This is a genomic window from Candidatus Methylomirabilota bacterium (genome assembly GCA_035315345.1).
Lineage (GTDB): Bacteria > Methylomirabilota > Methylomirabilia > Rokubacteriales > CSP1-6 > CAMLFJ01.
Genome location: DATFYA010000109.1, coordinates 1 through 56186 on the forward strand (window position 1 = coordinate 1; position 56186 = coordinate 56186).

The following is a 56186-nucleotide window of genomic DNA, read 5'->3' on the forward strand; positions in this document are numbered from 1 at the left end:
TAGACGTTGAGCGCACCCTCGCGGGCCAGGAACTTCCGGTCGGCCACGATGGCCTTGTGGTTGTAGACCAGCACATCGCGGTAGTGGCCGCAGAGCACGTCGATGTGCGTCGGCATGTGGATGAGGTGACCGGCGTCGGGCACCAGGTCGCGCAGCCGGTCTCCGGCCCGCAGGGCCCGCTGCGGAAACGGCGACATCTCCATCAGGTGGACGTACAGATGGAGCAGTCCCGGGTGGTCCCAGGCGGCGGGGAAGTCGCGGAAGGCGCTCTCCAGCACGTCCATCGCCTCCCGCGTGCCCGCGCCCTCGGCGACGCCGCCGGTCTTGAGGTCCCACATCTTCCAGGGCGTCACGTTCAGGATCGCCTCGACGAAGACCTCGCGCACCTCGAGGTCGTCGCGGTGTGCATGGAAGACGCGGCGCATGGCGTCCGCATAGGCGGCGTCCCAGGGCGCCTGGTCCTCGATGGGCTCTCGCTGGGGATAGCGCGCGGGCAGGGCGCGGATCAGGGCCTGCTCGACCGGGCTCGCGCGCTCCACGCGGGCCAGCGCGCCCTGCATCGCGTCGTAGGCCGCCGCGAGGGCGGCGGCCTTGCCGGCCGGGTCGTAGAGGTGCCAGGGCAAGTTGTAGTTCGGCCCGGCCGCGTAGGAAATGCCCCAGTAGGCCATGGCGCAGCCGGGATCGTGCTCCAGCGCCTTCTGGAAGCAGGCGATGGCCTCGGCGTGGTTGAAGCCGTAGAGCCAGTTGAGGCCGCGGTCGAACCAGAGCTGAGCCTCGGGCGCGGTGGTGGTGATCTGGCGAGCATAGGAGCCGAGGTCGTAGTACTCCATGAGCACCTCCGTGGCGCCAGAGTATGCCACAGGATCGCGTCTCGCGACGCCGCCGACCGATCGGGCGACTTGACATGCTTCGGTTGAAGGCCGTATCACCGGCGTACCTGCCGTCACCTCGAAGGGCCGGAGGGCGAGCGCGGCGATGACGAGAATGCACCTGATGTGGTTCTGCGCGTTCAACCCCCATGCGGGCTTCGGCCTCGACGGCTGGTCGGGACCCCGGACCAACGGCTACGAGTGGACCCGGCCGGAGCTGTGGCAGGAGATGGCCGTCGCGCTCGAGCGGGCCAAGTTCGATCTGATCATGCTGGGGGACAGCCTCGCGGTGCCCGGGACCTACCAGGGACGGATGGACGCCTACCTGCGCTACGCCGAGCACGCGCCCTTCCACGATCCGGGCCCCCTCGTGGCCATCATGGCCGCGGCCACGCGCCGCATCGGCCTCGCGGCCACGCTGTCGACGACGTTCTACCCGCCGTTCCTGCTGGCCCGCCTGATGACGACCCTCGACCACCTGAGCCGCGGCCGCGCCGCCTGGAACGTGGTGACGTCCTACAAGGTCGAGGAGGCGCTGAACTTCGGGTACAAGGAGCTGCTCGACCACGACCAGCGCTACGATCGGGCCGACGAGTACATGGAGCTCTGCTACCGGCTCTGGTCGAGCTGGGACCCCGACGCGGTGGTCATGGACCAGCGCACCGATACCTTCGCCGATCCCGCGAAGGTGCATCCCATCGCGTTCGAGGGGACGTACTACCGCTCTCGGGGCCCGCTGAACGCCACCCCGTCGCCGCAGGGGCGTCCCGTCATCATCCAGGCCGGCGCCTCGGACCGCGGCCAGGACTTCGCGGCGCGCCACGCCGAGGCCATCATCGTCTCCCGCGAGACGGTGGACGAGATGAAGCAGTACTACGACGCGTTCAAGGCCCGGGTGAAGAAGCAGGGACGCGATCCGGACGACTGCAAGGTCTTCTTCCTGACCAAGCCGATCATCGGCGAGACCGACGAGGCGGCCCAGCGGCACGCCGACGAGCTGTACGCCAGGGCGCCGGTGGAGGCCGGGCTGGCGTCGCTGTCGACCATGCTCCAGATGGACCTGTCGACCTACGACCTCGACCAGCCGCTGCCCGGCGCGATCCAGACACGGGCCATCCAGGGCATTCGCAGCCAGCTCGACCGCTTCTACATGTCCGGTCGGACGCCGACGCTGCGGGACATCGCCACCCGCAAGGTCAGCATCGACTCCAAGCCCTACATCGGCGGGCCGGAGCGCGTCGCCGACGAGCTGGCGCGGACCATCGACGCGGTGGGCGGCGACGGCTTCGCCATCCGGCAGGGCATCTGGCCGGGCTACGTCGGGCCGTTCGTGGAGCAGGTCATCCCGCTGCTCCAGCAGCGGGGCGCGGTGCGCACCGAGTACACCGGCGCGACGCTGCGGGAGCACCTGCGGGAGTTCTAGGCGGGTACCGCGCCTACCGTCGCGTCTGCGACGCCGCGATCGCCGCGATCGCGTTGCACACGAGGCGCGCCCCGGTCAGCGCCGCCATGCCGGTGGGGTCCCGCGCCGGCATGTACTCCACGAGATCGAATCCCGCGATGCGACACTTCGCGGCGAGGCCGGTGAGCAGCTCGAGCACCTGCCAGTAGAGCAGCCCGCCCGGCACCGGCGCGGCCACCGCCGGGAAGACCGACGGGTCCATGCCGTCACAGTCGAGCGTCACCAGGCAGTTGGCGTCTGCCTCCACCAGATCGAGGGCGCGCGCGATGCCGTGTCGGTGCACGTCCGCCGCCGGAACGAGACGCGATCCCCACGCGCGAGCGTCCGCGACCTCCGCCGCGCGGGCACTGCCGACCCCGCGCAGGCCGACCTGGACCATGCCGCGGATCCACGGCATCTCGGAGGCGCGGCGCATCGGGCTGCTCCAGCCGTATCGCTCGCCGCGGACCTCGTCGCGCCAGTCGAGATGGGCGTCGATCTGCACGACGGTCAACGGTCCGCGATGCTCGAAGGCGCGGAACATCGGGATCGGCACCGAGTCGTCGCCGCCGAGCACGACCGGGATGGCGCCCGCGTCGAGCAGCGCGCGAACCGCTCGCGTGATCGCGTCGCGGTTGCCCGGCGGATCCGCGGGATCGCCGGGCACGTCGCCACAATCGACGGCGGTGTCGGGCCGCAGGCCGCCGATGTCGAAGTCGTAGTGGTCGGGGAGGCGGTTGTATCCGGAGAGGGCGGCGCGGAGGGCCGCGGGCGCGCCGGCGGAGTGACTCGGCTTGCCCGCGTCGTACGGCGTGGCGTGGTCGACGCCGAGCACGGCGATCTGGCCGGGCCGCGCGACTGCCGCGCCCGGCAGACCGGCGAACGTGACGGATGGGCTATGCATGGAGCCTCGGGCGGGCCGGCCGCGTCATCGGGCCACGATCTCCTCGCGCGGCCGGGTGCACGTGTCGAGGATGGCGTGCACGTAGGCGCGGGTGAGGCGCTGCATCGACTCCACGCGACAGGCGTCGAAGCTCGGCGGCCAGCCCGCTTCCGGGTTCATGAGCCCGGGCAGGCCGAAGCGCGCGGTGGGAATGCCCGCGTTGCGCAGCACGTTGCCGTCGGTGGTGCCGCTCTGGTCGCGCACGAAGGCGTGCGGACGGCCCTCCACTGCCTCCCACGCCCGCAGGCAGCTCTGGATGACCCAGCTGCGCGGGTCGGTGCGCGAGCCGGGGACGGAGAGCGTCATCTCCCAGTCGAGATCCATCTCCGGGTGCGCGCGGAGGAAGCCGGCCATGAACTCGTCGAGCTCGCGCTTGACCGAGAGCATGGTCTGGTGGGGATTCGTGCGGAGGTCGAGATAGATGTGGCAGATCCCCGGAATGAACTCGGGCTTGAAGGGCCAGCCTCCCTCGATGGCGCCGACCGCGCCCTGGGGGGCGAGCTGGCCGCGGGTGTGCCGCTTCGTGTACTCGGGGAACCATGCCTCGAGCGCCTCGACCAGGCGCGCCGCGTCCACGAGCGGGTTGCGCGTGCCCTGGAACTGGCGCATGCCCGAGTAGCAGAGCGATCCCTTCACGCGGATCGTGAACCAGCACTGGCCCGGCTCCTCCCAGACCACCGCGTAGCCGGGCTTGGTGCTGATCGCCAGGTCGGCGCGGATCCCGTGCTTCAGCATGTGCTCGCAGCCGACGCCGAAGCCCTGATAGGCCGGGCCGCGGAAGTCGCGGTGGAGCCCGGCGGTCGGCCGCTTGTGGATGCCGCCCACCACGAGCGCGATGATCAGGTCGCCCCGGAGCGGCACGCCGGCGCGGCGCACCGCATCGGCGGCCGCGATGGCGCAGGCCGCGCCGCCCTTGGGGTTGGAGATGCCGAGGCCGGTGAGGAGCCCGTCGCGCAGGGTGGCCCGCGGCTTCAGATCGGGCCGGTCGACCGGGCCCACGCACGGGTAGTCCTCGCGCTCGTCGCCGGTGAAGGTGGTGTCGAGGTGGCCGTACAGCATGAGGTCGGCCCCGGTGCCGTCGCCCGTCAACCGCGCGATGGTGTTGCCCCGCTGCTCGGTGATCTCGTGGTAGGCGGTGGCGAAGCCGCGGGCGCGCAGCTCCTCTTCCAGGTAGCGAGCCAGCGGTCCCTCCCCGCCGGTCGGGCTCGGGATCTCGATCATCCGCATGGCGAGCTGGAGCAACGCGCGTTCGTCCACCTGGGCCAGCGCGCGATCGAGCGCTTCCTTCTGAGCCGGTCCAGGCGGAGCCTTGGCGACCGGAACGGTCGTCTCGTCCATGTCCACTGCCGCGCTCATCGCGAGGTCGCGTTCGGCCCGAGGCCGGCGACGCTCTCGTCGCGGATGTCGTCGATGGCGCCCAGGTCTCCGCGCGCCGGCATGCCCCGCGCGCTCAGCAGCAGGCGCCGCCACGCGATCACCTCGGCGTCGGTGCCGGAGAGCTTCTCGGCGGTGTCGTAGCGCTGGGGGGCCATCACCCGGTAGTCCTGATCGGAGAAGTTGGCGTTCATCGCCCAGTTCTGGAAGGTGACGAAGAACAGCCGGGCGAGGGCGCGGCCGATGGCGGTCCGGCGGCGCACCGCGTGGTAGTAGATGACCCGCGTGAGCTGCTCGTCGACCGGCACGCAGGCCCGCGTGTACATGTGGGTGCCGAAGTCGAAGCGGAACATGCTGGGCAGGTGATGTCCGCCCGAGCGGACGCGCTTGCCGTCGATGAAGGTGTGCATGCCCCATTCCTCGTCGGGGTTGAACGGCCGGCGCGTGACCCGGCGTCGCAGGCGCCAGGCGAAGGCCCACAGCCAGAGCCGTCGCCACTGCGTCTTCGGCCAGTGACCGTCGACGCCGGGGTAGTACTCGCGGGCCGGCCGCGGCGCCTCGTCGTCGGGGATGTAGCCCAGCGCGGACCGGCCGTTGACGATGCGCGGCCGATAGCCGGCCGGCCCGAACTGCAAGATGGGCTCCATCAGCTGCAGCAGCGCGTTGCGGTGCACGTACATGACATGGGAGTCGAGCGCATTCTCGAGTGCGACCCGCCAGTTCACCGGCCAGTAGCGGGTGGCGGACATCACCAGCGTGTCCTCGCCCTCGAAGAACTCGGGCGGTACGTCCTCCTCGATCGGCGCGGGCGCGCCCTTGCCCATCCAGACGAAGACCATGCCCTTCACCGTCCGGGTGGGGAAGATGCGGCTCCGGACCTTGCCCGGGATCCGGCTGTCCGGGCCCTCGGAGAGGACCGCCACGCACTCGCCCCGCGCGTCGAACACCCAGCCGTGGTACGGGCAGGCGATGGTGCCGGGGTAGTGGCAGTCGCCGCGCCTCAACGATCCGCCGCGGTGCGGGCAGACGTCGGCGATCGCGATGACCGTCCCGTCCTTGTCGCGGAAGAAGGCGATCTCCTCGCCCATGATCCTGAGGCCGGCGGGCCGGGTGCGGGGAACGGACGATTCGGGCAGGGCCGGGTACCAGTACTCGGGCAGCCCCAGCGCGGGAATGAGCGATCGCATCTCGGTCGGGTTCATGGGGATTCCTCCGTGGGCCGCGTCACGCGCCCAGATAGGCCTCGCGCACGCGCTCGTGCTGTAGCAGGTCGGAGGCCTTGCCCTCCAGCACCACGCGTCCGGTCTCGAGGACGTAGGCGCGGTGGGCGAGGCGCAGCGCCTCGGCCGCGTTCTGCTCGACCAGCAGGACGGTGACGCCGTCCCGGGCGAGCGACGCGATCATGTCGAAGATGCTCGCGATGACCACCGGCGCGAGCCCGAGCGACGGCTCGTCGAGCAGGAGCAGGCGCGGCCGGGCCATCAGCGCGCGCGCGATGGCCAGCATCTGCTGCTCGCCGCCCGAGAGCGAGCCCGCCTTCTGCCCGAGCCGCTCCCGCAGCACCGGGAAGCGCGCCGCGACCTGATCGAGGTCGGCGGCGATCCGGGCGTCGCGCCGCTGGTACGCGCCGAGCCGCAGGTTCTCCCGCACCGTGAGCGTGCCGAGGATGCCGCGCCCCTCGGGCACCAGGACCACGCCCCGGCGCACCACCGCCTCCACCGCGAGGCCGCCGAGCGGGCTGCCCGCAAACGTGATCGCCCCGCGGCTCGGCCGCACCACGCCCATGATCGCTTTCATGAGCGTGCTCTTGCCCGCGCAGTTCGAGCCCACGAGAGCCACGATCTCGCCTTCCGCGACGGAGAGGCTCACGCCGTCGAGCGCGCGGACGACCCCGTAGGCCACCGACACGTCGCGAATCTCGAGCCAGCTCATGCCGCGTGCCCCCGGCTCATGCCTCGCGTCCCAGGTAGGCCGCGATCACCCGCGGGTCCTGGCGGACCCGGTCGGGCGGCCCGGTGGCGATGACGCGGCCCGCGTCCAGCACCGTCACCACGTCCGAGACACGCATGACCAGGCGCACGTGGTGCTCGACCAGGACCACGGTCACGCCGGACTCGCGGATCTTCCGGATGAGCTGGTTCAGGTCCTCCACCTCGACCGGGGTCATGCCACCGGCCGGCTCGTCGAGGAGCAGCAGGCGCGGATCGCTGGCCAGGGCCCGCGCCACCTCGAGGCGCCGCTGCTCGACCAGGGTGAGATCGCCGGCCCAGGTGTCGGCGCGGGCGGCCAGGCCCACCACCTCCAGCAGCTCCCGCGCCCGACGGCGCGTCTCGGCTTCCTCACCGCGCTCGCGGAAGGGCGGGCGGACGAGGGCCGCGCCGAACCCGCCGTGGGTGCGGGCGTGCCGGCCGACCATGACGTTCTCGACCGCGTTCATGCCCCGGAAAAGACGCACCTGCTGGAAGGTGCGGGCGATGCCGGCGTGGGTGACACGATCGGCGCGCCAGCCGGTGATGTCGCGTCCCTCCAGCGCGACCGATCCCGCCGTCGGGGGCAGGATGCCGGTGATCACGTTGAACAGGGTGGTCTTGCCCGCGCCGTTGGGCCCGATCACCGCGTGCACGCTCCCCGGCTCGACGACCAGGCCCACGTCGGCCAGGGCCTGGTAGCCTCCGAAGCGCTTGGCGAGCCGATCCACTCGAAGCATGGCGACGCCTCACGCGGCCGGGCGGCGGCGGGGCGCGAGGAGGCCGGCGGGCCGCAGCACCGCGCAGAGGACCAGCAGCGTGCCGAACACGGTCATCCGCCACTCCTGCACGAAGCGCAGCATCTCGGGCAGCAGCGTCACCACCGCGGCGCCGACCACCGGACCCCAGTAGGTGCCGACGCCGCCCAGCACCACGATGAGGAAGATCTCGGCGGAACGGAAGAAGCCGAACTGGGCGGGGTCGATGAACAGGGCCTGGTGCGCGTAGAGGCCGCCGCCGATGCCGGCGCCGAGGGCGCCGAGCGCGAAGGCGGTGACCTTCACGCGGGTCAGGTTCACGCCCATCGCCTCGGCCGCCACCTCGTCTTCCTGCACCGCGCGCAGCGCGCGGCCGATGCGCGAGCCGCGGAAGCGCATCAGGCAGGCGACCATGAGCGCGGCCACGACGGTCACCAGGGGCAGGGTGGTCAGGGGCTTGATGCCGCCGATCCCGGAGGCCTGTCCGGTGGGCTCGAAGTTGAGGAAGAAGATGCGGACGATCTCGCCGAAGCCCATCGTGAGGATGATCAGGTAGATGCCGCGGATGCGCAGTGCCGGAAAGCCGACGAGCGCGCCCGCGATCGCGGCGGCCAGTCCGCCGGCGGCGAGCCCGGGCGCGAGCGGCCAGCCGAGCCACGTGGTGCAGATCACGGTCACGTAGGCGCCGATGGCCATGAAGCCGCCGTGGCCGAGGGAGAGCTGGCCGGCCGAGATGGGCAGGTAGAGCGACAGGGCCAGCACCGTGTTGATGCCGAGGAAGATCAGCACCGACTCCCAGTACGAGCCCATCGGATCGCCCTAGCGCACCTGGCCCACGCCGAAGAGCCCCTGCGGCCGGGACAACAAAATTAGGATCATCACCGCGAAGACGAAGGCGTCGCGGTAGGACGAGGCCAGGTACGCGACGCTCAGCACCTCGATCGCGCCCAGCAGCAGGCCGCCGACCATGGCGCCGTAGATGTTGCCGAGCCCGCCCAGCAGCATGATCGCGAGGCCCTTCACTCCCATGTCGATGCCCATGAACGGGGAGATCGCGTTGAACGAGAGGCCGACCAGCACCCCGGCCGCGCCGGCCAGCGCCGAGGCCACCGCGAAGGTCACCAGGATCACGCGGTCGGTGGAGATGCCGAGCAGCCGCGCGGTCAGGGTGCTCTCCGCGCTCGCGCGCATGGCCATGCCCATGCGGGTGCGGGTCACCCAGAGGTGCAGCGCGACCATCAGGGCCAGCGAGACGCCCAGGATCAGGAGCTGCACCGAGCTGATCGTGATCGGGCCCACGTGCCAGGTGACCGGCTCGAGCCGGTGCGGAAACCCGACCTGCTCGCCCCCGAACGCCTTGGTGGCGACCTCCTGCAGGACGAGCCCGACCCCGATGGTGCTGACCATCGGAGCGAACACGGGCCCGTGACGCGCCCGGATGGGACGGAACGCGGTCAGCTCGATGATGATGCCCAGCAGCGCGGTGCCGAGCAGCGCGCCGACCAGGGCCACCGCCGGCCCCGCGTGCAGCCACAGCACGAGCTGCAGCCCGATCAGCGCGCCCATCATGAACACCTCGCCGTGGGCCAGGTGCACGAGCCCGAGCACGCCGAAGATCAGGGCGTAGCCGATGGCGATGAGCGAGTAGGTGCTGCCGAGCATCAGCCCGTTGACGAGCTGCTGGAGCAGCACCGGGCGCTACCGGACCGACTCGAACCTGCCCTGGCGCACGACCAGCACCACCGGCTGGCGGACCGCGTCGCCGTGCTCGTCGAAGGTGGTGGCGCCGGTCACCGGGGCCTTGTAGTCCTTCACCCTGGCCAGGCAGTCGCGCATCCGCTCGCGGTCCTTCTCGAGGTCGTCGGGCTTGCCGCTGAGCCCGCTCTTCTCGGCGCAGCTCCGCACGATGTCGAGGGTGTCGTACATGAGGGCGGCCGCGTTGCTGGGCGGGGTGGGGGAGCGCTTCTTGTAATCGGCCACCCAGCGGGCCACCGCCGGATCCGGGTTGTCGGTCCAGAAGTCGTTGACGGTCATGACTCCCTCGGCGGCGGGGCCGGCCAGCTCGATGAAGCGCGGGTCCATCACCCCGAGCCCGGCCACGATGGGCTGGGTCATACCCTGCTTGCGCACCTCGCGCACCACGTTGGCGCCCTCGTTGTAGAGCGCGGCCACGACCACCCCGTCCGGATTGAGGCTCTTGGCCTTGGTGACCTGAGCCGAGTAGTCGATGTCGCCAGTCTGAAACGAAATGGAGTCGAGCACGGTGATGCCGCGGCTCTTCAGCGCGGCGGGCAGCACCACGCTGCCGTCCGACTTCGAGACCGCGTCCTTGGTGTCGAGCAAGATCACGACCTTCTTCACCCCCGGGTTGGCGGCGAGCCAGCGATCGATCAGGGCGCCGTCGAGCTTGTCGGAGGTCAGCGCGTTGCGGAAGGCCCAGGGCCGGTTGGCCGCCGCGATGCCGGGCTTGGCCGAGGTCGGGGTGATGATCGGCGTCTTGCCCTGGACCGCGACCGGGAAGGTCACCTCGGACTCGCCGCTGAAGAGCGGCCCCACGATCGCCAGCACCTGGTCGCTGCCGATCAGCTTGCGGGTGAGGTTGATCGCGTCCGTGTTCTCGCCGCGGGTGTCATAGATGACGAGCTTCAGCGCCTCGCCCTTGTCCTGGAACATCCTGATCGCCACCTGCTGGTGGGCCCCGTAGGAGGCCCCCTTGCCCGACAGCGGCATCAGCACCCCGATCTTGGGCTGGGCGACGGCCGCCACCGCCGAGCCCAGGAGGGCGACGGCGGTGCCGAACGTCAGTACGACGAGTGCGATCGTCTTGCGATGCGACGCCATGCGTTCGTCCTCCTGGTGAGTGAGGTGCTCGATCATCGACCGCGCGCTCGATGCGGCCGCGTCCGGCCCGGGCGGCGCCGCGGCCGCGCGGGCGGCGAGGGGGCCGCACCGTCGACCCGCTCGACCTCGGCGGAGCGGAGGAAGTCGCTCTCGAGCTGCGAGAGATGCGCCTCCATCCAGACCGCGGCCTCCTTGCCGTCGTGCCGCGCCACCGCGTCGGCGATCTTGCCGTGGAAGAACCGGGCGAACGACCGCTGGACCGGGCCCGCGGTGCCGGCGGCGTGGCTCATGACCTCGGTGGCGAAGAAGTCGGGCAGGAATCCCTGGACGTAGGGGTTGCCGCTGGCCTGGGCCAGGGTCTGGTGGAAGAGCCGGTTGCTCTCCACGAAGGCTTCGGTCGAGTCGGGGTGCTCCTCCAGCATGCGGATGGTCTTGTGCAGCGTGTTCAGGTGGTCGTCGGTCGCCCGCTGCGCGGCCAGCTCGGCCACCTTCGGCTCGATGATGCGGCGGAATTCGAGGGAATGCTGGAAGCCGTGCCGCCCGAGGGGCTGGAGCGACGCGAACGAGTCGCGGGCGATCTCGGTGCAGTGGGGCGTGGTCACCACGCCGCCGGCGCGTCCGCGCCGCACCGTCACGAGCCCGAACAGCTCGAGGATCCGGACGGCCTCGCGCACCGAGGCCCGGCTCACCCGGAACTGCTGGGCGAGCGCGCGCTCGGTGGGCAGGCGCTCACCGGGAGCGATGCGCCCCTGCGCGATCGCGACGCGGAGGTCCTGGACGACGCCTTCGAAGATGCGGTGAGAGGTCATTGGTCAGACCGATTACTCTACTGGCCCGACCATTGTCAAGGCAGCGGCAGTCGCTCCATCAGCCGCGATGGAACCGCGGCGGTGGGCCCGAGATATGCGGGTCGTTCAATGCCGTTGCCGCCCTTCGTTCAGCAGCCAATCGATGACGGCGCCCGGGTCTTCGCTGCTCCGGGGGGCGGTGCGGACGGGCTCCGGCGGGTTCGGTGCGCTCGGGCGCTCCGCCGGCGCGGCGTCTCCGGGACGCGCGGTTGCCGGCTCGCGGCGCGCATCGACTCGCGGCGCGAGCGGCCTGGGCCGCGTCGTGGCCGGAGATGGCGCGGGCGGGGGAGTTTTCTCCTCGCCACGCGGGGCCGAGGACGGAGGAGCGCTGGTGACCGCGTCGGCGTGCGGCGGAGACGGCGTCTCGACGAGAGGACTCGCGACGGCCGGCGGGGCCGCGGGCGCCGATGGATTGGGGCGAGCCGGTGGACTCGCGGCGGGCGGCGGAGTGGCGATGGGCACCGTCGGGACCGGGGCGGCAGGCGTGCCGGAGTCGGCGGGCGCGAACGGGAACCACGGCAACGCCCAACGCGGATCGCGCGGCGCCAGGTAGGCCTGGGTCGCCCAGATCGCCAGCCCGAGCGCGACGATGAGTCCCCCGGCCATGAGGCTTGCCTTCCGCGCCGGTGCCCACCGGCCCACGACCGGACGGCGGTGCCGCCGCTTCGGCGGCCCTCCGGCGATCTCGGCTCGCAGGTCCTCGCACAGCGCCGCGAGATCCGGCCGCCGTTCGGGCTTGAGCTGAAGCGTCCGGGTGACGATGCGCTCGAGACCCGGCGTGATGCCGGGCCGGCGCTTGGCGAGCCGCTCCAGATGGCCGCGACGAATGGGGGCGATGCCGGTTCGCGGGAACGAGCCGGCGAGCATCTCGTAGAGGATGGCGCCGAACGCGTAGACGTCGCCTCGCTCCGTCATCTCACCGTGGACCTGCTCGGGGGCGTCGTAGACCGTGTGAGTCGTGACGGCGCTGCCCTTGCGCTGTCGCAAGGCGGTCCATCGGGCGAGGATGCGGTCGATGCCGTACTGGGTCAGCAACACCGTCGGCCCGGGGCCCGTGAGCAGCACGTTGTCCGGCCGTAGTCCTCCGTGGACCAGGCCGCAGGCGTGGGCCCGCTGGAGGATCTCGGCGATCTTGACCGCGAGGGGGAGCGCGCGCTCGGGATGCAGTCCCCCGCTCCCGCGGATCGCCTCTCGCAGCGTGGTTCCCTCGTGGTGGGCCATGGCCAGGGCGACCCCGACGCCGCCCGCGCGCTCGCATTCCGAGAGCGTGGCGATGCCCGGGCACTGCTCGGAGACCCTCGCGGCGCGGGCCGCGAGGTGCCGGAGCGCGCCGACGAGATCACCGTCGGCTCCGCGGTCGCCGGTGAACACCCTGACCTCGACGAGGGCACCGGTCTGCCGGTCCCGGGCGAGGTAGAGGACGTCTCCGGGAGTGCCGCCGAGGGACTTGATCGGCTGGTAGCGGTGGCCGACGTCGGTGACGGATGGATAGGGCTTCGCGGGATCGGCCGCGGGGCCGCCGGCGCCGCCGGCGGTCACGTCAGTGTCGTTCGGTTCGTTGCGATCGTTGCCGTGCAGAACTGCCATCGTCGATGACCAGCGTCCTTGGATCATACCGCCACCCGCGGGCGAACGACACGATTGCGTCGAGCGGTACGGAGGAGGCGGTGTGTCCGCTCAGCGGCGGCGCCGGGAGTTGTCTGGTCGCGTCAAAGGGGAAGACGGCTCGAGCGTCACGCCGGTGCGACCGCGCTCGCGAGCGACCGTAGGACGTGCGCGTGAGCGATTGGCGGGAAGTGTCATGACCGCGCAACCGGCGAGGAGCTGGCCAGCCGGCTGATCGTCGACGAGGTGGGCGACGGACCGCGCCGAGGTGGCGCCTCGCGTAGGCGCCGGCGCGATCGCCCGCGAGCCTAGGCGAGGGGGCGGGCCAGGCGGCTCTGCAGCACGCGGATCTCGCCGTCGCGCTCGTCGAAATCGAGGCCACGGAAGAGGCTCTCGTCGAAGTCCGGGTGCAGGAGCCGCTGGCACGTCGTGTACGCCTCGTCGCAGACGCGGTACTCGTATTCGATCTCGAGCCCCGACTCGAGATCGGCGGGGATCACGGTCTCGTCGGTGAAGAGGGGCAGCACGTCCGTGACGACGAGATCGAGGAGCCCCGGCCACTCCCGGGGCTCGTGGGTCGTGATCAGAGCCCACAGCAGGTTCAAGAGAGACCGGCGCCACACGGCTCCCTGGAGCGCCAGCGCCTCGCCGATGGGCCGGAGGGCGGGCTCGTCGAACAGCGCGAGCATCGCGCGGGCGCGGGCGCCCGTGGCGGGTGAATCGTTGCGCATGATGTCGAGCAGGATGGCGGCCGCCTCGGGCCGGTCCTGGATCTGCGAGGTGAAGACGGGGCTCTGCTCGAAGTCCTCGATGCGGGAGTCCGCCAGGAGACCGCCGATCAGGGCCCGGTCGATCGGCACCGGCCGCTCCTACAGGAGGAACTCGACATTGCCTGCGCCCGGATCGCCGTTCATCTCCTTCACGAACTTGCGCTTGCCTTTCCTGGTGAGCGGGTCGTGGCCGTCCATGAGGAGACGGAGGAAGATCGTGGTGGTGTCCCCCGGGCACACCTCGTGGGTCATGTAGAACGCGCACCGGGACTTCGCCTCGCGCTTCCGCCGCTTCAGGGCGCGGTAGAAGTGGACCTTGCTCGAGCACGAGTTCATGAACAGGAGCTTGCATTTGAGAGTGGCCGTCGCGAGATCTTTCGAGCCCACGTTGACGATCGTATGGAACTCGGTGTCCTTGTCGGTCGTGAACCAGAAGTCTCGCGTCTTCAGGGATTGCACGCCGCGGCCGTTGGTCTGGGACGCGACCTTGGGGAAGCACTTGAGCAGTGACCGGCGGGCCCCCGCCGTCTGGCATCCGGCGCCCTTCCGCAACGCCCGGTCGAGGAGCCGCCGAACGTGGGCGGCGACGAAGAGATCGGCCTTGGGCTTGCCCTTGGCGATCTCGGCAGGATTGGTGCAGTGCTCGAAGATGTCCTCGATGCACGGGATCTCGATGGCGTCGTAACCCATCCGGTAGTGGTCTTCCCAGGGATTGACCGGGAAGGCCTGCACGTCCGGACAATGGGACAGGCGCGCGGGGCCGAAGGCCGGCCCCTGGCCGAATCGCGAGTGACCATTGTAGACCACGATGGCCTCGTCGAGATCGAGGGCCGCCGCGAACTCGGCTTTGGTGTACACGACGCGGATCTCGAAATCGAGACCCTTGGCCTTGTCCTGGAAGAGCCACACGTCCGGCTTCTTGACCTTGGCGCGGTCGTTCAGCAGCTTCACCGCCTTGGTGTTGTAGTGAAAGTCACGGATCTCGCAGCCGAAGGCGACGATGACGACCTGGCTCATCGGCCACGGGCTAGCTGGTCACGACGGTCAGCTCGTCGTAGACGAAGCCGTCCGTGGGCATCGTCACGTCGAATTCCTCGATCACGGGATAGACGCCTTCCGGCGTGGCCGGGTCGGCCGGGGCGCCCGGAGTGGAGTCGACCTTCACGTAATCGGCTCCGTTGAGGCCGAGCTTGCCCTCCCGCGCGCGGTAGGCCTCGATCTGGTCGAGCAGCTCCTTGAGCGGCCCCGCGCCGGTGTTGAAGCCAACGTCTCCCTCGACGTGGCGGGCCAGCCACTGGATGGCTTCTCGCTCGCGCCCGGGTCGCATGGGCGTACAGATTCGGACCCAGGGACTGTTCAGGAACTCGTTGCGCCGTCGATCGCCGTCGAGCTGGATGATCCACCCGAGGGAGCTGCCGAGCGGGGCGGGCTCGGATTCGGCGGTGATCTCGTAGGCGGGCCGGTCGAAGCCGACCTTGGACGCGTAGCGCGGCCGCCACCAGGAGGGGTGGTTGTAGACGAAGATGCCGTCGATGTCGAAGAACCGGTGGAACGATTCGATCTCGAGCGGGGTGGGCTCGGAGGGGCTGTCGCCGCGGCCGAACAGGTGGGAGACCATCCGGTTCATCACCTCGTACCGTTCTTCCTTGCGAAGGTCGTTGGCGGGCCGGGACTTGATCTTGCTGCGCTCGGTGATGAGAGTCTTCTGCTGCTCGAACTGCTTGTTCAGCTCCTCTTCCTGGAGCTTGTTGACCGCGTCCTGGCGGAGCTTCTCCCAGTCGTCCAGCACCGCCTGCGAGGGATCCCACGAATAGCTGTAGTTCACCTGCACGCTGGCCGCGTCGCCTTCCAGCACCGCGATGTAGGCCGTGAAGGTATTGGTGCCCGCGTCGTAGGTGGGCGGGCCGAGATCGACATCGTTGCGGGCCGAGGGGGCCGGATCGTCCTTCCCGCCGCCTTCGAGGTCGGAGATGGTGTCGATGCGCACCGCGGTCACGACGCGGTCGGGCCCGGGGTTCACGGGGATCGCGACGAAGTAGGTCTGCTTCTCGGCGTTCCAGCGCAGATCGGTCTGCACGGACCCGGTATCGGTGCCGCCCTTGGGCCGCGGGGGTACCCCGGGGGGAATCTCGGGCACCGCGATCGGCTCGGCCTCGCGAAAGTGCACGAATCGGCTGCGCGCGAGTCCCTCTCCGGGGTTCCTCAGGTAGAGCTGCCAGACCAGGCGCGGGCCCAGGTCCTGGACCTTCACCTTCACGCGCCGCAAGACGCGCCGGAGCCCGTAGCTGACCGGGTGCTCCGAGTCGTTCTTGATCACCCGCCGCGTGAGGTTGGTGGTGGTGACGTCCTCGATGTCGCGGGTCTTGATCGAGAACGTCTTGGTGATCCGCTCCGACGCACGCTTGGTGACTTCCTTCAGGCGGCGCGTGGAGAGCTCCTGGCCACGCTGCGACGACACCGCGAAGCTCGCGCTCGCGGACGCGCCGAATTGAAAGACGGGCGTGCCGCCCGAGGCGGTCGCCGACATGGCCGCCGAGGTATCCTGCTGGATCATCGAGGAGACCTTGTCGGAGACCTCGTCGAGGTTCTTCTCCTCCGTCGCCGCCTCGCTCACGATCTCGAGGCCTTGCTCGAGCACCTCCTCGTGGATTTGCCGGCGCACGGTCTGGTACACGACCTCCAGGGTCTCGAGGGGCGCGATGGTGAACGCCTCCTCGAGGGGGCCCACACCTTCCTCGCCGTTGAAGTAGAGCTGACGGTAGTAGTGGGCGATGCCGATGGGTGAAAGCGCCTGCTCCAGGAAGGCGCCCGGCCAGAAGTGGGGGAAGACGACGTTGTCGATCGCGGTGACCTTGCCCATGACGTCCGCGAGAGACCCGCCCGGGTGGGCGACCCATTCCCGGGCGGCCGCCACCAGGTTGTTCTGAAGGCGATCGCGAACGTCGGCGAACTTGAAGCTCTTGTCGACCGAGCCGAGCCTCGCCCCCACGAGGGTGGGAATCGACTTGAGGACCTGTCCGACGGCCCCGGCGCGCGCCAGCGCCGATGACCATGCCCGGGCCGAAAACCTGACCTTGCCGCCGGCCTCCAGGCCGGCGCCGGCCGGGGATCTTTCGAACCCCGCCGGGTCGGACGCCGTCAGCCCGCGAAGGATCACCTGGTTGCCCGCGAGCACCGCGTCGGGATAGCCGGGGACGTGAACCGGCGTGACGCCTTCCGAGCTGACCGGGTTCCCGGCCTGGTCCACGTAGGCGGTCGGCCGATCGACCCGCTTGAAATCGACGTCGATGTTCCGCGGTAGGCCCCGCCGAATGCTGGTAGAGAGCGAGATGGCGGTCGGGTGCGCCGGATCGAAATGAATCGCCTTGGCCTTGGAGTAGCGCCAGGCCAGGGTATTGGCAAGCACCCGCACATGATAGAGGGAGACCCACCGGAGAAAGATCAGCGGCTCATAGGCGGCCACGGTCATGGTGGCGTATGCTTCCGAGAACTTCTTGAGCTCAGTTGCCATGGAAGACCTCCGATCCGTGAGGGGATCCTCTCCGTTTGCTGTCCGCGCCGGGGAACCCGAATGGAGGAGAATCGGTCGGGACGCGAGCTCCTGTCAAGGAGGACATGCCCTTACTCGGTCTCGTCGCTAGGGGGAGGCGTCCCGAACGAGCACCGGTAGCAGGCTCGCGGCCGTGATCCCGAGCGGCACCACGTAGCGCAGCAGGATCACCAGCGCGCGACCGGCGGGTTGGCTCAGCCCGAGCTGCTCCGTCACGTCGAGAAGAACCCGAGCCCGACCGCCGCGAGCGCGGAGCGTGTGTGGCTGCCGGTTCTATGACGCGAGCGTAGGGCACGAGCCCCGGTGGTCCGCATGACCCAGGTCATGGGGCGCAGAATTTCCGGCCATCCGTGGGCCGGCTGATAGGCGCAGCCCGGATCCTCGGCGAGCGGATCGCCGCTCGCGGCGCAGGCACGCGGCCGGCTGCCGCCGCATCGATCACGCCACTCGCAGCGTCCGCAGCGCCCGCCGAGCCGGGCCGGATCCCGCAGGGCGAGGAAGAGTGGATGCTCGTCCTGGCGCACGTTGCCGGCCGGGCAGATGTTGCCGACATGGTCCACGAAGACGAACCCATTTCCGTCCGTCACCGCCCGCGGCGCCCGCAGGGAAGCGCGCGGTGACCATACGTGTGAGCGCGCCGTGAGCACGCGGTGATACTGAGGACTCCCGTCGTCTTGATCCCGAACGGCACGCGCGGCTGCCGGTCCGCCGCCCAGCGCAGCACCGTCTCGATCTCCTCGGCGCCGCGCCCGTGATCGGCTCGAGCGCGCCCAACCGGGATGAGGAAGAACAGGGCCCAGAGGACGGCGCCGAACCGCTCCACCGAAGTGCGCCGAGCTTCTCGGCGGTGGCGGCCGCGGTGCCGCTCGGGGTCAGCGAGACGACGAGCCCGATCCGTGTGCCGTAGGCGACCAGCTCGGCGATGTCGGGACACCGCAGCGGATCGCCCCCGGTGAAGACCACGAGCGGCGGCGGATCGCCGAACGCGGCGACACGCTGCAGGAGCGCTTTGCCCTCGCCGTCGTCGGCTCCTCCGGATCGCGCCGGGGGATTGCCTCGGCCCGGCAGTGCACACAGGCCAGCGCGCAGGCCCGCGTCGTTTCCCAGACGGCGATGAACGGGCTCCGCGCATACGGCGTCATCGGGCGCGCTCCGCCGGCATGTGTGGCGCGCGGGAGTCCGGAGGCGCTCCCCGGCTCTCCGGCCCGGCGGAGTGCGGAGCGGAGACTTGGTGTGCCGAGCGCATGGTGAGCCCAGGACCGGAACTGGGGGAGGAGTGCGGGGCGGATGCTTGGTGTGCCGAGCGCGTGGTGGGCCCGGGACCGGAACTGGGGGAGTGCGGGGGCCATTTCGAGGCCCCCGCATTGAACAGATGTCCCAGGATCCGTCCGAGCGCGGCGGCGAACGCAGCGGCGCCCAGCGCCAGTGCGAGGCCCGCGGCGCGAATCCATGCCGCCTCACCGAAGGAGACGGCGACGGCCAGGAGCCCGACACCCCCGGTGAGCAGCGCGTACGCGAGGGCCTCGAGGCGCGGGGAGGAGATCTGGACCAGGGAGGGCACTCGCTCGCGTCCGGCCCGTGGACTGTAGGCGCGATACCAGACGAGGAAGGGCACGATCTTCAGCATCATGCCGACGATGGTGAGCGAGGCCCAGCCGCCGAGGACGACGACCGCGTAGGCCAGCGCCGCGCGCGGTCCCGAGAGCGCGCCGGTCGCCAGGGCCAGCCCCAGCCCGCTCGCCGGCACGACGAAGGCGGTGGCGGTCAGCACGAAGCGAAGCCCCCAGTCGAGTCCCGGCCGCTTCCGCGACCTGGCCGTGTCGAGCACCCACGAGGCGTGGGCGAGCGCCGCCGCCGCCACCGCGAGGGCGCCGGCGACGAGGAGGACGGACAGTCCGATCAGCAGCCCCGCCACGACCGACGGCACGCCGAGCGCGAGACCCCAGAGCTGCCAGCGCGACGCCCAGCGCCGGGGCGTCGGCGCGAGGAGGAACATCGGGTACACGCGCGCGGCCACCCCCAGGATCATCGGCGTGACCCACCCGAGCAGCGCCAGCTGCACGTGAGCGTGCAGGGTGGGGAAGAATTCGCTCGGCAGGAACGGCCAGATGCGGTTGACCGCGAGCGTGAGACCGAAGAGGGTGGTCGCGGCCAGCCCGGCATAGCCCACCGTCACCAGGCGCGCGGTCAACGTCCATTGCGAGAAGCCGCGCAGGCTCAGGCCGACATTGAGCAGGTACAGGACGACGCCGACCGCCAGCAGCGCCGCCGCCCCCGCGAGCCCGGGCCAGGTGCCGAGATAGAAGTGCGGGACCATGCCGAGCACGGCGAGGACGAGGATGACGAGCTGCCAGCGGGCGAGCCGCTCGCTCCAGATCGGGCGCTCCAGCACGATCGGGATGAGCTGGTAGCTGGCGCCCATGATCGCGAGCGTGATCCAGCCGAGCGTCACCGTGTGGGTGAGGGCGAGGAGGTGCGGATGATAGTAGTGCCCCGCCAGCTCGGGCGCGAGCCACGCGACGCCGATCGAAGCCAGCAGGAACGCCGCCGCCGCGCAGACCAGGTAGGCCAGCGGAAGCAGCGGGGAGGGGCCGCGGCTGGACGGCGGCGCGTGCACGCTCAGTCTGCCTTCCAGATGAGGATGCGCACGAGCCCCGGCTCGGGCTCGTCGGTCTCGTGGCGGAAGCCACGGTCGTCGAGCTGCGGATAGAGGAACATCGGGCGGCGATCGTGGTGCACCTCGAGCATGGCCCCCGGCCCGAGCCGCTCGATCGCCTCGAGGACTCGCAGCATGGGCTGTGGCGGCTCGAGGCCGCGGACGTCCAGCACGCCGCGATCGTCCGCCGCCGGCGCCTCGGACGATGCCTCCGGGATCGGCTCGCTCGAGCGATAGCACCACACCCACCAGTCATCGGCGGCCCGCTGCTCCGTCCAGTGAGCGAGTCCGCGCTTGCCGAGCACGTCGTAGAGCGGGATGGGCTCGAAGGGCACGCGCAACACCAGCACCCGATCGGCGCCGAGCGCCTTCACCGCCGCCATGATCCGCGCGAAGGGCTCCTGCCCTCGGCGGATGTCCTCGCGCACGTCGAGGTGCACCTGGCGCGCGTCCGGGACATCGGCCAGCGCCCGAGGTGGCCGGTCCTCGCCCCGACGGGCCTCGACGGTCGCCTCCGGTGCCGGGGATGGATCGGGGTCGAGCGCCTCCTCACCCGCCGCGCGCCGCAGGACCCGCAGCAGCTCGTCGGCCGGGACACCCGCCATCCGCGCGGCCTGGGCCACCGTCACGCGCGGCGCCATCACCCGGCGCAGCAGCCGGTTCCGCAGCTGCTTGAAGTGCGCATGGTAGCTCGCCAGCACCTCGACCATCTCGGGGTGCTCCGCGAGGAGCCGAGCGACCGTCATGTCGGCCGAGATCATGCCGCCGTCGTTGTCGCCTCGTTCAGCGCAACGAGCAGCGCCTCGAGCGGCACGCCGGCGGAGGCCGCCGCCTCGCGCAGGGTGAGCTGAGCGCCGCAGCAGTGATCGAGAACCGTCGGCGCTCCGTGATCGCAGCCGCATTCGTGAGCCATGGCCTTCCTCCTTGGCTTCCCACCCTACCGCCGCCCGCCGCGGTGTTCTATGACGTCGGTCATAGGCAGTGAAAGGTGGAACAAGGGCGGCTCGGCGTGGTTCCCGGCGGCCGCGGGGGCGGCGAAGGTCGAAGGGCTACCAGGGCAGCTTGGCCGGCTCGTAGTCCTCGATGCGCTCGGTGACCGCCAGCACCGGCTCGATACCGTAGAGGCGCCTGGCGTTGTCCCCGAGGAGCTTGTGCTGCACGGCGGCCGGGACCTTGTGCTTGGCCATCAGCTCGAGCGCTTCCCACGCATCCTCCGCATCGTGGTGGGGGTAGTCCGAGGACCAGAGGCCGACGTTCTCGTACTGATCCCACAGGCGGTAGACCGACTCTTCATCGCCTTCGAAGGCGATGAAGCAGCGCTCGTAGAAGACCTCAACGGGATCGCGCACGACCGGCCCGCGCTGAAAGGCGTAGAGGTCGAGGAAGTTGCGGCTGCGGGATAGAACCAAGGGCAGCCACGTCGCGTTGGACTCGAGCACCGCGGCCCGCAGCTTCGGGAACTTGTCGAGCCATCCCGTCATGAGCACGGTGGTGAGCCAGGTCATCGCCTCGAAGATGAAGCCGAGGGCCTCGGAGGCGTCGATGCTCGGCTCCATGCTGAAGACGATGTTGCTGAGGAACTGTCCGGGTGAGTACACGACCGCCTCGTCGGTGAAGAGGAGCCCGTCGCCGCTGCCGCGGGTGCGCGCGATCCGCTCGGCCCATTCCGGGGTCAGGGCTTCGCGCGATGGGAACGTGTGCATGGCGAGCACCATGCCCAGGTCCTCGAACTCGCGCCAGAGGGGATCGAACTCCGGCATGGTCGGGTAGCGTCCGCCCCAGAAGCAGGGCCGCACCGCCGCCGCCTTGAACCCGCGCTTGGCCGCGCGCCGCAGCTCGTCGATCGATCGCTCGACGCTCTGGATGGGCAGGACCGCGCACGGGAACAGGCGCCGCCGATCTGCCGCGCAGTAGTCGTAGACCCAGTCGTTGTAGGCGCTGGCGAGGATGCCGGCCGCCTCGGGATCGCGGACGAGGGCGAGGCGGACGAACCAGGTCGGGAACAGCATCACCTGATCCGTGCCGATGGCGTCCATATCGCGGAGCCGGGCCTGGGGGTCGCGGCAACCGGCGAGGCGCCCGAACTGCTGTTGCCACGGCTCGGTGCCGGGCACCAGCGCCCCCACCGCCTTCTTGTTCCAGCGCGGCCATCCGACTTCCGCCGCATTCGACCGCTCGCGAGTGGCCGGCACCACCCGCCCGTTGATGCGGAGCTGGTCGGTGTCGGTATGGAAGTGGAACTGGGTCTTGACCCACGCGCGGCGATCGCTCGGGACGTACTCGTCCCAGATCTCGGGCGGCTCCACCACGTGGCTGTCACAGTCGAAGATCGGGAAGTCTTTCTTCATCCCGGTTCTCCTCTACACTGGCTCGGTGTGCCCCCAGACCACGGCGAGCACCGTCGCGCCGTGCTGGGTGGTGACGGCGTGCACACATCCGTTCGGGCGGTAGTTCATGTTGCCGGTCGCGACGATTCCCGATTCGTCCGCGTTGGCGCCCTCGACGAGGAAGATCAGCTCGTCGCCCACGTGCCGGTGCAGCGGCAGCGCCGCCCCCGGCTCGAAGCGCGCCAGCAGCGCGCGACGCTCGGTCGCCTTGTCCTCCCAGATGCGCTTCTGGCGGACACCCGGGCGCGCGTCGATCCAGGGCAGGTCGCTCAGGGTGACGATCGCCGAGGCGGGCGCGCGCTCTCGGGCCGCGGCCGGCTCGATATCGCCGGTGAGCACCGCCAGGACCGTCGCGCCGTTCGTGCTGGTGACGGTGTGCACGCACCCGTTCGGTCGGTAGCCCACGTTGCCCGCGGTGACCGTGCCGGACTCGTCGGCAACCGCGCCTTCGATGACGAAGATCAGCTCGTCGCCCACGTGCCGGTGCAGGGGAAGCTGTGCCCCCGGCGCGAAGCGCGTCATCTGGGCTCGCCGCTTCGTGGGCGGGTCCTGCCAGACGACCTTGAACGAGATGCCGGGCTGAAACTCCTGCCACGCGACGTCGTCGACCGCGATGATCTGGGACCATGGACCGGTCATGAGTGTCCTCCTGGTCTACTTGCCGGCCGGCCGGGTGATGGCGGCGTAGATCATGTCCTTCAACAGCCCGCGGTACGGCGCGCGCTGCTTGGGTGATTGCATCATGAACACGACGAAGAGATCCTCCTTCGGATCCACCCAGAAGTAGGTCCCGCCGGCGCCGCCCCAGTTGTATTCGCCGACCGAGCCGGCGACGGGCGACACCCCCGCCGCGGTCCGCACCGCGAAGCCGAGGCCGAAGCCGAAGCCGGCGCCCGGCAGGTAGAGCGGCGTGGTCGCGATGGCGCTGCCGAGGTGATCGGTGGTCATGTAGGCGACGGTCTTCGGCCCGAGGATGCGCTTGCCGTCCAGGGTGCCGCCGTTGAGCAGCATCTGGCAGAAGCGCGCGTAGTCGATGGCGGTGCTCAGCATGCCGCCGCCGCCCGACTCCCACTTCTGGGCGACGCGCGGATCGTTGAAGTCGGCGTTCACGCCGAAGTTCCGGTCATCGGGAAAGGGCGGTGATTCGCGCCAGGCCCTCGGCGGACAAGCCGAGCCGCTCCGGGTTGACCGGGGCCAGGGTCTGCCCGTGGGCGACGACGACGCTCGACAGGCTCAGGGCGACGAGCAGGATGGCGATCCGAGTTCGCATCGGCAGCCTCCGAGGTGGAAGTGGAACTGGCAGGACTCTAGTGCACCGGCCGAGCGTCGTCAAAGGCATCTGCTCCGGGCGATGCTATTGCGGCTCTTCGGCGACGTCACCAGATGGCCTGTCCATCCTGCGACGCGCGTACGCGATCGAGACACCTGAGTGTCACTGTCTCGAATGGAGCAAGCCGCGCAGGTCACAACGTAGGAACCGTGGTGCGAGTTCTCTGCAATCAGCTTCAACGTCGCCGCGCCTCCGGCACCCGGAACGGCTTCAATCTGCTCGGACCACTCTCGTGGGGTCGCCGGTACAGAACGTGCAGCGAGGGAACCGCTTGGCGTATTCGAGTATCCAATTCGTCAAGGGGGTCCAACATGGTCGCACGAGGCATTGTACTGATCCTGACAGTTGCACTGTTCGCTCTGGCGAGTCCCGCGCACGCGAATCTCATCACCAATCCGGGATTCGAGACGGGGAACTTCAACGGCTGGATTCAGTTCGGCAACACCGGGTTCACTTTCGTCGATGGTGCGCCCCACAGCGGCGCTTCCGCCGCCTGGCTGGGCCCGGTCGGCAGCCTCGGCTTCCTGCTGCAGATCGTACCGACGACGCCCGGCACGCTTTATAGCCTGAGCTACTTCCTTCAGAGCGACGGTTTCACGCCGAACGAATTTCAGGTGTCCTGGAATGGAAGCCTGCTCTCCGACCAGCTGAACCTTCCCGCGTTCAGCTATACCGAGCAGACCTTCTCGAATCTGTTGGCTACGAGCACGACCACTCCGCTGGTCTTCGGCTTCCGTAACGATCCGGGATTCTTTCAACTGGACGACGTCGCAGTCAGTCCAGTCCCCGAGCCGGCCACGTTGTTGCTACTTGGCACCACGATGGCAGGCTTGGGGCTAGCGACTCGCCGGAAACGCGGTCAACGCAGCTAGCGCGCGCGGCCGCGGGCATCCTCTCCCACGAGCGCCGAGTCCTCTCGGCGCTCGTGGTGAGAAGAGCGGCGTCGACAAGGCGCCGGAGTGCGCGGTCCCGTCCATCAAGGCAGCGTGGCCGGCTCGTAGTCCTCGATCACGCCTTTCTCGGAGACCAGCCGTACGCCTTGGCGCACGCGCCGCCCATGAGCATGGCCCGCTCGCTCTCGCTGAGGCGGTCGGTTCGGCGGAATGGCTCGACGGCCTGCTCGTAGTTGACGACCGCGAAGGCGCGAGTCCAGTCGGTGCCCCACAGGCAGCGCTCGAAGCCCCAGGCGTCGAATACGCGGGCGAGGGGATCCCAGATGTCCGGGAACGGATAGGGCTCGCGGGACAGCGTGCAGGCCCCGCTGACCTTGATCACCGCGTTCGGGCGTCGGGCGAGGTCCAGCACCTTCGGCAGATCGGCCCAGGGCTCCGGCGGGGCGGGGGGCGTCCGGGGCTGCGCGATGGCCAGATGGTCGATGATGAAGCGCGTGTCGGGGTGACGGTCAATGAGTGCCGCGCCCGCGTCCACGTTGCCCCAGCACAGCATGTTGACCGGGAAGTCGTACCGGACCGCGGCGCGCAGGATCCGGTCGAGGCCGGGGTCGCTCGGATCGCGCCCCGCCTCTTTGGTCATCATGATCCGGATGCCGACCGTGCCCGGCGTCTTCTTCCAGTCCGCGATGACGTCCACCACCGCCTCATCGTCCGGATCGACCGGCTTGACGATGGCGAGGCGGCCCGGATGCGCTCGCTGCACCTCCACCGCATAGCTCGCGTCGTAGCGGTACATGGAAAACGCGGAGATGAAGATCGCCCCGTCGACGCCGACCGCGTCCATGGCCGCCACCATCTCGTCACCGGTGACGTGCTCGGGCCAGTTCGGCACGCTGTGCCAGGGCCGCTTCGGGGTGTTCGCCTCGTAGGCGTGGACTTGGGAATCGATGATCGTCATCGGGACACTCCTCCGTGCCCGGCGAGCGCGGCGCGGCCGGTCACTTCGTGGCGCGCGCCTGGTGCCCTGCTCGGTCGTCGACGAGCAGGCGACGAGCGCGATCGCCAAGACCATCGAGACCGGACCGACGATCGGCCGTCTCCGCACGGCCGGGCGCTCGAATCAGTCGATCTTCTGCTGCCGCGCGTCCTGACGGGCGCCCTGCTTCGTGTTCCGCTTTCCCTGCCGGCACTCCGCCCGGCTCTTCTCGCCGCTCTTCTTGCAATCGATCTTGGCGTCCCGCGCTTCCTCACGGCCGGTCTGGCGCGTGTCCCGCGCCCCGCCACGATCGTCGCGACGATCCTCGCGTCGATCCATGCCCGGGGTTTGCGATTGCGCCGTTGTCGGCACGGCCAGCCCGGCGGCGGTGGCCAGGAAGGTGGCCGAGATGAGCATAGACAGACCACGACTCCAGTTCATAGGGGTCTCCTCTTGCGGCCGAGTCTGATCGGCTTTGGGCTCGAGACCAATAGGACCTTGGTCCCATGGCCGATCTGCCGAGCGCGCGCCGCGGTTCGTGACATGCGGGTATACTCTGGCCGCCGTCGACATCTCGACCACGCTCGGCCGGAGGAGCTCGCCATGCTGGATCTGCTGATCAAGAGGGGTACGGTCATCGACGGCTCGGGCGCCACGCGCTTCGCGGCCGACGTGGGCATCTCCGACGGGCGGATCGTGTCGATCGGCCGCCTCGATGATCCGGCTCGGCGGGTCATCGATGCCGACGGACTGATCGTCGCGCCGGGGTTCATCGACGGCCATACCCACCTCGACGCGCAGGTCATGTGGGACCCGCTCGGCACCTGCTCCTGCTACCACGGCGTCACCTCGGTGGTCATGAGCAACTGCGGCTTCACCCTCGCGCCGTGCAAGCCCGCGGACCGCCAGTGGTACGCGAGCTGCCTGTCCTATGTCGAGGACATCCCGGCCGCGGCCATGGCCGCCGGCATGGACTGGACCTGGGAGACGTTCCCGGAGTACATGGCGGCGGTGGAGCGGCGGCCGAAGGGGATCAACTATGCGATGTACGTCGGGCACTCGGCGCTGCGCATGTACGTCATGGGCCGCCGCGCGCTGACCGACGCGGCGAGCGATGAAGAGATCCGCGCCATGACGCAGCTGATCCAGCAGGCGCTCCGCGCGGGCGCGGTCGGGGTCTCGACCTCGCTCACCCACACGCACCTCACCCCGGACGGCACGCCGGTCGCGAGTCGTCAGGCGGACTGGAAGGAGATCGAGGCGATCTTCGCCGCCATGGCCGAGCTGGACACCGGCATCTTCCAGTTCGGGCAGGTGCTCCTCTCGCACACCGCGAACGTCGCGTTCCTCGAGCGGCTCAAGCAGCTCGCGCTGGCCTATCGGCGCACCGTCATGTTCGGGCTGGTCGGCACGCGGCAGGGCGACGACCCGGTGTCCTGGCAGACGCAGGCCAAGGTGATCAAGGACGTGAACGAGGCCGGCGGCCGCATGTTCGGCCAGGGGACCACCCGCTCGATCAACGCCATCTTCTCCCTGAAGTCCTATCTCCCCTTCGACGTGCTGCCCGAGTGGCGGGCCGTCCGCTCCCTTCCGCTGGACGAGCAGCAGCGACTCCTGCGCGACCCGGCGCGGCGCCGCGAGCTCATCGCCGCGGAGCAGCGGATGAAGCCGAAGGACAACAAGCTCCAGGGCGGCGGCGCGGCGACGACCGATCCGCGCAAGCCCGACTACGGCAACCTCTTCGTGCTCAAGGGTGTCGACTGGAACGACCCGACCGTCGAGGAGCTCTCCCGCGAGCGGGGCACCCACCCGGTCGAGACCATCATCGACCTCTCGCTGGAGAATCCCGACCAGGTCTACGTCTGGCCCGTGGTGAACGAGCGGCCCGAAGACGTGCTCGGCATGCTCACGCACGATTTCACGCTGGCGACCTTCTCGGATTCCGGCGCGCACTCCGCGCAGGAAATGGGCTCGTCCCTCCAGACCCACTTCATCCACTACTGGGTGAACCGCCGGGGCGCGTTCACGCTGGAGCAGGCGATCCGCAAGATGACCCACGACAATGCGCGGGCCTTCGAGCTGCGGGGGCGCGGGCTGGTCAAGGAGGGCTACCAGGCCGACCTCGTGCTGCTCGAGGCGGATCGGGTACGGCCGCATCTGCCGAGGATCGAGAACGATCTGCCCGGCGGGGCCCGCCGCCTCGTCCAGAAAGCGGACGGCATTCGGGCCACGATCGTCAACGGCGTGGTCACGCTGGAAAACGGCGAGTCGACCGGGAACTTCAGCGGTCAGGTCCTGAAGGGCGCGCTGGCCGGGTAGCCCCCGGCAGTCTCCCGCCGCACGGGGCGGGCCGGAGTGCGGTAGGATCGGCCCGTCGCCGCCCCGCGGCGGAACTCGTCCATCGACCGGAGGATCACATGACCGACCGGCTCATCTCCTGCGACGATCACATGGATCTCAGCCAGCTCCCCGCCGATCTGTGGACCACGCGGCTGCCCGCGTCGCTGCTCGATCGGGCGCCGCATGTCGAGGAGCGAGACGGCCAGGCGGTGTGGGTGTGCGACGGCAAGGTCTGGGGTCGCTGGGACGGCAAGCCGCCCGCGACGGGCTCCGCGCGTGCGATCAAGGCGCTCTACAGCGCCTTCGACCGCGCGGGCATCCACGATCCGAGCGCGCGGCGCCCGGCCGTCGCCGAGCTGCGTCTGGCCGACATGGACCGTGACGGCGTCGCGACGCAGGTGATCTTCGGGCCGATCTTCCAGATCTCGACCGACGACCCGATGCTGCGCACCGCCTGTTATCGCGTCTACAACGACTGGCTGCTCGACTTCTGCAAGGCGGCGCCCGACCGGCTGATCGGCCTGCCGATGCTGCCGGAGACTCCCGGGGGCGCGCTCGCCGAGCTCGAGCGGCTACGGGCCAAGGGCGGCGTGCGCCAGGTGAATCTCATGATCGCCAACATCCAGCCCAAGCTGGACGACCCGGCCTGGGAGCCGCTCTGGCGGGCGCTCGAGGAGAGCGGCATCATCCTCTCCTGGCACATCACGGTGTTCGTGGGCAAGCCGGGCGATCGCGTCGCCAACAAGGCGGCGAGCGTCTTCGAGAACACCAAGTTCTTCCTCGGAAACTTCCTGGAGCCCTTCGTCGACCTGTTCGCCTGGGGGATTCTCGAGCGTCACCCGAAGCTGCGCATGGTGATGGCGGAGGCCGGCACCGGGTGGCTGCCGTGGCTGGTCGAGGAGCTCGACTACCGCCACTGGCGGCTGTGGGAGGCGAAGGAATTCTGGGCCGACAAGGGCGGCGCCGCGCTCGTCACGAAGCCGAGCGAGCTCTTCAAGCGGCAGATCTACGCGACCTTCCAGGAAGACCACGTGGCGATGTCGCTCATTCCGTTCTTCGGCGACGGCCACCTGCTGTGGGCGTCGGACTATCCCCACCCCGACAGCGTCTGGCCTCACTCGCGTGAAGCGATCGAGCGGCAGATGCGGCATCTCTCCCCGGAGATGCGCCGCAGGTTGACGCACGACAATGCGGCCGCGCTGTATGGGCTGGCCGGCGCCTGAGGGGCCACCGGGGCGTCGCGCCTAGTCGTAGTTGCCGGCGTTCGGGCCGTGCCACTTGCCGCGGTTCAGGTCCACCCGCATCCCGACCGCGGTGAAGGGGAACCGGATGTTGTCGGCGACGACGTGGAGCGGGTAGCCCCACCAGGTGCCGCGGCTGACCTTGAGGTCGAACAGGATCTGCTGGAGGTTGAGCCCGATCTCGAATCCGAGCTGGCGCTGGTGCTCCTCCGGTGGGTTGACCCGGTAGCCCTTGGCGTTGTAGGTCACCGAGAAGAGCAGCCAGCGGAGCGGCCCCAGGTTGACGCCCAGCCGCTCGCCGAGCCCGGAGAACTTGAAATCGGCGGAGTAGACGTCGTGCGTGTACGTGGAGCTGGGCAGATGGGACGTCCGCAGTCCCAGGAGGTCTCGGGTGTGGGTCAACGACAGCACGCCCGCCGCGGTGGCCCCCGCCGCGTCCATCGCGAGGTCTTCCCATGAGAAGCCGTGCCGCGTGAACCCGTCGCTCACCTCGTTCGCGAGCCCGGTGGTGAACGCGAGGCCGGCGCCCCAGAAGATCGCCTCCTTCTCCGAGTAGCCGATCATCTTGTAGGCGTCCTCGAACAGGCTGGCGATCACGTAGTAGTCGGTGAGGTGGGAGGCCTTGTCCGCACCGCCGTTGACCGTGTCTTTCCCGAAGAAGCCCTCGTGGTGGATCCGGAAGGAATGATTGGTGTTGTACGCGACCAGTGAGTTGGCGGTGACCGCCGCGATCGCGGTGACCGGGATGAGGACCGAGAAGAGGACCTGGTGGCGGTCCAGGAAGCTCCACCGCGGAACTTCGGTCTCGGCCCGGTCGAACCCCGTCGGAAACACTCGGGCCGTGAGCTCGGCCAGGGTCAGGCGCTGCGGCGCCTCGGTGGTATCGGCGGCGGCCAGCAGCCGATGCGGCGGGCAGGGCGGTGTCCCGGAAGCCGGTTCGTCGGACGGCCGCGGCGCTTCGGTCGGTCGGGGGCGACCCAGCCCGAGCCTCAGCGGGACGTCCGTCTCGAGGCCCGCCACGGCCAGCCACCGCTCGTGGTCGCCGAACTTCTCCGGCAGGAGGCGATACGCGGTCTCGCTCGACGCCGAGCAATCGGCGTCCACGGAGGCGGGGACGAAGGGCAGGCCGCCGTCCTGCGCGGCCAGCGGCCCGTGGCCCGCCAGCAGCAAGACGAAGCAAAGCCCGAGCGAGCCCATCGCTCGAGCTCCCGCCGATACACGTAGTCGCGCTATCACTGGTCGGTGAAGAGCCGAACCCGAGGGCTCGGTCGTTGGAGCGGACTCAGAGTACACCACAAGGCCGCGGAACCTCAAAAAAGGCCGGGGTCGACACGAGATGTCGATTTCCGGGGGTGGCCGACGTCGTACTGGTAAAGGAGGATGCACATGCGCTACCTGCTGCTGATCGGAAGCGACGACAAGAACCAGACCGCGCCGCCGAAGGCGGAGATGGAGGCCATCGTCCAGGGGCACGCCCGCTTCGCCCAGGAATTGCGGGCGACCGGCAAGATGGTGCACGCCGAGCGCCTCCGGCCGGACAGCGACGGCAGCCGTATTCGGGTCAAGGCCGGCCAGCGTCAGGTCATGGACGGGCCGTTCACCGAGACCAAGGAGGCGCTGGGCGGCTTCTACCTGATCGAGTGCGAGACCAGGGAGGAGGCGGTCGAGTGGGCCAAGAAGATCCCACTCGGTGAGGGCGGGTACGTCGAGGTGCGGCCGATCTGGCCGATGTAGCGATGGCCTGAGGCCGCGGTGCGGCCCGGGTCGGGACGGGCGTACCATGCGGACCCGTGGGAGCCACCGACCACGTAGAGAGGCCGGGAGAAGGAAGCCGCCCCGACGACGTGCGGGGGCGCGTGGCGGAGGTCTTCCGTCAGGAGCATGCGCGGGTGGTCGCGTCCATCCTCCGCACGATCCGCGACATCGACACCGCCCAGGAGGTGGTTCAGGAGGCCTTCGAGCAGGCGCTCTCGCACTGGCCCGCCAGCGGAATCCCCGATCGCCCGGGCGCCTGGCTGGTCACGACCGCGCGGCGGCGGGCGCTCGATCACCTGCGCCGCCGCCGCCGCGCGGGAGCGCGCGCGACCGAGCTCGCCCATCTCGCGCAGGACGCGACGCACGAGCCGCCTGACGTGGCCGAGCCCGACGACATCCCGGACGACCGGCTGCGGCTGATCTTCACCTGCTGTCATCCCGCGCTGCCGGCCGAGAGCCGGGTGGCGCTGACCTTGAGGCTCGTGGGCGGCCTCTCCACCGTGGAGATCGCGCGCGCCTTCCTGGTGCCGGAGCCCACGATCGCCCAGCGTCTGGTGCGCGCGAAGCGGGCGATTCGCGACGGCGGCGTCCCGTACGAGGTGCCCGAGGGCCTCGAGCTGGCGTTGCGACTCTCCCCGGTGCTGGCCGTGCTGTACCTGATCTTCAACGAGGGCTATGCGGCCCACAGCGGCCGGGACCTGCTGCGCGACGACCTGTGCGAGGAGGCCATTCGCCTCGGTCGCGTGCTCGCCGAGCTGATGCCGGACGAGCCCGAGGTCCTGGGACTGCTGGCCCTGATGGAGCTGCAGGCCTCGCGCGCCGCGGCGCGCACCGACGCCGACGGCAACCTGGTCCTGCTCGAGGATCAGGACCGGCGCCGCTGGGATCGGGCGCGCATCGGCCGCGGGCTCGCGCTGCTCGAGCGGGCGGGCGCGCGCGGGAACGCCGGCGCGGGGCCCTATCGGCTGCAGGCCGCGATCGCGGCCTGCCACGCGCGCGCGGCCTCGTGGGAGGCGACGGAGTGGGAGCGGATCGTGGATCACTACCGGGCTCTGGCCGCGCTGGCGCCGTCGCCGGTGATCGAGCTGAACCTGGCGGTGGCGGTGGGCCTGGCCGACGGCCCCGCGGCGGGACTCGCCGCGCTGGACGCGCTCGATGCGGCGGCGCTACGCGACTACCACCTGCTGCCCGCGGCCCGCGCCGATTTCCTGCGCCGGCTGGGCCGCTTCACGGAGGCCGCCGTCGAGTATCGGCGCGCCCTGCGCCTCGCGGACAACGCCCGGGAACAGGCGTTCCTCGCCGGTCGCCTGACCGCGTGCGAGGCGGCCGGCGGGTAGCGGTCCGTCCACGCCGCCGCCGACCGCGCTACAATGCGCGGGTGTGACGGCCGCCGCGCCAGAACGGTGCGAGAAGGCCGCGACCTCCAGGGAGGGAGACCCGCATGCGGATCGTGGACCTGAGCATGACCGTCGAGGAGTGTGACTCGGCGCCGTTCGCCAAGGATGAGTACTACTTCAAGCTGAAGCCGATCGTGACGTGGGAGGAGAAGGGCTTCGTCTCCAACGTGGTGGAGATGACGGTGCACGCCGGCACCCACATCGACACCCCGCACCACTTCTTCCGCGACATGCCGGGTATCGAGCAGCTGCCGCTGGAGGCGATGATCGGCGAGGCCATCGTCATGGACCTCACGTTCAAGGGCCGGGCGAACGAGCGCATCACGCCCGCGGACCTGGAGCGCGCCGAGCGCGCCCTGGAGGCGCAGGGCATCCACATCACCCCCGGAGCCACCATCTTCCTGCGCACCGACTGGCCGAAGGGCCACGTCACCACGGACCCGAAGTGGTGGGACGAGTCGCCCTGCCTCACCCGGGAATCGGCCGAGTGGCTGGTCGCCAAGCAGCCCAAGGTGCTCGGCTACGACTTCGCGCAGGAGGAGAAGGGCGCGGGCATCGGCTACGAGAAGGCGGGCGAGATCCTCCAGAGCAGCATGCCGGTGCACCGCACGATCCTGCCCAAGATCGTCTACCAGATCGAGAACCTCACCAACCTGGACCAGATCCCGTCGAAGGCCAAGGTGGTGGCCTTGCCCGCGAAGTGGAAGACCGAGTCGGCGCCGGCGCGGGTCATCGCGCTGCTGGACGACTGAGCGCGCCGCGATGGAGATCCGGGCCGCGGTCTGTCGCGCCACGCACGCGCCGGTGCCCATCGAGTCCATCGACGTCGACCGGCCCATGGCCCGCGAGGTCCTCGTCCGCACGGTGGCCACCGGGGTCTGCCACAGCGACCTGCACGTGGTGGACGGTGACGGCCGGTTCCCGCTGGATCGCGGGCTCGTGCTCGGCCACGAGGGCGCCGGCGTCGTCGAGGCGGTCGGCGAGCAGGTGACCACGCTGCGGCCGGGCGACCACGTGGTGGCCTGTCTCTCCGGCTTCTGCGGCAGCTGCGCGCAGTGCCTCAGCGGTCACCCGAACGTGTGCGTCGGCGGCGCGGTGGCCCGGAGCGCCGCGGCGCCGCCGCGCCTGTCGAAAAAGGGGCAGGGCATTCCCTCCTTCGCCGGCATCGGCAGCTATGCCGAGCGCATGCTGCTGCACGAGAACTCGGTGGTGAAGATCGACGACGACCTGCCGCTCGATCGCGCGGCCCTGGTCGGCTGCGGGGTGCTGACCGGCGTGGGCGCCGCGCTCCGCAGCGCGGGGCTCGAGGCCGGGCAGACCGTGGCCGTCTTCGGGTGTGGCGGAGTCGGGCTCTCGATCGTGCAGGGCGCCCGCATCGGCGGGGCGCGGCAGATCATCGCGGTCGACCGCTTCGAGAGCAAGCTCGAGATGGCCCGGCGGGTCGGGGCGACTCACACCGTCGATACCGCGAAGGACGACCCGGTCGCGGCGGTGCGCGCGCTGACCGGAGGCGCCGGGGTGGATCACGCGTTCGAGGCGGTCGGCAACGCGACGCTCGTGCGCCAGTGCATCGAGAGCCTGGCCGTCCGCGGCACCGCCACGATCGTCGGCGTGCTGCCGCCCGACGCGACGATCGAGTTCCCATGGATGGCCATCCGGCCCGAGTGCCGCGTGCAGACCTCCCGCATGGGCGGCAACCGGTTCCGCATCGACATCCCGCGGTATCTGGACTTCTATCGGCAGGGCCGGCTCTTGCTGGACGAGATGGTCACGCGGCGCGGCCGCCTCGACGACCTGAACGAAGCGTTCCGCGCCATGAAGGCGGGCGAGGTCGCGCGCACCGTCCTGATGTTCGACTAGCCCGCCCTCACCCCGAGGCAGCCGCTCCCTCGAACACCTAGCGCCCGGCCAGCGCGCGGTTCTCCAGACGGCTCAGCAGCCGCACCACCGGCCACAGCAGCACGAAGTAGATCAGCGCGGCCACCACGATGGGGGTGGGGCTGTAGGTGATGCTCTGCGCCTGTCGCGCCTGATAGAGCAATTCGGGCACCGCGACCACGCTGCCCAGCGCGGTCAGCTTCACCACCTCGAGCGTGTTGGAGAGCAGGTCCGGCAGCACGTTCCGCACCGCCTGCGGCAGCACCACGTAGGCCATGGCCTGCAGGCGCGAGAGCCCGGTGGAGCGCGCGGCCTCGAGCTGCCCGCCCGGGACCGAATCGATGCCCGCGCGGAGGATCTCGCCGTAGTAGGCGCCGGTGTTGAGGAAGAAGGCGATGGCCACGCAGACGAAGCCGCCCAGCTCGAGCCCGGCGAAGGGCAGGCCCGCGAAGAGCAGGATCAGCAGCACCAGGGGCGGGAAGGCGCGGAAGAAGTCGACCCACGCCATCAGCGGCCAGCGCACGAGGGGATTCCTCACGCTCGCCAGCAGCGCCACCATCAGCCCGCCGAGCAGCCCGAGCGGCACCACCAGGAGCGACAGCAGCACGGTGTTCCGCAGCCCGGCCAGGACGATCGGCCACGAGGCGGCGATGATCTCCGGGTTCAGGAAGGTCTGGATCAGCGCTTCCATGCGAACCGGGTCTCGATGAAGCGCCCCGCCACCACCACCGGGAAGAACAGCACCACGTAGGCCGCCGCGCCCATCATGAGGGGCGAGGGATTGTAGGAGTTGGACATCGCGGAGCTGGCCTGCCCCAGGATCTCGGTGACCGCGACCACGGTGCCGAGCGCGGTGCCCTTGGTGATGGCGATGGTGCGGTTGGTGAGCGGCGGGATGGTCAGCCGCACCGCCTGCGGCAGCACCACGTGCAGCAGGGTCTGGCCGAACGAGAGCCCGGTGGAGCGCGCCGCTTCCCATTGCCCTCGGGCCACCGAGGTGATGCCGGCCCAGAAGATCTCCTCGGAGAAGGCCATCAGCACCAGCGCGAGGGACAGCCAGGTGGAGACGAAGCCCGACGGCGAGACGTTGATGGCGGGGAGGCCGAAGTAGATCAGCACGATCACGACGAGCGGGGGCAGCGAGCGGAACAGGTCGACGATCCCGATGATGAGCCAGTTGAGCGGCCGGATGCCGAGGCTGCGCAGCAGGGCCAGGGTCAGGCCCGCCGCGATGCCGGTGACCACCACGAGGGCGGCCAGCTCGATCGTGACCACCACGCCGGACAGGATGTCCGGCAGGTAGCGCGCCATGACGCGGGTGTTGAAGAACGTCTCGACGAAGCGATCCCAGCGCGACACGGTCGGCTCAGTGCCGCTGGATCTGGCCGATGAACGTGCGGGTCCGCTCGTGGGTCGGGCGCTCGAAGATCACCGCGGGCGGGCCCTCCTCCACGATCGCACCCTGGTCCATGAAGAGCACCCGATCCGCCGCGTTGCGGGCGAAGCCCATCTCGTGGCTGACCACGATCATGGTCATGCCGCTCTCGCGCAAGGAGCGCATCACCTCGAGCACCGAGCCCACCAGCTCGGGGTCGAGCGCGCTGGTCGGCTCGTCGAACAGCATCACCCGCGGCTCCAGCGCGATCGCGCGGGCGATCGCGACGCGCTGCTGCTGGCCGCCGGAGAGCTGCCCCGGGGTGTGCGCGGCGCGGTCCGCCAGGCCGACCCGCGTGAGCGCAGCCCGCCCGAGGGTGTCGGCGTCGGCCCGCGACTTGCCCGCGACCTTGCGGAGCGCGAGGGTCACGTTGCCGAGGGCGGTCATGTGCGGGTAGAGGTTGAACGACTGGAAGACCATGCCGATGCGCTGACGGGCGTGGTTGATGTCCGTCCGCGGGTCGAGCATGTCGATGCCGTCCACCACGACGCGCCCGGCCGACGGCTCCTCCAGCCGGTTCAGGCAGCGCAGCAGGGTGGACTTGCCCGAGCCCGACGGGCCGATCACGAAGACCAGCTCCCGCTCGGCCACCGCGAGGTCGACGCCGCGCAGCACGTGGAGCGCCCCGAAGTGCTTGTGGAGCCCGCGGGCGTCGACGATCGGCCCGCTCATCTCCTCACGGGCTCAGTTGCACTTGAGCTCGTGCGGCGTCGGGTCGTAGCCCGGCATGCCCGGCACGCCGTAGCCGGGGGTGATCACCACCTCGAGGCCGTCGGGGGCCGGCTTGCGGCCGAACCACTTCTCGGACATCCGCGCGATGGTGCCGTCCTTCTTCATGCAGTCGAGCGCGTCCTGCAGCTCGGCGCGGAGCTTGGGGTTGCTCTTGGGGACCGGTGCGGCCCAGTGCGCGCGCGTGTCCTTCAGCTCGAGGTCGGCCACGAACTGGGGATTCTTCGACGCCGCGTACACGATGGTGGTGTTGCCGCCGAGCGTGGCGTAGGCGCGGCCCGAGAGCACGGCCTGCGTCGCGTCGGGCTGCGTGTCGTAGACCTGGACGGTGAAGCCGTTTTCGGCCGCCTTGGCCTTGGACATCGTCTCGTAGGGCGTGCCCTTGTTCACCGCCACCGACTTGCCCTTGAGATCCGCCCAGCCCTTGATCGGCTCCGAGCCCTTCTTGATGCCGAACTGGTAGGCGGTCCAGAGATAGCCCGCGGTGAACAGCATGTTCTCGGCCCGTTCCTTCGTCACCGTCGTCGGTGCCGCGATGAAGTCGTAGCGGCCGGCCTGCATGCCCGGAATCAGGGTCGAGAAGCTGACCGCGTCGATGGTGATCTCCCGCTTCATCCGGCGCGCGACCTCGGTGAAGAGATCGATCTGGAACCCTTCCACCCCGCCGCCCAGCTTGGGCATGGCGTGGGGGGCGAAGGTGCCGTCGACCCCGGTGCGGAGTGGCGGGAGCTTGTCCTGGGCGAGCGCGGGCCCCGTGCAGAGCAGCACGGCGGCGGCGATCGCGGCGATAGGACGTGACGTCATGTCGAGCCTCCTGGCGAGCGTGAAAGGCGGGCGTATGGTAGGAAGCTCACGCGCCCGCTGTCAACGCCTTCGATGACCCGAGGCCGGTCCCACCGGGCGGGCGCCTACCGGCCGCGCGACCAGGAACACGCCCGACGAGGCGATCACGAAGCCCAGCACGGCCAGCCGGGTCAGGGGCTCGTCGAGGAATGCCCACCCGACGATCGCCACGGTGACGGGCACCAGGTAGAAGTTCGCGGCCACCCGGCCGGCGGTCCCGTGGGTCAGCAGGTAGTAGTAGAGCGCCATCGCGCCGATGGAGACGGCGGCCACGTTCCACAGGACCGTGGTCACCGCGGCAGCGGTCCACACCGCGTGGGGACGCTCGAACGCGGCCATCGCGGCCAGGGTCAGGAGCGCGCCGGCCGCCACCTGCACCGCGGTGGCCGGCAGCAGCGGCACGTCGGCGCAGAAGCGGCGGAAGTACACGGTGCCGCCGGCCAGGCCGGCCACCCCGAGGAAACCGAGCAGGATCGCTCGCCATCCGGCCGGATCTCCCACCGCGTGGGGAGCGACGACCATGGCCACGCCGATGGTGCCCAGCACCAGGCCGAGCCACTGGCCGGAGCGGAGGCGCTCACCGAGCAGCGGCACCGCGGAGAGCGCGATCAGCATCGGGCTGAGCGACTGGATCAGCGCCATCACCGCGATGTTCTCGGTCACCATCCCCACGTGGAATGCCGAGAGGGTGACGCCGTTGACCAGCGCGCCGGCCACCGCGAGGTGCGCCCAGCGCCCGCGCAGCGATTCCCGGGCCCGCCGCGACAGGGCGACCGCCACGCCCAGGAGCGCGCCGGCCGCCACGAGCCGCACCCCCACGAAGAGCAGGGGGGAGACGAAGCGCAGCCCGACGCGCGCGGTGACGAACGACGAGCTCCAGAGCAGGATGAACAGGTAGGGAGCGATGGCGCTCACAGGACCGCGATCGCTTCCACCTCGATCAGGTAGTCGGGATGCGAGAGCGAGCTGACCTCGACCATCGTCGAGGCCGGGCCCCGCTGGCCGAAGAACTCGTCGCGGACCACGCGGAAGTCCATCCGCCGGCGGACGTCGGGCGCGTAGGGGACCTGACCGGCGAGGAACCGGATCGTCGGGGCTCCGGTGACCTTGATCGCCTGGCTGTAGCTGGGCGTGTCGTATACTCCGGGGGCGCAGAACTTCTGCAGCGGGGCCATGTCGTTCTCCTTCGGACATGTGGTGTGCATGTGGCGGCGCGGGTGACCCATTGTCGGGCGCGCGCCGGGCGTCCGCAAATGCGGGCGGCCCCCGCGCGCGTGACCGGTCGGCCGGAGCGACGGCGTCGGCGCGGACCCACGAACCAGATGGCGGTCGGGGAGGATCGGATGCGCGACAGGGCCGCGGATGCACGCGGGGCTCGGGAGCTGGTCTTGATGATCGGTCTCATCCTGATCGGCCTCTCCGGCTGCGGCCGGACGAGCGTCGAGAGCGTGGACGTGAAGGCCGGCGGCCCGCCCCGGCCGCAGCTCATCGTGGTGCACGATTTCGCGGTGTCGGCAAGCGCGGTCGCGCTGGACGGCGCGATCGGGGCCCGCGCCTTGGAGGCGGTGAAGGGCGAGCCGGAAGTGCAGGCGCACCTCCGGATCGGCGAGGAGGTCGCCAAGATCCTCACCGAGAGCCTGGTCAAGGAGATCGGCAAGCTCGGCATCCCCACCGTGGCCGCGGCCGGCCCGACGCCGGTGACCGGCCCGAGCCTCCAGATCGAGGGGCAGTTCCTGACCGTGGACCAGGGGAACCGGCTCCGTCGCGCCGTCATCGGCTTCGGAGCGGGGGCGAGCGAGGTCCGCACGATGGTGCAGGTCTTCGAGACGACGAGCGAGGGCCGACGCCTCGTCGAGGACTTCTACACCACCGCGAAGAGCTCGCGCAAGCCGGGGTTCGGTCCGGTCGCCGGCGCCGGGGCTGCGATCTCGACCGCGGCGACGAGCGCGGCGGTGTCGAGCGGGGTCGGTCTCGCCACCGCGCACTCGCAGACCGTCGAAGGCGACGCCCGGAACACCGCCGATGAGATCGTCAAGATGCTGAAGAAGTTCTTCGCCGAGCAGGGCTGGATCGCGCCGCAGTAGTCGCGCGATCAGCTCGGGAGGCCGCGCCCATCCCGGGAGTGCCGCAGCTCCTGGACCGGCCGGACCTCGACGGTCGCCACGCGCGCGGGCGGGAATTTCGCGGCGATCGTGCAGGCCTCGTCCATGTCCCGAGCCTCGATGAGGAAGAAGCCGCCCAGCTGCTCGGTGGTCTCGGCGAACGGTCCGACGGTCGCGGAGGCCTTGCCGCCGCTCACTCGAATGGTCCGGGCCGTCCCGGTCCGCTGCAGCGCGTGCGACGCGATGTAGTGGCCGCTTCGGCGGATCTCCTCGGCGTATTCGATCGCGGAGTCGATGAGCGCCTGCATCTCGTTCTCGGGAATGGCGTCCAGCACCTTCGGGTCGTGGTAGATCGTGAACAGGAACGTCATGGCATCCTCCTGAATCTGCATGATACCGGCGGCGGACCACCGGCACTAGCTGGTCGTTGGCCGGAGCGCGAGATCGACCGACCCGGCTAGGTGACCAGGCGCGCGCGCTCGCGCGCCGCGATGGCCCGGTAGGGAGCCGAGCCCAGCTCCGCGGCGAGGGCGTCCAGGGATGCGAGCGCGCGCTCGATCTCGGCCCGGTCGGCGGCGGACTCCTCCAGGAGATGCACGCCGGCCAGCGCGACGTCGAAGGCGCCGAGCCGCCAGCCGCGATCCCGCTCGACGAGCCGGCGCGCGTCCGCGAGCAGCGCGTCGGCGCTTCCGCGGTCGCCGGCCACCCGCCTGGCCTCCGCCAGCGTCGCGAGGATGCGCGGCTCGTACCAGAGGGCGGTGCGTCGCTCGCGCGCGAGCCCGAGGGCCCGCTCGAGCGTGATCGTGGCCGCGGGAAGATCGCCGGTCGCGAGCTCCGTCGCGCCGAGGAACGCCGCCGATTCCACTCGCGAGAACGCGCTCCCGCGCTCTTCCGCGAGAGCGACGGCGCGGCGGCCGTGGACGAGCGCGCCGGGCAGATCGCCGCGCAGGCGCAGCACCTCGCAGAGGAAGCCGTGCGTTCCGTAGAGAACCTGGACGCTTTCCTCGCTCGCCTCGCCGAGCTGCGCGCGGAGGGCGGCTTCGGCCTCGGCCGGGTCGCCCAGATGCGCGCTCGCCAGCGCCCACCACACGCGGCACAGGCCGGGGGCGGTGGAGCGTGCGACCGCCTTCCGCAGGCCGGGAACCGCCGCGAGATCGCTCAGGGCGCGGTCGGCGGCGGCCCGGGCCGGCGCGAGGCGGCCGACCGCGAGCTGGGCGTGGACCAGCACCGCGCGCATCTCGAATTCGAGGAGCGCGTCGGCTCCCTCGGCGAGCGCCATCCCGCGCTCGGCGCAGGCGAGGTACTGGCCCACGTCTCCCGCGAGCCCGCACAGGCGTCCGTAGGAGGTGAGCAGGAACGCGTGACCGGCCGGGTCGGCCAGCCGCTCGGCCACCGCGCGCGCCTCCTCGAAGAGGTCCCGCGCCTCACGCGCGTCGATGCCGGCGATGCGGCCGATCTCGAGGAGGGCGATGCGCGAGGTCAGCTCGAGCGTCAGGGTCTCGCGCGATTCGGGCACCGCGGCGAGCAGCGAGGTGACGCGACGGCAGTGTCTCGCCCCGTCCGCCGGGTCGCTGCGCGCGATGCGCCGGCCCGCGTGCTCGTGCCAGCGCGCCGCCGCGAGGCCCTCGCCCGCCTCGTCGAAGTGGTGCGCGAGGAGCGCAGCGTGGGTGGCCGCGGCCGGCCCGTGGATGGCGAGCAGGGCGCGGGCGATCGCGGCGTGGGTGGCGCGGCGGCGATCCGCGAGCTGCATGCGGTAGGCCACCTCGTGCGCGAGCGGATGCCGAAAGACGCGCTGATCCGGGGCCTCCGCGGGGCCGAGCAGCTCGGCGGCGGACAGGCGCGCGAGCGACCCGTCCAGCTCGGGCTCGGACCGGACGACCACGGCGCGGAGCAGCTCGACGGGCACGTCCTGCCCGATCACCGCCGCGGCCTGGAGGATCTCCTTGTCGCGGTCGTCGAGGCGGTCGATGCGCGAGGCCAGGACCGCCCGGACGGTCTCGGGCAGCGCGATCTCTCCGATCGGAGCGGCCAGCGCGTAGGCGCCGCGCTCTCCGCGAAAGACGCCACGCTCGACGAGCGAGCGGGCCATCTCCTCGATGAAGAGCGGGTTGCCGGCCGCGCGGGCCTCGATCGCGGCGCGCAGCGGCGCGATCGAGACGTCGGCTCCGAGCCAGTCGTCGAGCAGCGCCGAGGACTCCGGCCGCGCGAGCGGCGCGAGCGAGAGGCGCTCGACCCGCGAGCCCCACTCGGGCCGGTACTCCGGCCGCGTGGTCGCGAGCAGCAGGATCCGGCGGCCGGCCGCGTCCGGGGCCAGGAGACGGTCGACGACCATCCCGAGCGCGGCGTCGCTCGCGGAGTCGAGCCAGTGCAGATCCTCGACCCAGAGCATGGTGGGCTCCGACCGACCGCGGGACCGGATCAGATCGCCCAGGGACTGGAAGAGCCGGGCGCGGCGGGCGTCGGGATCGAGACCGGACGGCGCCGGCACGTGATCGGCCCCGAGGAGGTCGAGCCAGAGATCCCTCGCGATCGGGTCGGGCGGCACCGCCTCGAGACCACGGGCGACCGCGTCCGCGACGGCGGCCGACGACGCGCTCTCGCCGATCCCGAAGAGGCTGCGCGCGAGCGTGGCGATCACGTGCAGCGGCAGCATGCGGCCGTGGGACAGCGCGCGAGCATGGTGGATCGCCACGCCGCCGGCGCGCTCGATCAGCTCGTGACCGAGGCGGCTCTTGCCCGCGCCCGGCTCTCCGGTGACCAGGACCACCCGCGGTCGACCCGACCGCGCCTCGTCCAGCGCCCGCTCGAGGACGGCCAGCTCGCGATCGCGGCCGACGAAGCGCGAGAAGCCCCGGGCCCGGGCGCGGTCGAAGCGGCTCCGGATGCGGCCCGGGCCGCGCAGCTCGAACACCCGCACCGGCGCGCTCGCGCCCTTGAGATGCTGCTCGCCCCGGTCGACGAAGTCGAACAAGCCCGCGGCCAGGCGCGCGGTGGGCTCGGTCACCGCGATGCCGCCCGGCGGCGCGAGCTGCTGCACCCGGGCCGCGAGCCCGACCACGTGCCCCTGCGCGGTGTAGTCCATGCGCAGGTCATCGCCGATCCGCCCCACCACCACCTCGCCGGAGTTCAGGCCCATCCGCACCGCCAGGTCGAGCCCGCTCTCGCGGCGCACGTCCCCGGCGAGCCCGGCGAGATCGCGGGCCAGGTCGAGCGCGGCCGCGCAGGCGCGCTGCGCGTGGTCCTCGTGGGCGATCGGCGCGCCGAACAGCGCCATGATGCCGTCACCGGTGTACTGGTTGATCGTGCCCTCGTACCGGTGAACGCCGGCGGCGAGGATCCGGAACAGGCGATCGAGGAGGCGATGCCATTCCTCGGGATCGACGCGCTCGGCCAGCTCCATGGAGCGCGCGACGTCGGCGAAGAGCACGGTGACCAGCTTGCGCTCGCCTCGCAGCGCGCTCTGCGACGCCAGGATCTTCTCGACGAGATGCCGCGGAGTATACGAGCGCGGCTCCCGAGCCGTCCTCGGCGGCGTGAGGGAGCCGCCACAGCGATTGCAGAACCGCGCGTCGGCGGGGTTCTCGTGGCCACACGATGGACAGCTCACCGGGGTCTCGCCGGGTCTCCGAGGCCCGCCGCGATTTCGGTGATGATGGGGTCGCCGGTCGTCATCGGCCCTATCGTACCCATCCCCGGTGATACGGCACCACGCGCCTTCCGGGCCGCCGACCCGGAACGTCTCGGGCCGCGCCCAGGACGAGGACGTGGTGGTGTAGGATGGCGCCGATGGGCAAGAAGCTGACCCAGGCCCAGATCGAACGCTACCACCGCGAGGGGTTCGTCCACCCGATCGACGCGTTCCCGGCCGAGGACGCCCGGCGGTACCGGCTCGCCATGGAGGAGTTCGAGGCGGCCCAGGGGCGGGAGCTCACCAGGGGGCACAATTTCAAGCCGCATCTCCTGTTCACCTGGGTCGACGAGATCGTCCACCATGCCGCCATCCTCGACGCCGTCGAGGACCTGATCGGTCCGGACATCCGACTGTTCCATCTGTCGGTCTGGCCGAAGAACCCGGGCGACCCCGCCTATGTGAGCTGGCACCAGGACGCCACCTACTTCGGCCTCGAGCCGGCCGTGCAGGTGACCGCCTGGGTCGCGCTCACCGACGCTTCGATCGAGGCCGGCTGCATGGAGGTGATTCCCGGCTCGCACACGCTCGGCCAGCTGCATCACGCCGAGCACCGCGACGCCACGCACAATCTCCTGTCGCGCGGCCAGACCATCACGGTCGAGCTGGACACGGGCCACACCCAGTTCATGCCGGTGCGCGCCGGGCAGTTCTCGCTGCACCATACCCACCTGGTGCACAACTCGCGCCCGAACCTCTCCGCCGACCGGCGCGTCGGTCTCGGCATCAGCTACATCCCCACGACGGTCCGGTGCACCAGTCGTACCCGCGTGACCGCGATGCTGGTGCGGGGCACCGATCGCCATGGGCATTTCGACGACGAGCCACGCCCGCGCGTCGATTTCGGGGCGGCCGAGCGCGCGGCTCACGCCGAGGCGGTCGCACGCTTTCGCGCTTCCAACGCCGAGCAGACGACCCGCTACGCCGCGGCGCTACGATAGGAAGGAAGGTCAGCCGCTCTCTTCACGCGTCGCCCCGAGGTGATCCTGATGCGGCCGGCCGATGCTACCAGAGCTCCTTCGTGGCGAGCCGTGCGCCCTCGGCCAGGCTGGCCAGCTTGGCCCAGACGATGTCGGGGTCCACCGCGGCCTGGCCGACCCAGGTGCCGAAGCCGCAATCGGTCCCGGCGATGACGTTCTCGCGGCCGACCAGCCGCGCGTAGCGGCCGATCCGCTCGGCGACCAGCTCGGGATGCTCGATGAAGTTGGTCGTCGAATCGAGCACGCCGGGGATGATCACCTTGTTCGCGGGCAGCTTGATCCGCTCGAACACCCGCCACTCGTGCGCGTGCCGCGGGTTGGCCGCCTCGAACGAGATGCCCTGGGGCCGGGCCGCGAAGACGAGATCGAGGATGTCGGCGAGGGGCACGTCGTAGTGATGCGGGCCCTCGTAGTTGCCCCAGCAGAGATGGATGCGGAGCTGCTCGGGCGGGATCTTGGCCACCGCGTGATCGAGCGCGGCCAGGTGCAGGCGCGCCATCGTGCGAAATTCTTCGAGTGAAAGGTCGGCGAACTGGATATGGCGGCCCATGGCCAGGTCCGGGCAGTCCAGCTGGAGGATGAAGCCGGCCCGCGCTACCGTCTCGTACTCGTGCCGCATGGCGTCCGCGATCGCGAAGAGATAGGCCTCGTGGTTGCGGTAGTGGTCGTCCCGGAAGAAGAGCGAGATGACCCCGGGCGAGGCCGCGCTCATGAAGGCGTCGGCGACGTCGGCGGATCCGAGCGCGGCCCGGAGATTGTCGACGTCGGCCTGCGCCGCCGCGCGGTCGCGGAGGCCGATCGGGCCGGTGCAGGCCGGCGTCTTCCGACGCGCCCGGCCCGGATCGCCGAACACCCGCTTGGCCATCTCCGGGAAGTCCACGAGGTCGCGGTACTGGAGCGCCTGGCTGGTGCCGCCGAACCCGCTCAGCCGATCCTTGATGTAGGTCGCGTAGCTGGGCTTGCTCAGCTCCCCGTCGTTGACCACGGCGACGCCCGCGTCGGTCTGCTTGCGGACGACCTCGGCCACCGCGCTGCGCACGCGCGCGGCCAGCGCGGGCCCGTCGACCGGCACCCCTTCCTCCCGCGCGAACATCATGCGGATGAGATCGGCCGGCCGCGGGAGGCTGCCGGTGTGGGTGGTGAGGATGCGGTCGGCGCTGCGCTTCATCGGGCGGCGGAGGCGCGCGAGGCGAGGGCGACCACGAAGCTGCCGCTGATGAGCGTCTCGCCCTTCTGGTTGACGGCCTGCAGCTCGCCCTCCACGAGCTTCTCGCCGCGCTCTTCGAGCTTGCGCGTCACCTTGCCCCGGCAGATCACGTCGTCGCCGGGCCAGGCCCGCGTCTGGAAGCGCACCTTGTAGCGGCGCACGTTGGGCCGTCCCGCGAAGCGGGTGATCACCCGGCTGAGAATGCCCGCGTTGAGCATGCCCATCGCGAACACGGTGGGATTGCCGGAGGCCTCCGCGAAGGTCTGGTCGTGGTGGATCGGGTTGAAATCGCCGGAGGCCCCCGCGTACTTCACGAAGTCGGTCCGCGTGAGCTTGGCCACGCGGATCTCGGGCAGGGCCTCGCCCTCCTCGACGTCTTCCCAGAAGCGCTTGGTCGCGGACATGGCGATCTCCCTCTCAGTCCTTGACGACCTGGCCGGTCTCGATGCCGACGGCGCGCGCGCGGGCCACCAGCGCGCCCTTGGCGTTGCGGTACTCGGTCTCCGTCACCGCGAAGGTCATGGAGCCGCCGCGCTTGCCCGGCTTCTCGTACACGTCGACGATCGTGCTCACCGCGGTCAGCACGTCGCCGGCGTGGATGGGGGCGAGGAACTCGAACTCCTGCTCGCCGTGCAGCACGCGCTTGAGGTCGAAGGGCAGGCGAGGCCGGCCCCGCCCGTCGTCGTCCCAGTGGGCGACGGTCTGCAGGAACGTCACCGGCGGCATGACGCCGCCCGCCTCCTCGGCGGCGTGGCCCTCGTCGAAGTACAGCGGATCGTCGTCCTTGATCGCGCGCGCGAACTCCTGGATCTTGCCGCGCTCGATGTGCATGGTCACGGGCTCGCCCGTCCTGCCGATGGCGCTCTTGTCGACCGGCATCGCATCCTCCTTGGGGTGTGCCGAACCGCGCCCGCGAGTGTAGCAGCCCGGGACCGGAGCGGAAAGCTTCGCCGCGGAGTTGACCGGCCGCGTACCATGGCCCGGTGCCCTATGGACAGGCGGCGCTCCCCGGCGAATCCTTGACGCGTCCACCCCGGAAGGGCTAGTGTCGTTGCACAGAGGGTGATGTACACCCAGCACTTCCGTCTCAAAGAGCTCCCGTTCTCGATCACGCCCGATCCCCGCTATCTGTACCTCAGCCCGGGGCATCGCGACGCGCTCGCGCACCTGCTCTATGGAGTGGGCGAGGGCGGAGGCTTCGTGCAGCTCACCGGCGAGGTCGGCACGGGCAAGACCACCCTGTGCCGGTGCCTGCTCGAGCAGCTCCCGCCCGGCGTGAACGTCGCGCTGATCCTGAACCCGCGCCTCACCGGCTTCGAGCTGTTGCAGTCCGTCTGTGACGAGCTGCGCATCGCGTACCCGCCGAACACGACGAGCCGCAAGATCCTCGTCGACCTCCTCTACCATCATCTGCTCGACGCGTACGGGCGCGGGGAGCGCACCGCCCTGATCATCGACGAGGCACAGGGCCTCGCGCCCGAGGTGCTCGAGGAGATCCGGCTCCTGACCAACCTGGAGACGCCGACCCGGAAGCTTCTGCAGATCATCCTCATCGGCCAGCCCGAATTGGTCCCGCTCCTCGAGCGCGACGACCTGCGGCAGCTGGCCCAGCGCGTGACCGCCCGCTATCACCTGCTTCCCTTTGGCCTGACCGATACGCGGATCTATCTCCGTCATCGGCTCATGGTGGCGGGCGCCAGGGGCAACATCTTCACCGACGGGGCGGTGCGGGAGGTGTACCGCGCCTCGGGCGGGGTTCCGCGTCTCATCAACTCGGTCTGCGACCGGGCGCTCCTGGGGGCCTACACCGAGGACCGGCAGCGGGTCGAGGCGCCCACCGTGCGGCGCGCCGCCGCGGAAGTGCTCGGCCACTCGCGGCGGCGGTGGGGACGGCCATGGCAATGGGTCGGCGCCGCGGCGATCGTCGGCATGATCGTGGCCGGCTCGGTGCTGCTCACCTACGGGCAGATGGGCTTTCCGGCCCGGCCGGCCAACTGGCGGCCGGCTTCGACGCCGGCGCCGGCGCCGATTCAGAACGGGCCGGCGGCCACTCCGATGCCCGTCGCCCCGCCCGCGGCGCCGGACGTGCAGCCCCAATCCTCCATCACCCCCGACCCCGCGCCCCCGGAGCGCAACGGCGCGGCCGACCGGGCGGCTGCGGAACCCGGGCGCCTCTCCGAGCTCCTCGGCGATCCGGCGATCCGCACCGACAAGGTCGCGGCCTTCCGGAGCCTGTACACGCGCTGGGAGCTCGACTTCGACCCGTCGCGGCAGCGGCTCGCCTGCGATCGCGCGCGCAGCGCGGGGATGCAGTGCCTGTTCAAGACCGGCAGCTGGGCCCAGCTGCGGCGGCTCGACGTGCCCGCGATCATCGAGCTGAACGGGCCGATGGGCGAGAAGCGCTACGTGACCGTGGTCGAGCTGGGCGAGCAGGCCGCCACGCTCGATGTCGGCGGGCAACGGCACACGTTGCCGCTCGCCGAGATCGACCGCTACTGGGACGGGTTCTTCATCGCGGTGTGGAAGACGCCGGTGGTGCGGTCGTTGCCGATCCTCCCGGGCTCCCGCGGCAAGGACGTGACGTGGCTCCGTCAGCGCCTGGGCGAGATCGACGGCCGGGCCGATGGCGGGGCGAATCTCGACGTCTTCGACGACGAGCTGAAGGCCCGCGTCGTGGCGTTTCAACGCGCGCGCTCGCTCGTGGCCGACGGCGTGGTCGGCGACGAGACGCTGGCCCAGCTGAGGACGCTCCAGCGCGACGGCGGCACGCCGCGTCTGGTGCGCTCCGGGTCCTAGCCGTGTCGTACATCCTCGACGCGCTCCGCAAGGCCGAGCGGGACCGCGGGCTCCCCAGGGTCCCGACCCTGGCGACCGTGCACCAGCCCGCGGCCGCGCCGCCGCGCCGCCGTCTCTGGCCGTGGATCGCCGGCGTCGTCGTGCTCGCCAACGCCGCGGTGCTCGCCTGGCTGATGAGTGGGACCCACGCGCCCGAGCTTTCGGCGCGGCCCGCCCCGGAGCCGAGCCACACCGCGCCCGCGTCGGTGACGTCACCCGCTCCGCCGGCGCCGGCCTCGCCGGCGGACGCGGACAAGGTGGCGGCGGCCGGGCCACCCGCCGATGAGCGTCGGAAGCCGCCCGAGGAGGTGCGCTCCGAAGGCGCGACTCCTCTACCCGTGGGGTCCGCCCGTCCCGAGGCGGAGATCCGTCCCCCCGCGGCGCCGGCCGCGGCGGCGAAGGCCCCGGCCCGGCCATCCGTCGCCCCGACTGCGGAGACGCCCTCGCCGAAGCGCGCGGCCGCGGCGGTGCGGCAATCTCCGGAGCGAGTCTCGCCGGCGAGGTCGCCGGCGGCGGTCGCCGACAAGGCACCCGCGGCTCCGTCGGCCGCGGCGTCCGAGATTCTCGAGAAGATGAACCTTCAGGCGGTGGTGTACTCCGAGAATCCGCGCGAGCGCATCGTGTTCATCAACAACCAGAAGTTCGTCGAAGGGCAGTCCATCGACGGCACGGTCACGGTGGAGCGGATCATGCCCGATGGCGTCGTCCTCACCGCCCAGGGCGAGCGCGTCACCCTCCGCGCCGAAGGCGCGGGGCGGCCCTGACCGCGGGCCCGGCTAGCTCGGGCCGGGCTCCCGTAGCGGCAAGACGATGTGAAAGCTCGCCCCCCGGTCCGCGTTGTTCTCGGCCCAGAATCTCCCGCGATGCGCGTTGACGATCGTGCGGCAGACCGTGAGCCCGAGGCCGATGCCGTCCGGCCGGGTGGTGAAGAACGCATCGAAGATGCGCGGCAGGTGGGCGTGGAGGATGCCGGGCGCCAGCCGCGCTTGCCCTCTCCTCGCGCAGCGGCCCAAGCTGCGAGCGCGTGGAGCGAGGCGCGCGCGCCCCCGCTACAACGCGGCGGCCGCGAAGCCCGCCTGGGAGCGCACCGTCGGCTGATCAGCCCAGGGCCGCGAGAGCCCCGATCTCCGCGGACAGCGGATCGACGAAGCGCAGGCGCCGCGAGATGGGATGGGTCGGCAGGTGGTCGAATACCGCGCGGGCCAGGCGATACCCCGCCGAGCCCGGGGGATCGGTGCGGACGGCGAGCGCGACGTAGCACGCCGGGCCCTCGTCGGCGGCGCGCGCCACGAGGTCCCAGAAGGCGTCGGGAGTCGGCCACTCCTTCCACGGATTGAGTGGCGCGTGCCGATAGGGCCGCGCCAGGGCGGTCTTGGCGAGCCGCCGGTACCACGAACTGAAGGCGCGCCGGTAGTCGTAGGCGGTCAGCGGCACCATCAGCATCCGGCGCGCGTCCTCCGCGGAACGGGCGGGCACGTCCAGGGCCGCGCGTGAAGGGTAGTAGGGACGACGCGGGTAGTGTCGGAAATCCGTGGACGGCGCGGTGGTGTAGTCGCCGAAGGTCACGTTCTCGCGCTGCGGGTACCGGCCCGGCTCGGGGGTGACGTCGACCTCGATCCCGAGGGCGATGGCACGGTCCACCAGCGCATCCGTGACGAAGTACCCCCCGTGGCTCGCTCGACGCGGCGGCTCACCGAAGGAGTGGGCGAACGTGCGCGCGGCGGTCTCGAGGCAGCGCACCGTCCAGGCGGTGTCGGCGTGATCGGAATACGAGACCCGGCGCTCCTCGTCCCAGCGGTAGTAGTGCACGTGAATCCCGAGCGGGTCACCGTGCGCGCGCAGCCGATCGATGCGATCGTGGTAGCGATCGACCACGAAATCGGAGCGCCCGTAGCAGCGCTCGATGTCCGGATCGAGGCGGAGGAACCAGGTGGGATGCGGGGCCGCACCGGAGCGCGCGGCGAGCCGGTCGCGCAGCCCGTCCACGAGATCCGCGGCCGCGAGGAAGCCGGTCCAGGGGGGTAGCCCCGACCCGGGCTGAAAATCGTCCGGCTCGACATCGATCCGCCAGATTGCGGGAATCGGCTTCATGTCCAATGCCTCGTTTCGGCCTCCGCGTCGAAGAGCGCGCGTCAGGCGATCAGCCGGAGCAGCTCCTCCCGGGTCGGACCCAGGTGCGGGGCGGCCTCGTGGCGAGCGGCGACGTCCCGCACGTGGTCGGCAAACCCCGGACGCGCCAAGATGGCCCCGGGCAAGGTCAGGCAGCCGACGATCTCCATGAACGCGCGGAAGATCTCGGGGTCGTGCGCCATCGCGCGACCGAGGGCCGCGCCCAGCACGGCCGCCGGCTCGGTGGGGCGCGGGCGCTCCGTCCCCGCGCGGATCGCCTCGATCTCGGCGAGCCGCGCGCGATCGATCGCCACCGTCGCGCGGTACCACGGCGTCAGGTCGGCCTCGGTGGCGCGGTCCCAGGCGAGGGCAAAGCCGTGCGCATCGTCGAGATCGGTTCTCGCGACATCCCGCAGGCGCGCGGCGTGGGCGAGGCCGAGCGCGATGCCGCGTCCGAGTGACGGGTTCGTGCAGGCCCAGGAGTCCGCGACGAGCGCCAGGCCGGTCACGATCGGGCGCCCGTCCGCGACCAGCCGGCGGTAGCGATCGAGGACCCCGGCCATCGGCAGCACGCCGGTGATCGGCTCGCCCGCGAGCCAGTGGACGTGCAGCGGGCACGCCCTCACGACCGCCGTCCACCGGTCGGCATCGCGCAGCTGGGTCAGCGGACGATCGCCGGAGGAGCCGAACACGGTGACCGACCACGTGTCGTTGTCCGCGGGCAGGGTGAGGATCGAGAACGAGCCGAAGGCGGAGAGCAGCCGGTCACGCGGCTGTGGCCCCGTGCCGTCCGGCGACTGGAAGAAGCGCGTGTAGTACACGAACCCGGACGGCTCGGTCTCCTCGTGGAGCGGCGCGGCCCCGATCTCCTCGAGCCATCTCGGCAGCGGGGAGCGCCGGCCGGTGGCGTCGACCACGAGATCGGCGAGGATCTGCTCACCCGATTCGGTCCGTACGCCGGTGACGTGCGGCCGGCCCGAGCGGGGGCGGCCGACCAGATGGGACACCGGGGTGCCACGGCGGACATCCAGGCGAGGCTCGGCCGCGGCCGATCGGGCGACCACCTGCTCGAGGACGGGACGGCGGGCGGTCAGGGTGACGAACCGCTCGTCGTCGGCGCGGCGCTCGAAGGGGGGGAGGGAAGGCGGCGCCATGGCCAGGCTATCGAAGCGGAGGGCGCCGGCGGCGACCAGCGCATCGCGGACATCCGGCAGCTCTGCATCGAGGACATGCCGGGCGCGCGTCTGCAGGTAGTGCGGCTGGCGGAACTGGGCGACCCCGCCGCGCGCCCAGGCCTCCCACGCCTCGCCGGGCGTCTCCGGCACCGGATCCGGGTCGCGCTCGAGCACGGTGACGTCGTGCCCGTCGCGCGCGATGAGCAGGGCGGTGGCGAGGCCGCACACCCCAGCGCCGAGCACGACGATCCTGGCCACGACGGTCCCGAGAATATATCCCGGGCCGAGGTCGGAGGGAAGCCGCCCCCCGCTTTAGGTGGCGCGCCGCCGGCGGCCGGCCGTGGTCCGCGGTGGGGGCGCGGCCGGATTGGCGACGGCCTCCGCGGTGCAGAAGGTGCCCCCCTGGTGCGCCTCCGCGATGGCGTCGCGGCTCGGCTTCTCTCGCGCCAGGACCTCGGCGGCGTACACCTCGCTATCGTCCTCGGGCCGGTAGCCGAGCCGGAAGGCGTTCGAGTTGTCGTACCAGGCCCGCGTGTTCCGGGAGATGCCGTAGACGATCTCGAACTTGATGTCGGGGTGATCGATGCCGATCGAGACCAGCTGCGCCAGGTCTCTCGGGCTGAGCCAGATCGAGAGGCGGCGCTTGTCGATCGGCCTCGGGTTCACGTTGCCGATGCGGATCATGAAGCACTCCATGCCGTACTTGTCGGCGTAGAGGCTGCCGAGCGCCTCGCCGAACACCTTGGAGACGCCGTAGCGGCTGTCCGGCTTGATGTAGACGCGGTGGTCGATCGTCTGGTCGCGGCGGTAGTAGCCCACCGCGTGATTGCTGGTCGGAAAGACGATGCGCTTCACTCGGTTGCGCCGCGCCGCCTCGAACACGTTGTAGCCGCCGACGATGTTCGCCTGGAGGATTGCCGGCCACGGGCCTTCGACCGAGTAGCCGCCGAGGTGCACGATGGCGTCGACGCCGCGGGTGATGCGCAGCGCGTCCGCCATCTTCGAGATGTCGGCTCTCACGAAGGTCTGGCCCCTGGGCGGCTTCAGGGGGCGCCGGTCGGACAGGCGCAGGGCGTATCGCCCCGCGAGCTCCCGGCTGAGGTGCGTGCCGATGTCTCCCGCTGCGCCAGTGACGAGGACGGTCTTCACAGGGCCCTCCCGCCGAGGTGGATGCGATCGGTCCGGCTCGTGGCGCCGAGTCTACCCCACCCGGAGCCGGCGCGAACGCCGCCGCGCTCGACGGGCCGCCCGGCCCTGGCTACCCGGGGATCTCGGGCTCGATGAGCTGGGCCAGCAGCGTGAGCGATTCCTGCCAGCCGAGATAGCACGCCTCGGTCGGGATGGCCTCCGGGATCCCCTCCTGCAGGATGTGCAGCTCGGTGCCGCAGGACACCGGCCGCAACGACACCGTGACGTGCATCTCGCCCGGGAGATTCGGATCGTCGAACTCGTCGGTGTGGCGAATGCGCTCGTTCGGCACCAGCTCGAGATACTCGCCGCCGAACGTATGCCCGTGGCCGCTCGTGAAGTTCGTGAAGGACATCTTGAAGGTCCCCCCGACCGTCGCGTCCAGGTGGTGGACCTTGCCGGTGAAGCCATGGGGGGGAAGCCATTTGACCATGGCGTCCGGATCGAGAAAGGCCCGGTAGACCTTCTCCGGGGTGGTGCGAAGCACTCGGTGAAGCCTCACGGTGCCGGTGGGCATTGGTGTGCGTCTCCTTTGAGAGCGTGTCCTGTATCTTCCAGTCGACCGGCGATCCACCGGATCGACATGGCGCCTATCCGGCCGGCGGTTCGTGCTATCGTCGGCCGCCCGGCTTCCTCGCTGTCGGGCCTCATGTCCTGAGGAGGAATTGTATGCAGAAGTCCCTCGCGGCGGTCCTGGCGGCGGCGATGGTCCTGTCCGGCGTCCCGGCGGCTCCGCAGGCCCAGAGAGAGAGCCTGGACGATCTCTTCACCCGCGTCAGCCCGACGGTGGTCGTGGTCCGGGCCAAGGGACGTGATGTCACGGCCACGGGCGTCACCCGCTTCAACGAGACGGGCTCCGGGGTGCTGATCTCGAGCGACGGCCGGGTGATGACGGCCGCCCATGTCGTCAACGGCATGGACGAGGTCACCGTCGAGGGCATCGGCGGGGAGGTCGTGCGGGCCACCATCATCTCGGCCAACGCGGCCGCCGACGTCTCGCTGCTGCAGCTCGAGCGGGTGACCCGGGCCATGCGGGTGGCGCAGATCGGCGACTCCGGCACGATGCGGGTCGGCCAGCAGGTCATGATCGTCGGCGCGCCCTACGGGCTCGCGTACTCGATGAGCGTGGGCTGGATCAGCGCGCGCTGGCCGCCCAACACCATCTTTCCGGACATGCCGCTGGCCGAGTTCCTCCAGACCACCGCCACGATCAACACCGGCAACTCCGGCGGGCCGGTGTTCAACATGGCGGGCGAGGTCATCGGCATCGTCAGCCAGAACATCTCGAAGTCGGGGGGCAGCGAGGGCCTGGGGTTCATCGTGACGATCAACAGCGCGAACAAGCTGCTGGTGCCCGGGAAGGTCTTCTGGGGCGCGCTGCAGGGCGTTCTCCTCACCGGTCGTCTCGCCACGGTCTTCAACGTGCCGGCGCCCGCGGGATTCCTGGTCAAGACGGTGGCCCAGGGATCGATCGCCTCGAGCATGGGCCTCCAGGGTAGCGACGGCGTCCTCACCATCGGCGGGAAGGAGATCCCGGTGGGCGGCGACATCATCCTCTCGGTCGACGGCATCCCCGTGCTGTCCGAGGACAACATCGAGAAGATCCGCAACACGCTGGCCGCGCGGACGCCCGGCTCCTCGTTCAAGATGAGCGTGCTCCGCGCCGGCAAGGTCATCGAGCTCACCGGGACGAGGTAGCCTCCCGCCGGCCGGGGCGGAGATGCGGGAGCCGGTCGCCTCGCCGGTTGCGCCCGGGCGCCACCCCGGTTAGCATCGGCGCCATGCCGGGGCCGCGCACCGCCGACGTGATCATCATCGGCGGTGGTGTCACCGGCGCCAGCACCGCCTTCCACCTCACCCGATGCGGGATCACCGACGTGGTGGTGGTGGACAAGGGCACGCTCGCCTCGGGCGGCACCGGCAAGAGCTCGGCGTGCGTGCGCCAGCACTACTCGACGCCCGAGACCTGCCGGATGATCCGCTACTCGCTGGAGTTCTTCCAGCGGTTCGCCGAGCATACCGACGGCGCCTCCTGCGGCTTCCGGCACACCGGCTACCTGCTGGGCGTCGACGAGCGGATGCGCCTGCCCATGGAGGCCTCGGTGGCCCTCCAGCGCTCGGTGGGCATCGACACGCGCCTGATCTCGCCGGCCGACATGCGCGAGATCGAGCCGCGTCTGCGCGCCGACGACTGGGTGGCCGGCTGCTACGAGCCGGCCTCCGGCTACTGCAATCCGGTGGAGACCGCGCAGGGCTTCGCGCGTGCCGCGCGCGCGGCCGGTGCGCGCGTGCTCGAGGACACCGCGGTGACCGGGCTGCTGGTGGAGGGCGAGCGCGTCCGCGGCGTCCAGACCGCGGCCGGCCCCATCTCGGCCCCGGTGGTGGTCAACGCGGCGGGGCTGTGGAGCGCGGGGGTCGCGGCGATGGCCGGCGTGGACCTGCCGATCCACGTGTGCCGCCACAAGATCAGCATCGTGTCGTGGCCCGAGACCGAGCGGCGGCCGCATCCGATGGTGTACGACTTCGTCACCAGCATCTACACGCGGCCGGAGATGGGCGAGCACATCCTGGTGGGCGGCCTCGACGCCGAGGAGTCGCAGGACAGCGCCGATCCCGACGCGTATCGCGAGGGCGTGAGCCTCGACGAGTCGACGGACGCGCTCGCGCGGGTGAGTCACCGCTTTCCGGTCCTCGCCGAGGGCCACATCGCGCGCGGCTACGCCGGCTGCTTCGACGTGAGCCCCGACTGGCATCCGGTGCTGGACCGCGTCGGCCCCGAGGGCTATCACGTCGCCGCCGGCTTCTCCGGCCACGGGTTCAAGCTCTCGCCGGCGGTCGGCCACATGATGGCGACCCTGATCACGGAGGGATCGGCCGGCCATCCCGATCTGCCCACCTTCCGGCTGTCGCGGTTCGCGGAGGGCAAGCCGATCCGCGGAACCTACGGCGACTGGCTGATGTGCTGATGGTGAACGGAGGTCTCATGCGATACCGAGCGTGGGTGGCGCTGTCCCTGGTGTTCTTCCTGACGACCGCGCAGACGTCGCCCGGCGAGGCGGTGTTCCGTCAGGCGTTCGAGCTGGAGATCGGCGCCAACGGCGCGCGGGACATCCCGGGCGCGATCCGGCTCTATCAGCAGGGCGTGCAGCAAGGCAACGGGCCGTCGATGGTCCGGCTCGGCTACATGAAGCAGATCGGCACCGGGATGCCGCAGGACCTGCCCGGCGCCTTCGCGCTGTACAAGCGGGCGGCGGAGACGGGCAACGTGGAGGGGCAGTTCATGTACGCGGTCAGCTACGAGCAGGGCATCGGCACGCCGAAGAATCCCGCGGCGGCCCGCGAGCGCCTGCTGCCGCCGGCGGACGCGGGCCATCAGTTCGCCCAGTATCTGCTCGGCTGCATGATCGCCCTCGGCGAGGGCGGGCCGAAGCGGGAGGCCGCGGCCCGGCGATGGCTGGACAAGGCGACGGCCGGCCCCGATAAAACCCTGGCGGCGCGCGCGGCCAAGTACCGCGACCAGATCGACCAGAACCTGTTCACCGCGAACAGCTCGGGGTTCGCGTTCCTCGGGCTCGCCGCGTTCATCATCGTGGCGGGCGTGGCCGCGGGGGGCGGCGGAGACTCCGGAGGCTACAGCCCCGGCGTGCCGGGCAGTCCGCCGTACTCGGGCGGCGGGGGCGTGACGCCGGCGCCCAGTCGCCCGACCGTGACCTTCCAGAACGGCAACCCCTACACCCCGCATGGGATCAACCTGCTCGGACAGGGCCGGCCCATCAACATCCGGTAGCGGACACGTGACGGCCTCCGTCCCGACTCGGCTCGCGGTGATGCTCTGCGTGTTGCTGACCGCCGCGTGCGCCGGCCCGATGCAGGCGCTGCGCTCGACGACGGCCGGCTCCACCGCGGCCGCTCCGACGGCGGGCGGCCCGGCGCCGGCGAGCAGCGGCATCGCGGGCACCTACTCCGGCCGGTATCAGTGCGGCGACTGGAATGTGCTCGATCTGTCGGTCAAGGAGGAAGGAGCCGGGCGGCTGTCCGCGGTGTTCACCTTCCCGTTCCCGCAGGGGAGCGGCGTC

At 70.8% G+C, this 56186-nt stretch carries 56 protein-coding genes and 2 pseudogenes (1 of these 58 running past the window's edge); 16 read left to right on the top strand and 42 right to left on the bottom strand.

The window, feature by feature from the left end:
- Positions 1–830 (bottom strand): tetratricopeptide repeat protein (locus tag VKN16_14980; protein HME95509.1); only part of this gene is annotated, 830 nt, incomplete at its 3' end.
- Positions 831–975: 145 nt separating this feature from the next.
- Here VKN16_14980 and VKN16_14985 point away from each other — a divergent pair.
- Positions 976–2292: an NtaA/DmoA family FMN-dependent monooxygenase gene (locus tag VKN16_14985; protein ID HME95510.1), complete on the top strand. Its 1317-nt coding sequence runs from the start codon at positions 976–978 to the stop codon at positions 2290–2292.
- Between the two features lie 13 nt (positions 2293–2305).
- Here VKN16_14985 and VKN16_14990 read toward each other — a convergent pair whose 3' ends face one another.
- The 22 genes and pseudogenes from VKN16_14990 to VKN16_15095 all read right to left on the bottom strand — a co-directional run bounded on the left by VKN16_14990 (position 2306) and on the right by VKN16_15095 (position 23279).
- Positions 2306–3214: an agmatinase gene (locus tag VKN16_14990; protein ID HME95511.1), complete on the bottom strand. Its 909-nt coding sequence runs from the start codon at positions 3212–3214 to the stop codon at positions 2306–2308.
- Between the two features lie 24 nt (positions 3215–3238).
- Positions 3239–4609, bottom strand: coding sequence for a M20/M25/M40 family metallo-hydrolase (locus VKN16_14995; GenBank protein HME95512.1), 1371 nt, complete (start codon positions 4607–4609; stop codon positions 3239–3241).
- The gene (locus tag VKN16_15000; GenBank protein ID HME95513.1) at positions 4606–5829 is read right to left on the bottom strand and encodes a Rieske 2Fe-2S domain-containing protein; all 1224 of its coding nucleotides are present in this window, start codon (positions 5827–5829) and stop codon (positions 4606–4608) included. The genes VKN16_14995 and VKN16_15000 overlap by 4 nt, the downstream gene beginning before the upstream one ends.
- Before the next feature lie 22 nt (positions 5830–5851).
- Positions 5852–6559 carry an ABC transporter ATP-binding protein gene (locus VKN16_15005; protein ID HME95514.1) on the bottom strand — a complete coding sequence of 236 codons (708 nt, stop codon included), beginning with the start codon at positions 6557–6559 and terminating at the stop codon, positions 5852–5854.
- A 16-nt stretch (positions 6560–6575) separates the two neighbouring features.
- A complete protein-coding gene (locus VKN16_15010; protein HME95515.1) occupies positions 6576–7334 on the bottom strand; it encodes an ABC transporter ATP-binding protein in 759 nt (252 codons plus the stop codon).
- Between the two features lie 9 nt (positions 7335–7343).
- A complete protein-coding gene (locus VKN16_15015; GenBank protein HME95516.1) occupies positions 7344–8162 on the bottom strand; it encodes a branched-chain amino acid ABC transporter permease in 819 nt (272 codons plus the stop codon).
- Positions 8163–8171: 9 nt separating this feature from the next.
- Complete coding sequence (locus VKN16_15020) at positions 8172–9044, bottom strand: branched-chain amino acid ABC transporter permease (protein ID HME95517.1); 873 nt, start codon at positions 9042–9044, stop codon at positions 8172–8174.
- Between the two features lie 6 nt (positions 9045–9050).
- On the bottom strand, positions 9051–10193 hold the full coding sequence (locus VKN16_15025) for an ABC transporter substrate-binding protein (GenBank protein ID HME95518.1): 1143 nt from the start codon (positions 10191–10193) through the stop codon (positions 9051–9053).
- A gap of 32 nt (positions 10194–10225) precedes the next feature.
- Entirely contained in the window at positions 10226–11002 is a 777-nt protein-coding gene (locus VKN16_15030) for a FadR/GntR family transcriptional regulator (protein ID HME95519.1), read from the bottom strand.
- A 105-nt stretch (positions 11003–11107) separates the two neighbouring features.
- Entirely contained in the window at positions 11108–12628 is a 1521-nt protein-coding gene (locus VKN16_15035) for a protein kinase (protein ID HME95520.1), read from the bottom strand.
- 326 nt (positions 12629–12954) lie between these two features.
- Positions 12955–13506, bottom strand: coding sequence for a hypothetical protein (locus VKN16_15040; GenBank protein HME95521.1), 552 nt, complete (start codon positions 13504–13506; stop codon positions 12955–12957).
- Positions 13507–13515: 9 nt separating this feature from the next.
- Positions 13516–14433 (bottom strand): hypothetical protein, encoded by a 918-nt coding sequence (locus VKN16_15045; protein HME95522.1) that lies wholly within the window; start codon positions 14431–14433, stop codon positions 13516–13518.
- Between the two features lie 10 nt (positions 14434–14443).
- Positions 14444–16927: a hypothetical protein gene (locus VKN16_15050; GenBank protein ID HME95523.1), complete on the bottom strand. Its 2484-nt coding sequence runs from the start codon at positions 16925–16927 to the stop codon at positions 14444–14446.
- Between the two features lie 126 nt (positions 16928–17053).
- On the bottom strand, positions 17054–17182 hold the full coding sequence (locus VKN16_15055; GenBank protein ID HME95524.1) for a hypothetical protein: 129 nt from the start codon (positions 17180–17182) through the stop codon (positions 17054–17056).
- Between the two features lie 140 nt (positions 17183–17322).
- Positions 17323–18108: pseudogene (locus VKN16_15060) on the bottom strand (radical SAM protein).
- A complete protein-coding gene (locus VKN16_15065; protein HME95525.1) occupies positions 18105–19583 on the bottom strand; it encodes a hypothetical protein in 1479 nt (492 codons plus the stop codon). Before VKN16_15065 ends, VKN16_15060 begins: the two are co-directional and overlap by 4 nt.
- Before the next feature lie 2 nt (positions 19584–19585).
- The gene (locus VKN16_15070; GenBank protein HME95526.1) at positions 19586–20368 is read right to left on the bottom strand and encodes a DUF2249 domain-containing protein; all 783 of its coding nucleotides are present in this window, start codon (positions 20366–20368) and stop codon (positions 19586–19588) included.
- Between the two features lie 11 nt (positions 20369–20379).
- Positions 20380–20535 carry a hypothetical protein gene (locus tag VKN16_15075; GenBank protein HME95527.1) on the bottom strand — a complete coding sequence of 52 codons (156 nt, stop codon included), beginning with the start codon at positions 20533–20535 and terminating at the stop codon, positions 20380–20382.
- Between the two features lie 136 nt (positions 20536–20671).
- A complete protein-coding gene (locus VKN16_15080) occupies positions 20672–21970 on the bottom strand; it encodes an amidohydrolase family protein (GenBank protein ID HME95528.1) in 1299 nt (432 codons plus the stop codon).
- Between the two features lie 12 nt (positions 21971–21982).
- Positions 21983–22648, bottom strand: a complete 666-nt coding sequence (locus tag VKN16_15085) for a cupin domain-containing protein (protein ID HME95529.1) — start codon at positions 22646–22648, stop codon at positions 21983–21985.
- Between the two features lie 15 nt (positions 22649–22663).
- Positions 22664–23161 (bottom strand): annotated as a pseudogene (locus tag VKN16_15090) (serine hydrolase).
- A complete protein-coding gene (locus VKN16_15095) occupies positions 23133–23279 on the bottom strand; it encodes a hypothetical protein (GenBank protein ID HME95530.1) in 147 nt (48 codons plus the stop codon). Before VKN16_15095 ends, VKN16_15090 begins: the two are co-directional and overlap by 29 nt.
- Positions 23280–23650: 371 nt before the next feature.
- Here VKN16_15095 and VKN16_15100 point away from each other — a divergent pair, with 371 nt between their 5' ends.
- On the top strand, positions 23651–24211 hold the full coding sequence (locus tag VKN16_15100) for a PEP-CTERM sorting domain-containing protein (GenBank protein HME95531.1): 561 nt from the start codon (positions 23651–23653) through the stop codon (positions 24209–24211).
- A 136-nt stretch (positions 24212–24347) separates the two neighbouring features.
- Here the strand turns inward: VKN16_15100 and VKN16_15105 are convergent, their stop codons facing one another.
- Together VKN16_15105 and VKN16_15110 are read right to left on the bottom strand one after the other, a co-directional pair.
- The gene (locus VKN16_15105) at positions 24348–25190 is read right to left on the bottom strand and encodes an amidohydrolase family protein (GenBank protein HME95532.1); all 843 of its coding nucleotides are present in this window, start codon (positions 25188–25190) and stop codon (positions 24348–24350) included.
- Between the two features lie 162 nt (positions 25191–25352).
- Positions 25353–25649, bottom strand: a complete 297-nt coding sequence (locus VKN16_15110) for a hypothetical protein (protein ID HME95533.1) — start codon at positions 25647–25649, stop codon at positions 25353–25355.
- Positions 25650–25811: 162 nt separating this feature from the next.
- Between VKN16_15110 and VKN16_15115 the strand changes: the two genes are divergently transcribed.
- Positions 25812–27527: an amidohydrolase family protein gene (locus VKN16_15115; protein ID HME95534.1), complete on the top strand. Its 1716-nt coding sequence runs from the start codon at positions 25812–25814 to the stop codon at positions 27525–27527.
- A 98-nt stretch (positions 27528–27625) separates the two neighbouring features.
- Positions 27626–28771, top strand: a complete 1146-nt coding sequence (locus VKN16_15120; protein HME95535.1) for an amidohydrolase family protein — start codon at positions 27626–27628, stop codon at positions 28769–28771.
- A gap of 21 nt (positions 28772–28792) precedes the next feature.
- Here VKN16_15120 and VKN16_15125 read toward each other — a convergent pair whose 3' ends face one another.
- Positions 28793–29986: a DUF2279 domain-containing protein gene (locus VKN16_15125; GenBank protein HME95536.1), complete on the bottom strand. Its 1194-nt coding sequence runs from the start codon at positions 29984–29986 to the stop codon at positions 28793–28795.
- A 189-nt stretch (positions 29987–30175) separates the two neighbouring features.
- Between VKN16_15125 and VKN16_15130 the strand changes: the two genes are divergently transcribed.
- From VKN16_15130 to VKN16_15145, 4 genes are all read left to right on the top strand, one after another.
- The gene (locus VKN16_15130) at positions 30176–30523 is read left to right on the top strand and encodes a YciI family protein (protein HME95537.1); all 348 of its coding nucleotides are present in this window, start codon (positions 30176–30178) and stop codon (positions 30521–30523) included.
- A 122-nt stretch (positions 30524–30645) separates the two neighbouring features.
- Positions 30646–31881 carry a sigma-70 family RNA polymerase sigma factor gene (locus tag VKN16_15135; protein ID HME95538.1) on the top strand — a complete coding sequence of 412 codons (1236 nt, stop codon included), beginning with the start codon at positions 30646–30648 and terminating at the stop codon, positions 31879–31881.
- Positions 31882–31985: 104 nt separating this feature from the next.
- Positions 31986–32693: a cyclase family protein gene (locus VKN16_15140; protein HME95539.1), complete on the top strand. Its 708-nt coding sequence runs from the start codon at positions 31986–31988 to the stop codon at positions 32691–32693.
- A gap of 10 nt (positions 32694–32703) precedes the next feature.
- Entirely contained in the window at positions 32704–33801 is a 1098-nt protein-coding gene (locus VKN16_15145; GenBank protein HME95540.1) for a Zn-dependent alcohol dehydrogenase, read from the top strand.
- A 37-nt stretch (positions 33802–33838) separates the two neighbouring features.
- Here VKN16_15145 and VKN16_15150 read toward each other — a convergent pair whose 3' ends face one another.
- Genes VKN16_15150 through VKN16_15175 form a run of 6 tightly spaced genes read right to left on the bottom strand, consistent with a single transcriptional unit; the run spans position 33839 to position 38001 of the window.
- Positions 33839–34510, bottom strand: coding sequence for an amino acid ABC transporter permease (locus tag VKN16_15150; protein HME95541.1), 672 nt, complete (start codon positions 34508–34510; stop codon positions 33839–33841).
- Positions 34498–35178: an amino acid ABC transporter permease gene (locus VKN16_15155; GenBank protein HME95542.1), complete on the bottom strand. Its 681-nt coding sequence runs from the start codon at positions 35176–35178 to the stop codon at positions 34498–34500. Before VKN16_15155 ends, VKN16_15150 begins: the two co-directional genes overlap by 13 nt.
- A gap of 7 nt (positions 35179–35185) precedes the next feature.
- Positions 35186–35926 carry an amino acid ABC transporter ATP-binding protein gene (locus tag VKN16_15160; GenBank protein ID HME95543.1) on the bottom strand — a complete coding sequence of 247 codons (741 nt, stop codon included), beginning with the start codon at positions 35924–35926 and terminating at the stop codon, positions 35186–35188.
- Positions 35927–35938: 12 nt separating this feature from the next.
- Complete coding sequence (locus VKN16_15165; GenBank protein ID HME95544.1) at positions 35939–36787, bottom strand: transporter substrate-binding domain-containing protein; 849 nt, start codon at positions 36785–36787, stop codon at positions 35939–35941.
- Positions 36788–36847: 60 nt separating this feature from the next.
- Positions 36848–37741 carry a DMT family transporter gene (locus tag VKN16_15170; protein HME95545.1) on the bottom strand — a complete coding sequence of 298 codons (894 nt, stop codon included), beginning with the start codon at positions 37739–37741 and terminating at the stop codon, positions 36848–36850.
- On the bottom strand, positions 37738–38001 hold the full coding sequence (locus tag VKN16_15175; protein HME95546.1) for a RidA family protein: 264 nt from the start codon (positions 37999–38001) through the stop codon (positions 37738–37740). Before VKN16_15175 ends, VKN16_15170 begins: the two co-directional genes overlap by 4 nt.
- Before the next feature lie 216 nt (positions 38002–38217).
- On the opposite strand from VKN16_15175, the gene VKN16_15180 reads away from it, so the two are divergent.
- Entirely contained in the window at positions 38218–38910 is a 693-nt protein-coding gene (locus VKN16_15180) for a DUF4410 domain-containing protein (GenBank protein HME95547.1), read from the top strand.
- Positions 38911–38918: 8 nt separating this feature from the next.
- Here the strand turns inward: VKN16_15180 and VKN16_15185 are convergent, their stop codons facing one another.
- Positions 38919–39299: a YciI family protein gene (locus VKN16_15185; GenBank protein HME95548.1), complete on the bottom strand. Its 381-nt coding sequence runs from the start codon at positions 39297–39299 to the stop codon at positions 38919–38921.
- A gap of 86 nt (positions 39300–39385) precedes the next feature.
- Positions 39386–42535, bottom strand: a complete 3150-nt coding sequence (locus tag VKN16_15190) for an adenylate/guanylate cyclase domain-containing protein (protein ID HME95549.1) — start codon at positions 42533–42535, stop codon at positions 39386–39388.
- A 179-nt stretch (positions 42536–42714) separates the two neighbouring features.
- On the opposite strand from VKN16_15190, the gene VKN16_15195 reads away from it, so the two are divergent.
- Complete coding sequence (locus tag VKN16_15195; protein ID HME95550.1) at positions 42715–43557, top strand: phytanoyl-CoA dioxygenase family protein; 843 nt, start codon at positions 42715–42717, stop codon at positions 43555–43557.
- Between the two features lie 64 nt (positions 43558–43621).
- On the opposite strand, the gene VKN16_15200 is transcribed toward VKN16_15195, so the two are convergent.
- Genes VKN16_15200 through VKN16_15210 form a run of 3 tightly spaced genes read right to left on the bottom strand, consistent with a single transcriptional unit; the run spans position 43622 to position 45682 of the window.
- Positions 43622–44764 (bottom strand): cobalamin-independent methionine synthase II family protein, encoded by a 1143-nt coding sequence (locus VKN16_15200; GenBank protein HME95551.1) that lies wholly within the window; start codon positions 44762–44764, stop codon positions 43622–43624.
- Entirely contained in the window at positions 44761–45207 is a 447-nt protein-coding gene (locus VKN16_15205) for a MaoC/PaaZ C-terminal domain-containing protein (protein ID HME95552.1), read from the bottom strand. The genes VKN16_15200 and VKN16_15205 overlap by 4 nt, the downstream gene beginning before the upstream one ends.
- Positions 45208–45220: 13 nt before the next feature.
- Complete coding sequence (locus VKN16_15210; protein ID HME95553.1) at positions 45221–45682, bottom strand: MaoC family dehydratase N-terminal domain-containing protein; 462 nt, start codon at positions 45680–45682, stop codon at positions 45221–45223.
- A gap of 186 nt (positions 45683–45868) precedes the next feature.
- Between VKN16_15210 and VKN16_15215 the strand changes: the two genes are divergently transcribed.
- Both VKN16_15215 and VKN16_15220 read left to right on the top strand, forming a co-directional pair.
- Positions 45869–47599, top strand: coding sequence for an AAA family ATPase (locus VKN16_15215; GenBank protein ID HME95554.1), 1731 nt, complete (start codon positions 45869–45871; stop codon positions 47597–47599).
- A gap of 2 nt (positions 47600–47601) precedes the next feature.
- Complete coding sequence (locus tag VKN16_15220; GenBank protein HME95555.1) at positions 47602–48402, top strand: general secretion pathway protein GspB; 801 nt, start codon at positions 47602–47604, stop codon at positions 48400–48402.
- Positions 48403–48414: 12 nt separating this feature from the next.
- On the opposite strand, the gene VKN16_15225 is transcribed toward VKN16_15220, so the two are convergent.
- The 5 genes from VKN16_15225 to VKN16_15245 form a co-directional block, all read right to left on the bottom strand.
- Complete coding sequence (locus tag VKN16_15225; protein HME95556.1) at positions 48415–48651, bottom strand: ATP-binding protein; 237 nt, start codon at positions 48649–48651, stop codon at positions 48415–48417.
- A gap of 85 nt (positions 48652–48736) precedes the next feature.
- Complete coding sequence (locus tag VKN16_15230; protein HME95557.1) at positions 48737–49729, bottom strand: hypothetical protein; 993 nt, start codon at positions 49727–49729, stop codon at positions 48737–48739.
- Between the two features lie 41 nt (positions 49730–49770).
- A complete protein-coding gene (locus VKN16_15235) occupies positions 49771–51180 on the bottom strand; it encodes an FAD-dependent oxidoreductase (GenBank protein ID HME95558.1) in 1410 nt (469 codons plus the stop codon).
- Between the two features lie 54 nt (positions 51181–51234).
- Positions 51235–52071 carry an NAD(P)-dependent oxidoreductase gene (locus VKN16_15240; GenBank protein HME95559.1) on the bottom strand — a complete coding sequence of 279 codons (837 nt, stop codon included), beginning with the start codon at positions 52069–52071 and terminating at the stop codon, positions 51235–51237.
- Positions 52072–52180: 109 nt separating this feature from the next.
- A complete protein-coding gene (locus VKN16_15245) occupies positions 52181–52627 on the bottom strand; it encodes an SRPBCC family protein (protein ID HME95560.1) in 447 nt (148 codons plus the stop codon).
- 152 nt (positions 52628–52779) lie between these two features.
- On the opposite strand from VKN16_15245, the gene VKN16_15250 reads away from it, so the two are divergent.
- The 4 genes from VKN16_15250 to VKN16_15265 form a co-directional block, all read left to right on the top strand.
- Positions 52780–53808 (top strand): trypsin-like peptidase domain-containing protein, encoded by a 1029-nt coding sequence (locus VKN16_15250; protein ID HME95561.1) that lies wholly within the window; start codon positions 52780–52782, stop codon positions 53806–53808.
- Between the two features lie 83 nt (positions 53809–53891).
- Entirely contained in the window at positions 53892–55076 is a 1185-nt protein-coding gene (locus VKN16_15255) for an FAD-binding oxidoreductase (GenBank protein ID HME95562.1), read from the top strand.
- 17 nt (positions 55077–55093) lie between these two features.
- Positions 55094–55897 carry a tetratricopeptide repeat protein gene (locus VKN16_15260; protein ID HME95563.1) on the top strand — a complete coding sequence of 268 codons (804 nt, stop codon included), beginning with the start codon at positions 55094–55096 and terminating at the stop codon, positions 55895–55897.
- Positions 55898–55904: 7 nt separating this feature from the next.
- Positions 55905–56186 carry the beginning of a hypothetical protein gene (locus VKN16_15265; GenBank protein ID HME95564.1) on the top strand. Its footprint extends 744 nt past the window's final position, so the window shows 282 of its 1026 coding nt (coding positions 1–282); it begins with the start codon at positions 55905–55907; the stop codon falls past the right edge of the window.

Coding starts and splice junctions, on each gene's coding strand:
- VKN16_15160 (HME95543.1), bottom strand. CDS start 35,926: ATGAGCGGGCCGATCGTCGACGCCCGCGGGCTCCACAAGCACTTCGGG.
- VKN16_15080 (HME95528.1), bottom strand. CDS start 21,970: ATGAAGAAAGACTTCCCGATCTTCGACTGTGACAGCCACGTGGTGGAG.
- VKN16_15095 (HME95530.1), bottom strand. CDS start 23,279: ATGCGAACTCGGATCGCCATCCTGCTCGTCGCCCTGAGCCTGTCGAGC.
- VKN16_14995 (HME95512.1), bottom strand. CDS start 4,609: ATGAGCGCGGCAGTGGACATGGACGAGACGACCGTTCCGGTCGCCAAG.
- VKN16_15005 (HME95514.1), bottom strand. CDS start 6,559: ATGAGCTGGCTCGAGATTCGCGACGTGTCGGTGGCCTACGGGGTCGTC.
- VKN16_15245 (HME95560.1), bottom strand. CDS start 52,627: ATGCCCACCGGCACCGTGAGGCTTCACCGAGTGCTTCGCACCACCCCG.
- VKN16_14990 (HME95511.1), bottom strand. CDS start 3,214: ATGCATAGCCCATCCGTCACGTTCGCCGGTCTGCCGGGCGCGGCAGTC.
- VKN16_15250 (HME95561.1), top strand. CDS start 52,780: ATGCAGAAGTCCCTCGCGGCGGTCCTGGCGGCGGCGATGGTCCTGTCC.
- VKN16_15035 (HME95520.1), bottom strand. CDS start 12,628: ATGGCAGTTCTGCACGGCAACGATCGCAACGAACCGAACGACACTGAC.
- VKN16_14985 (HME95510.1), top strand. CDS start 976: ATGACGAGAATGCACCTGATGTGGTTCTGCGCGTTCAACCCCCATGCG.
- VKN16_15015 (HME95516.1), bottom strand. CDS start 8,162: ATGGGCTCGTACTGGGAGTCGGTGCTGATCTTCCTCGGCATCAACACG.
- VKN16_15085 (HME95529.1), bottom strand. CDS start 22,648: ATGACCGGTCCATGGTCCCAGATCATCGCGGTCGACGACGTCGCGTGG.
- VKN16_15110 (HME95533.1), bottom strand. CDS start 25,649: ATGAACTGGAGTCGTGGTCTGTCTATGCTCATCTCGGCCACCTTCCTG.
- VKN16_15195 (HME95550.1), top strand. CDS start 42,715: ATGGGCAAGAAGCTGACCCAGGCCCAGATCGAACGCTACCACCGCGAG.
- VKN16_15045 (HME95522.1), bottom strand. CDS start 14,433: ATGAGCCAGGTCGTCATCGTCGCCTTCGGCTGCGAGATCCGTGACTTT.
- VKN16_15180 (HME95547.1), top strand. CDS start 38,218: ATGATCGGTCTCATCCTGATCGGCCTCTCCGGCTGCGGCCGGACGAGC.
- VKN16_15120 (HME95535.1), top strand. CDS start 27,626: ATGACCGACCGGCTCATCTCCTGCGACGATCACATGGATCTCAGCCAG.
- VKN16_15025 (HME95518.1), bottom strand. CDS start 10,193: ATGGCGTCGCATCGCAAGACGATCGCACTCGTCGTACTGACGTTCGGC.
- VKN16_15150 (HME95541.1), bottom strand. CDS start 34,510: ATGGAAGCGCTGATCCAGACCTTCCTGAACCCGGAGATCATCGCCGCC.
- VKN16_15165 (HME95544.1), bottom strand. CDS start 36,787: ATGACGTCACGTCCTATCGCCGCGATCGCCGCCGCCGTGCTGCTCTGC.
- VKN16_15230 (HME95557.1), bottom strand. CDS start 49,729: ATGAAGCCGATTCCCGCAATCTGGCGGATCGATGTCGAGCCGGACGAT.
- VKN16_15100 (HME95531.1), top strand. CDS start 23,651: ATGGTCGCACGAGGCATTGTACTGATCCTGACAGTTGCACTGTTCGCT.
- VKN16_15075 (HME95527.1), bottom strand. CDS start 20,535: ATGGCTCACGAATGCGGCTGCGATCACGGAGCGCCGACGGTTCTCGAT.
- VKN16_15185 (HME95548.1), bottom strand. CDS start 39,299: ATGACGTTCCTGTTCACGATCTACCACGACCCGAAGGTGCTGGACGCC.
- VKN16_15010 (HME95515.1), bottom strand. CDS start 7,334: ATGCTTCGAGTGGATCGGCTCGCCAAGCGCTTCGGAGGCTACCAGGCC.
- VKN16_15210 (HME95553.1), bottom strand. CDS start 45,682: ATGCCGGTCGACAAGAGCGCCATCGGCAGGACGGGCGAGCCCGTGACC.
- VKN16_15115 (HME95534.1), top strand. CDS start 25,812: ATGCTGGATCTGCTGATCAAGAGGGGTACGGTCATCGACGGCTCGGGC.
- VKN16_15105 (HME95532.1), bottom strand. CDS start 25,190: ATGACGATCATCGATTCCCAAGTCCACGCCTACGAGGCGAACACCCCG.
- VKN16_15255 (HME95562.1), top strand. CDS start 53,892: ATGCCGGGGCCGCGCACCGCCGACGTGATCATCATCGGCGGTGGTGTC.
- VKN16_15200 (HME95551.1), bottom strand. CDS start 44,764: ATGAAGCGCAGCGCCGACCGCATCCTCACCACCCACACCGGCAGCCTC.
- VKN16_15175 (HME95546.1), bottom strand. CDS start 38,001: ATGGCCCCGCTGCAGAAGTTCTGCGCCCCCGGAGTATACGACACGCCC.
- VKN16_15070 (HME95526.1), bottom strand. CDS start 20,368: ATGACGGTCGCTCGGCTCCTCGCGGAGCACCCCGAGATGGTCGAGGTG.
- VKN16_15140 (HME95539.1), top strand. CDS start 31,986: ATGCGGATCGTGGACCTGAGCATGACCGTCGAGGAGTGTGACTCGGCG.
- VKN16_15260 (HME95563.1), top strand. CDS start 55,094: ATGCGATACCGAGCGTGGGTGGCGCTGTCCCTGGTGTTCTTCCTGACG.
- VKN16_15030 (HME95519.1), bottom strand. CDS start 11,002: ATGACCTCTCACCGCATCTTCGAAGGCGTCGTCCAGGACCTCCGCGTC.
- VKN16_15205 (HME95552.1), bottom strand. CDS start 45,207: ATGTCCGCGACCAAGCGCTTCTGGGAAGACGTCGAGGAGGGCGAGGCC.
- VKN16_15215 (HME95554.1), top strand. CDS start 45,869: ATGTACACCCAGCACTTCCGTCTCAAAGAGCTCCCGTTCTCGATCACG.
- VKN16_15000 (HME95513.1), bottom strand. CDS start 5,829: ATGAACCCGACCGAGATGCGATCGCTCATTCCCGCGCTGGGGCTGCCC.
- VKN16_15145 (HME95540.1), top strand. CDS start 32,704: ATGGAGATCCGGGCCGCGGTCTGTCGCGCCACGCACGCGCCGGTGCCC.
- VKN16_15125 (HME95536.1), bottom strand. CDS start 29,986: ATGGGCTCGCTCGGGCTTTGCTTCGTCTTGCTGCTGGCGGGCCACGGG.
- VKN16_15050 (HME95523.1), bottom strand. CDS start 16,927: ATGGCAACTGAGCTCAAGAAGTTCTCGGAAGCATACGCCACCATGACC.
- VKN16_15130 (HME95537.1), top strand. CDS start 30,176: ATGCGCTACCTGCTGCTGATCGGAAGCGACGACAAGAACCAGACCGCG.